The following is a 57,671-nucleotide window of genomic DNA, read 5'->3' as shown; positions in this document are numbered from 1 at the left end:
CTGGCCTGATCGGTACGCAAGCCAAATGCGCGTCGCGGCTTGCAAGCGCAATTTGTGGTCTCTTCAATGTAAGAGCGGAAGTCGAGGAATTCGTGGGAAGCCGACTGGTGATAGAAGCGTCCGAATTGACTACTTTAGGTAGGGGCTACAACAGGCTCGGCGAAGAGACTTTGCTAGGCCGCACCGTATTCAGTGTGCAGGACAAAATCAGAGTGCGGATCTTCACGAGGGACCTTGCGCAGTATATGCGGTTCCTACCGACTGGAGACTTGTGCGAGCCGTTGAACGATCTCGTATTCTTCTACAACGGAGAGCAATTGGATTGGGATGTAGAACTCGCGATCCCGTCGGGCTCCGCCGAGCCGATCCGAATCGGTGAATTCGGGCAACTCGGTTGGACGACCTGGATGGCGCCCAATTGGACATCCAAGCAAGCCTACCGGCGCGATGGGCGGTTTAATCCCGCCGAGCGGATGAGGTCCAAGCGCAAACACCAGGCAACGGCAATGCGCAAGAAAGGTGGGAGCAATGGCGGATATCAGCCTTGAGGCAGTCGCAGGCAAACTCAATCGGATCGGCTACGAAGGATTCTTCAAGGCGCTACGTCAAGCCAAAGGAGCAGGCAACCGCAATGTCGAGCTCGCCCACTGGCTTGGCCACATCCTGCAGAACGAGCGCAGTGACCTTGCGTTGACGGCTGACCACTTCAAGCTCGATCGCGGCAAATTGGCGACCGATATCACCACCATCGTGAGCGGATTTCGCAAGAATGAGACCGAAATGCCGGCGGTCTCTAACACGATCATGGAATTGCTTGACCGGGGCTGGCATTACGCGACCTTGTTTTTTGGCGAGACCCAGATCCGTACCGGCCACATGCTGGTCGCCGCACTGCAATCACGCGAGCTTGCGCGCGCCCTAACCAATGTGTCGCCCGAATTTGCCAAAGTCTCAGTCGATCTCCTCAGCAATGAGTACCGCAAAATATGGCTGAGGTCAGAGGAAGAGAACCTGCGTCCGATGGACGGCTCGGGATTGGTTGCTGCGGGCACGCCAGGCGCGCAAGCGGGCTCCTCACCAAAGGGCACGACCGCGCTCGATCGTTTTTCTCAAGATCTTACGGCCAAGGCCAAATCGGGCGACATGGATCCGATTCTAGGCCGCGACGATGAGATCCGGCAGGTCATTGATGTGTTGATGCGTCGACGACAAAACAATCCAATTCTCACGGGCGAGGCTGGGGTCGGCAAAACCGCGGTTGTGGAGGGATTTGCGCAACGTATTGCGGCGAACGACGTTCCGCCTCCGCTGCGCGGCGTGCGTCTTTGCGTTCTCGACGTTGGCTTGATGCAGGCGGGCGCGTCAATGAAAGGTGAATTCGAGCAGCGGCTGCGTTCAGTGATTGACGAAGTGCAGCAGTCGCCGACTCCAATCATTCTGTTTATCGACGAAGCGCATACGTTGATTGGTGCCGGCGGTTCGGCCGGCACCGGCGATGCAGCCAATCTGCTCAAACCCGCCTTGGCCCGTGGCACGCTGCGCACCATCGCGGCAACGACTTGGTCCGAATATCGCCAATATATCGAAAAGGACCCGGCGCTGACGCGACGCTTTCAACCGATTCAGGTCGGCGAGCCCGACGTTGCAACGTGCTGCGACATGCTGCGCGGAATTCTTGGTCCGATGGAGAAACACCACCGGGTGCGGATCTCCGATGCTGCCATCGTGGCCGCCGTCAACCTCTCGCATCGCTATATCCCGGCACGCCAGTTGCCGGACAAGGCCGTGACGCTGCTCGATACCGCGTCGGCACGGGTCGCCATCAGCCAGAGTGCCGTACCAGCCATGATAGAAGACACGACGGCCGCGATTGCCGCTCGCGAAACGGAGAAGGCGGCGCTCGTGCGCGATAGTGACGTTGGGGCCGAGGACCACGGTCCGATTGCAGCGATTGACGCGGAAATCGCGGCATTGAAGGAAAAACTGGCGAGCCTTGACGCCGAATGGGCGATCGAACAGGGGCTTGTGACCGAGATTCGAACGCTTCGACAGATTCTCAGTCCTTCGGAAGTCGTTGACGACAAGGACACGGCGCCGGCCGGTGCCCGACCGAATGCCAACTTGCCTTCGACCGAACGACCGCCGCCCGCGGATAGCATGGACAAGGAGGAGACGCGCAAGCAGCTCCGCCAGAAGTTCGAAGCGCTCGAGACCCGGGATCCCGAAAAGCGGATGATCTACGCGCATGTGGATGAACAGGTGGTCGCCTCGGTGGTTTCCGATTGGACCGGCATTCCAGTCGGTCGAATGGTCAAAGACGAGATTGAGAACGTGCTGCGCCTGCCGGAAATTCTAAACCGGCGCGTCGTGGGTCAATCGCACGGTCTGTCCATGATCGCCAAACGCATTGAAACCAGCCGTGCCAAGCTTGACAATCCCAACAAACCGATCGGCGTTTTCATGCTATGCGGGCCCTCGGGCGTCGGCAAGACCGAGACGGCGCTTGCCCTCGCTGAGGCGCTCTATGGTGGCGAGCAGAACATGATCGTCATCAACATGTCGGAATTCCAGGAGGCGCACACGGTGTCTTCTCTCAAAGGGGCACCGCCTGGTTACGTGGGCTACGGCGAAGGCGGTCGGCTCACCGAAGCCGTGCGGAGAAAGCCTTACAGCGTTATTCTGCTCGACGAGGTCGAGAAGGCTCACCCCGATGTCCACGAAATCTTTTTTCAGGTCTTTGACAAGGGCTTCATGGACGATGGCAACGGTCGCCGGATCGATTTCAAGAACACGTTGATCATCCTCACCACCAACGTCGGCACCAACCTCATCATGGGACTTTCTGCCGATCCGAAATATCGCACAGATTCCGAGGCGTTGGCGCAGGTGCTGCGGCCCGAACTGTTGAAAGTGTTCCCCGCGGCCCTGCTCGGGCGCATCGTCTCCATTCCCTATTATCCGCTATCCAACAAGATGTTGGAAGGCATCGTTCGCCTGCAGCTCGACCGCATAGGTCAGCGCATCCGCGAAAATCACGATGCCGCCCTTGTCTACGATCAATCAGTTGTCGATCACATCGTGTCGATGTGCAACGACCCGGATTCTGGCGGGCGCATGATCGACAATATAATCACCAATACGTTGTTGCCGGCACTTTCGCGTGAATTCCTCAAACGGTCGGTTGCCAAGGAAGCGTTGAAGGAAGCCAAGATGACAATAGCAAATGGCGATTTCGCTTATGAATGGGCGTAACTTGTGCGCACGGAGGATCAATGGTTAGAAACCGCTTCGAGCAGGTTGACGAACTCCAGCCGGATGCCATTAATCTCACGCTGGTTCAGAAGAGTGACGGTCAGGTCGGTATTATTCATTGCCCCAAGACCGCGTCGCCCACGTTGCCGGCAGACCTGACGAGTGAAGAAATGCCGATCCGCGATGCTGTGAGTGGCGCGATCGAGCTAGCCAACAGCAAGAAGATTGCGATCGTGGTGATCGACGGCGACAACATATGGAAAAAAGAATGGGGCGATCTTTGGCGCTATGACGAAGGGGAGGATTAAAGTGGTCTCCCCGGCAAGTCAGTAAACGGCGGGCGTGATCGTTAGCTTGCTAACAACGCCGCTCGGGCAAGCCCGGCTAAACTGTCGTCCAGCCGCGCCGAGACAGTGGCGATGGGGATGCCGGTATGTTGCGCCATTTCGGTCGCAAGGTCTTGGCGGCTGCGCGTGCCGTCAAGCAGTGTGATGAAGTGACGGCTTTCGGGATCATCGATTTCCACTGCCGAATGATGCAACGAGGAGAGCCTCTTATGGCCACGCGAAGCTTGGGCGCGAGCAAGTCCGCTTGCCAGCGGACGCTCGCTTATCCTCCGCGCGAACGGCAACGGCTCGGTTTGTAGCGACAACATATCAGCGAGAAATAGGCGCAGAATGGCTTCGCCAACCTCCGGGCCGGTACTCGCGTCGGCGAGCGGCAGTGAACCTGGATGATGCTCGCTGATGCAAGCGATCAGGGCCGCAAGCTTTGGGTCGTTCGTAGATAGCTGTCCACCGCCACCCTGTGATTGTCGGGTGCGAAAGACGAACGCTCGGGAGTCGGATTCTTCAGCTTCCGCGCGATCAAACAATCCTTGAGCGTGCAACTGCCGCAGGCGGGTCCAATCGGCGCGGCGATCAATGTTCCCTTCGCTGCGACACAGGATGGTTCGGCGAAATTGGACCAAGCTTACATAGTCATGCAATTGTTCGTAGCGAATCCAATCACCCTTCGCCCGTTCTCGCAGGCTCTTTTGATTCGAGCTCGGAAAAAACGCCTCATGGTTTAACGAAGGGTTGGTGTCACAAAGGTATTGCAAACCATGCACTGCAGCGTGGGCCGCGACATCGGAGACGAACTGCGGTTCGAAGAATTCAGCCATCTCGTCGTGGAATATCACTTCGGGCGGACGTTGCAGCGTTTGAAGCACGTGGTCTCGCAGCGCATTTGGCAACGGACTAAATTCCGACCATACACCCGTGTAGAATTTCAGGCATTCTTCGGCGGCAGTGACCATATCGGCCGGATTGGCCGCTGTCCTGATATGATCCTGCAAAATGTCTCGGACGATTTGCCGCACACGACATGCTGGCATTGTATTGTAGCTGACGAACGCCAGCCCATCGGGGGTCAGCGCGCGGCCAATCAAACCCATAAGCGCTTCGCGTACCGTCGGTGCGACCCAAGCGTAAACTCCGTGAGCAACGATATAGTCGAACTCGCCAAGAGACGGCGGAACCGCCTTGATGTCCATGACCATAAATTCAACATTGGTCAGCCCCGCAGCGATCGCGGTGGCGCGTCCCTCTGCGATGGCGCCTTCGGCGAGATCAATACCAACTAATTGCGAATTCGGGGCCGTCGCGGCCATGCTCAACAAATTCGTACCGTCGCCACAACCCAATTCCAGCACACGACACCGCGAGACAGAAGGGAAACGGCGGCCGTATAGACACGCCAATGCGCTCATACGGGCCGGGTGTGAAGTCGACTGATGAGTGCCTGGATAGGGAACCTGTTCGTAGGAATCGACCATCACGAAAAGCGTCCGTCAAAGCGCGTGCCACTGTGTTGGGTTCTATGCCAGCCGAATTGCGACAGCCCTCATCATGCTGCTAGCAGCGCCATCTGCGCCAGACTATTCAAGTTATCTTTCAATTTTCCCACGATCGTTGTCTCCGGGAGAGCCGTAAATCTCATCATCTCCAAAGCGAGATCGTTACGAGTGCGCGTCCCGTCGAGAAGCGTGACGAAATGGCGGGTCGTCGTATCTGAGATATTCACGGTCGTGTGCCGCAGAGTGGTAATGGCCGTCTCGCCCCGCGCAGCCTGAATTCTTGCAAGGGCGCTGGCCATGGGGTACTCGCTCGGTGTCAGGGTAAACTGAAACGGCTCGGACTGCAGCGAAAGGGCGCCGGTCCTAAACATCCGCAGCACGGTTTCTGCAAGCTTTCGGCCATCGATCTCGTTTGCTAGAGGAATCGACTGCGGTTTGGCCGCTCCAATGTGACCGAGCAGCGTTGCAATGCTTGCTTCTGAAGTGGACGCACGACCGTCTCCCCGGGTACGGAATTCGAACTTTCCCGATTCCGCTTCATCGACCGGAATAAATTCACCGTGCGCGTGCAACCTTCGTACGCGCGTCCAGGCCATAGTGCGGTCAATGATTCCGCTGTCTTTGCACAATAGTGTTTCTCGATAAGGCAACAAGGTGGCGTAGTCGTATTGTTGTTCGAATTGCACCCAATCCTCGCCCGTGCGCTCTCGCAAGACCTGCCTCTCTGCACTTGGAATAAGGGCTTCGCAGCCTCGGGCCGGTTGAGCGTCGCAAATATATTGCAGTCCATAACGTTTGGCGTGAGCGGCAACGTCGGAAACGAACTGTGGTTCGTAAGTGTCGCCCATCTCGTCATGAAACAGGACTTCGGGCGGACGCAACAGCAGATAATTCGCTTCCTCACGCATTGCGTGTTGCAGCGGATCGGACGCCGACCAATTTGCTGCAAGGAATTCCAACCACTCCCTTGCGGCCGCGAGTCTGGATTTGATCTCGACAGTTCCGGCCAGACAGTCCAACAGGATATCACGCACGATCTGACGAACGCGGCAGCCGGGCATGGCATTATAGCTGATTAACGCGAGACCCTGCCGAGAAAGCGCCCGGCCAATCAAGCGCATCAAAGCCTCGCGCACCGGGGCGGGTACCCAGGCATAGACGCCGTGCGCTATGATATAATCGAATTCGCCAAGCGAATCCGGCGCCTTCAAGATGTCCATGACGGAGAACTCGACATTTGCCAGCTTGGCCGCGGCCGCCCTTGCTCGGCCATTTGCAATCGCCGTCTCGGCCAAGTCAAACCCGACCAATTTCGATCGGGGAGACGTCGCCGCAATGCTCATTAGATTGGCGCCCTCGCCACAACCGATCTCGAGAACGCGGCAGTCCGATGCAGGCACGAATGGTAAGTCGTGAAGGCATGCGAAAACGCTGATTGCTGCAGGATGCAACCCTTCCTGTACCAGGCTCGGATATCGTACGTGATCGTAGGCGTTCGCCATTGCCATCGAATCATTCAGGAGGTGTGGAAGACGGCCGGTATGCGCCGATGGTATTGCCCTGAATCGGCAACTTCAACGGCAGTATCACTTCCCGACGACGGATCCTTTGGGGATCAATCCCATCGGGGCATTGAAATGCTCCCGTCGCCAATCGCTCGCTTGAATGTGCGTCTCAGATCCAGAGGCGAAATCGACCGCCTCCCAAGAGCAATCAGCAATAGCGGGAGCAGAATAGGTCTGGAAGGTATCATATAACCGTCGCGGCTGGTTTCATGAGGTCTGCGGAAGACTAGCGTTCGTCACTTGATCCAATCGGGCAGGGCGGGCTCGATGGCCTGCCAAACGCCCTCGACCGTTTGGCAGAAACCCAGAACGTCGCTCGTGTTTTCGTACTCCGACACACAGGGGCGGACCCAGACTTACAAACAAGTGCGATCTGAGGATAGGATTTGACACCCTGGGATTGAATAAAAGAACTTGTCATGGGCAGGCTCCGGCGTACCGTAATCGGGCTATCACGGGCGATGCACCTTCATCGAACCGAGGGTTCAGCCGGCCTTGGCGTCTCGTTGCAGTCTAGTTCTTTCGGATCCTTATCCATTGGAAGGGCGAATTTTTTCCACAACCGCGCGTTGGCGCAGGTTTTTTCTTACAGGGAGGATATCATGAAGGCCGGTTATGTCATTGCGCGAGAGAATTTTAAGGAGGCAGAAAAGCACGTCTCCGCGGATGCAGATCCCGTTATGTTCAATCTTCTGTTTGGACTGCAAAGTCTAACCAATCAGATTGAGGCCGACTTCGCTTTCCTCCGGGCGGGGATCCCGTCTTTACAGGCGTCCCCGGCAAAGCCGAAATCCAAGCGCGGAGGAGCTGGCAAGAGGACTCCAAAAAAAAAGCTCAAGAAGAAAACCCGACGCTCTTAACAGCGAGCACAAAGGACGGACTGCACTGGTTGGCTGAGACCCAGTTGATGGAAACGAATGCTCGCAGTGCGCATCCGAGTGCTGGTCTGCTCGAAGCTGCAAGCGAGAAGTGTTGTGCAGGCGCCGCGAAAGGTCGACATCGATGTTGTGGCGAGGGTCAGAGCCGAGCTGATACCACCTCGAGAAAATTATTGTGCGCCAGGTTGAAAGTAAATTCCGTCAGGGATGAGCCGCGGATCAGGTTAGGTGAAATATCAGTATTTGTTACACGTCGAGCGGGGTCATTCATGACATCGAATAATTCAAGGTGCACACACTCACCGGGGATTCGGTTGGCGGCAATGCCTCCCTTATACTCGATATGCGAGCCGCCACCTCAAGGATCGATGTAGAGAAATTGATCTGCAGCGTGGTTGCAACCGACGATGATTACGGAGTGTCCTCCAGCATTGTAGGCAATCAGCTTGCCGTCGTCGATCTGCATGCCGACCGGATCGTCCAGCACAGCGGCCGGTACAGTTCAGGTCGACTGGCTGGCCTGCTGATGTCACGTCGAGTTGCAAAATCCCAGTCAACCGGTTTGCCGTTGACAGCTGTGTAGCGCGCACATCGCAAGAGCGGCGCATTTGCTAGGGAATGGGTGCCCGTCGGCTGGAGGTTCAAAGCGCAGAGCCGGACAGCTCGCTGCACCATCGATGTTCTGGTTGCGACGGTAGTTCGTCATGCAACTATGCGAATTGCAATTCGAGCGCGAAAGCACCTCTATCCTTGGCAAACAAAGCGAAGAAGGTGCGGTTCGGCAAGTTGTCAACGCATAGAAGCGACTAGCCGTTCAAAAGTTCAAAACTGGGTTGAATTCGCCCACTCATCCCAATACTGGACATTCGGCGTGTTGTCTTGATCCAAGTGACGGTGCGCCTTGCGGTCCACTTCGTTCGCGGTGTCATCCGGATTCATGGTTGGATTTTTGATTTTTTCCAACAAGTAGTCAGCTTTCATCCCGAGAAATTGCGCGGCAGGAGCAATGCTCCTACTTGAGGTACCAAAGTCGAATTTTCCACCCACACTCGTTGCCATACACTGATCCTGCTGCCATCCATATCGCATCTCCCACCTCAATATCCATGGCACGAAAGCGAGCGGCTCTATTTTCATGGAGCGCTCATCGCGCATCACGAAGGCAGTCAGGAAGAGCTTGTAAACTGACACCATCCTGAGGAGATTGACCTTGTGGGTGCGCTTATTTTGGAATGCAAGGTTGAACCTCGAGCTTGGTGCGTCGTACATATTTGCGACGATAGTTGAAATGCCGGCGACTTCGCTGCCACTTCCAGACATTTTGGGAAAAACGAAGTGATCGCGGTTGTTCGTGAATGGCATGACATCCGCTCCGTAAAACTTTGGATCGGCGTCGAGAAGGAAATCATATTGTTTTTCGCGCGGTATGGCAGGTGGTATGTCGAGACGTATTTCCATATACCCATCAGCGGATGAAATTCCTGCATATGCGAAATAACTTTGTAAGTTGACCACCAACTGAATAAAACGGAATTTCCAATTTGACGTGTTCTCGCCCCGGCTCATTCTAGCATCAACGCTTCCTGACATCCTGATCCCGCTGGCAGTCATATCGTCACTCACTCCGCTGACAACTGCGTCGGCATTGACAGTCATGTGTAGAAAAGCGCTTTTGCGGTTCATGTCGATCGTTGTTCCTGGCCTCGCTCCCTCGGCATCTAGCGCAATGACTGCGGTCTCAGGAATAAGGTGCATAGTACTACGTCCCATATGAGGCCGTCGCAGGCCCGATCGGCGCTCATGATTGGTCAGGTAATACGCATGCGCGGTTCACACGGCCCTTGGGAATTTACGCCTGCGCTCAGTGGACGGCACACCGCGTCACAGACGGCGGCTCGCCCGGCGAAGGTGATCGATGCATGACCTCGTGGTCATCGACCTCCCGAATGCCGAGATTGTGGTGGTCGCATCAGGCCAGTGATCGAGCAGACGAAAGCGCTTCCGCCAATGCTGTGAAGAAGCGGCTATCACGGGTTCGCTGGCACGCAATCGGTCCGAAGCAGAAAGCGTGGTGGTCACTCGGGTCACTCGATGCACCGGTCGGGTGCGCCCGGACAGTGCTTGTCAGAAACTCCAGCTCCTGGACGAAAACAGGGACTTTGCGGGGGCGCCTGGAAAACCGGGCCACTCTGAACCTCGCCGGGGTAAAGTGTTACAAATTGATCGCAGGTGTTGTTCCTTGCTCAAGTCACGGCGTGTTCAACGGCACTCTCTGGCAGGGTGCCGGTCGTGCCATGGCCTTCAAGGTAATATGGTACTATTATTTATCTTCCGTAAGAGCTTTTGCAGCGCACCATCGGCGCCAGTTGTTCGGTCGTTCACTAAAAAATTAAGCTTGAAAGAGCAAGGCTGGTTTTGCCGAAGAAGGACCCGACATCATGCCGGCAAGGTCGATCCGTTTCTATTTGATATTGATAAATCTGCTGTATGGCATTCAGTCGGCAAGGGCTGCGGATGATTTTGAGTTATGCAATCACACTTCCCTTGATCCAAGCGCAGGCATTCCCGCTTGCACTCGGCTGATTGAGCGCGAAGGTGCAAGCAGCAACGTACCGGGCTTCTATAATAATCGTGGCATCGGCAAAATCCGGATCGGCGACATTCCAAATGCCATCGACGATTTTAGCAGCGCGCTCAACCGAAATCCAAAATTCGCCGATGCGTACAAGAACAGAGGCATCGCTCGGCAGATGTCGGGCGATTACGACAAGGCGATATCTGACTTCAATCAGGGACTTCGATTCGATCCTAATTCGGCAGCGCTGCTGAACGCACGTGGCTCGGCTCTTTTCAGCAAAGAGGAGTACGATCGCGCGATCATAGATTTCAATAGCGCGATTGCGCAGGACAAGAACTACATCAAGGCCTACATAAATCGCGGTCTGACATATGTCTATCGTCGGAAGCTTGATCTCGCGATCGCGGATTTCGATCAGGTCGTTCAACTCGCTCCGACCGATCCCACGGGTTACTTAAATCGTGCCGCCGCCAAAATTGACGAAAATAATCTGGAATCGGCGATTTCGGATCTTTCGGAAGCAATTCGCCTTAGCCCGAACGCGTCTGCCGGGTACACCAGGAGGGGCGAAGCGTGGCGCCTGACGGGCGATCTCGCAAAGGCAATGCAAGATCACGACAAAGCGATTGAGCTTGAGCGAACGGCCGAGGCCTTCAACAACCGCGCGCTGGTCTGGAAAGATCAGAATCAGCTCGACAAGGCAATTGCAGATTGCAACGAAGCGCTTCTGATTGATCCCAAATTCTTCCTGGCCCTCGTCAATCGCGGAGAGGTATGGCGTATCCAGGGAAAATTGGAACAGGCACTCAACGATCTCAATAAAGCTGTGAGCCTGGATCCCAAATCTCCAGTCGCCCTTAGCTATAGGGGGGCAGTGCTGCGAGACCGGGGCGATCTTAAGCGGTCGGTTGCCGACTACACCGAGGCTCAGAAGAACGTACCCGATTTTGTTCTCGCTTACGTGGGGCGCGGACTGACCTACGAGAAGCTTGGAAATGTCGCGAGCGCTCGAACGGATTACCAGAAAGCCCTTGCTCTTACTCCCGATGCCGATGCTTCACTTGCGAAACCTGCAAGAGAATTGGCAAGAGCTCGACTCGACGCGATTGCCGAAGCCGAATTGGCAAAAGCCCAGGCTGCCGAGGAGGCTGCAACATCCAAGGCTGCCGCGACCGAATCTGAAAAAGCGGAAGCCGGCAAGTCAGCGAGATTCGCTGCGGAGCAGCGCGCGCAATCCGAAGAAAAATCTCGAGAGAAGGCGGCCGCAGAAGCGCGCGCGAAACAGGAGCTGCAGGCTCGTTTGAATGCTGAAGTCGAAGCTCGGGTCAAGGAACAAGTTGATCGGCGAGCGGCCGCTGCCGCCGCGGCCGCTGAAGCCCGGGTTAACGCTGAGGCACAGGCTCGTGCAGCCGAGAACGCTCGCGTGTTGGCCGAAGCGGAGGCAAAGGTTAAGGCCGATATCGAAGCAAAGGCAAATGCCAGGCTCGAAGAGCGACTCAGAGCTGAAATCAAGGCGCGTGAGGAGCAGACAGCGCTACAGGAAGCCGCAAAGACCGCGGCAGATCGGCTGCGCCTCACCAAGGAACGAGGCGTTCGAGTCGCATTGGTTATCGGCAATTCTAACTATCAAGCCGTACCGGTTCTGCCGAATCCCAAGAAGGATGCGGCAGCCGTTGCTGCGAGCTTCACCAAACTTGGCTTCCAAACAGTGATATCGGAAGGCGATCTAACGCGATCCCAGTTTCTCAGCAAGCTTCGTCAGTTCGAGGACATGGCTGCGACCTCGGATTGGGCAGTCATTTACTTTGCGGGACATGGGCTGGAAATGGATGGAGTCAATTATCTCTTGCCAATCGATGTCCAGCTCAAGTCCGATCGTGATGTGGAGGACGAAGCCATTTCCCTGGACCGCGTCCTGCATGCAACCGAACGGGCCCGCAAGCTACGTCTCGTTATTCTGGACTCCTGTCGGGACAATCCGTTCTTGGTCAAGATGAGGAGGACGATGGCGGCTCGCTCTATTGGACGCGGCCTTGCGCGAATTGAACCTGACGGGGGCACCTTGGTCGCTTACGCCGCGCGCGAGGGGCAGATTTCAAGGGATGGAAATGGCGAACATAGTCCTTTCACCACTGCGTTTCTAAAGCACATTGAAGACCCTAATCTCGAAATAAACATGCTGTTCCGGCGCATTCGCGATGACGTTTTGAGCGAGACGCAACGTCTTCAGGAGCCGTTCACGTACGGTTCGCTCCCAGGAGCCGATTTCTATTTCGCGCTAAAATGACGTACCAGATCTTCGACCGCTAGATGCGGTGCGGCAAATCAGGGCTGGACCATCGCGTCAAAAATACTTCGAGACGGCAGGTCAGGGGATGAGATTGGCGCCGGCCGCGGATTTGACAAGCGCTGACCTGCCACTAAGCATTTCCTCCACGAGGAGTTAGAGTGTAAGCGCGAATTTCTCCGCACCTTTTGGTTTTGAGAGCGCTGATGCAGGAGGTGTCCACCAAAATAGGTGGACACCTTGTGATGGCAGACGATGATCAGATGATGAGGGAGGAGGACGGGGCGGACCATCCCATTAATGGTAGGGCCCGCCGCCAAGCGCGCTGCGGTCGCGCATCTGCAGGCTGTCATGAGCCTGTCGGAGCGGCGGGCCTGCTCGATCGCGGACGCGGATCGGAAGATGATCCGTTATCGCTCCAGCCGCCCTCCAGAGGCAGAGCTGCGTGCTGATTCCGCTCGATGCACCATTCCGGAATGATCTCGCCCACCGTTCCGATTTGATCTCGCCCACCATTCCGGGATGATGTCGCCCGGGGTATCGCAAGAGCGAACCCGGGGTGACTAGGCCTCTTCTGGCTCCGATACGGTCCCGCCTTTCGGCTTTGCGAAGGGGGACCAGGATGCCAACGGAGAGGCTTGCGATGCGCCACGTGCGCGATGTGATCAGATTGAAGTCGGCCGGGAGCGGCCTATGCCGCCCACCTCACCGCAACGGACGATCGGCTGCGCAACCCCAACCAGCTCCGCCGCTCGCCCGTTGCTCCACCCGCGCCACTTGGCGTAAAAAAACTCCGAGACTCAAACCGCCGCCGGATGAAAATTCAGGGACATGTCATGGTGCAGCGAGACCAAAACAGCGCCTCTCTTGATCACGTTGAGCGCTGCCAAAGCCTTCGATCATCCGACTTTAACTCACCACTGATAGCGGATGCCCGCGCTGCCTCCTGCTCCGAACAGTCCATCGCCCCCACGGACATTGGCGAGCACGAAGCTCGAGAGTCCCCTTCCGTAGTCAAAATTCACGGCGAACACGCCCTGACCACGCACCTTTCCTTCACCAGCAAGTAGCAGGTTGGTAGCAGTGCCGAACGCAGCATTCTCAATGACGCCGCCGTGCACAATCACGTCGTCATACGCCAAGCCAGTAACTACTGTTGTCACTCGCACGTCGTTCCAATAGGAATCGGCGCCAAAGCGAGCGCCGCCTTGCGCCCGGAGCAAGTATCCATCTGAAAGCCCGAGAAGCGCCGCGGCGGACTCGTAATGCGTGCTGGTGTAATTGTAGCCGACGGTGGGTTCAATCCACAAACGGTCGGAAACCTGGAAGCGGTAGTTCACGTTACCGAAGCTGTTGTAGCTCACAAGATCCGTCGAGCCTCCCGACGAGAAGGTCGCAGAAGTTGGGTTCACTCCAAGGTTGGCTGTGAAAGCCAGCGAGTCTGTGAAACTTTCATTGAGATGGAAGAAATCAGTTTTGAAGGTGTTATCGATCGAGAAGCCACCGTTGTAGTAGGTCGCGAAAGCACCCACGCTTGGGCCATAAAGCTGAGCTCTAAGGCTGCTAGCGCCGTTCGAGAGATTCCCGGGTGAACTTGAAATGGACGTTGTTGATAGGCTTAGATTCGTCTCCGCGTATCCCAAAAGGAATCCGGCGATCAGACCGTCGCCCGGCCCGAACAGATTGTGCCGCGTGAAGTCGAGGCCGCCCACAAATCCATAGGTACGAGAGTCGCTTGTCGCGGAGAGAGTAAGAGGTATCGGTATACCACCGCCGACGACCGCTTGGCAGCAATTGATGCTGCTTGTCCCTGAGCCGGTTCGACGCTCGTAGTCGCCGAACGCTCGTGCCCACGTTGCAAGGTGTACGCCTTCATCAATGTACGGGATAACCGGCGCCTTGTAGACAAGCGTGGGGGGTTCTGCCTTCGGCGGTTGTCCACGGTGTTTCGTTGCGCGGGCAGCTTCTTTCTTCGATGATTGAGCGGGGGGGCGGGAAACGGGTGCCACGGTTGGGCTGACCGGCGGACGTTGACACACGCCATTTACCCGCTCCAGCCCGTCGGGACAACGTTCCGCCTCGACATGACGTCGGTCCGCAATCGCAGCGTTGGTTGTGCGTGCAGTTTCTTGAGTGGTGGATTCCGAAAGATCACTCAACGCCTGACTAGCAAGCGCGGCGTTGGAATAAGCCCCCGTCGTCCCGTTCGTACAGGTACCTCCCTGTAGGATGATACCGGCCTGGCCAGGTATGGTCGACGGGCAGAAGATCTGCGCCGACGCTTCCCCGCCTGACATCAGCACCACGACGCCAACAGCGCAGGTCTGTGCCAGACCAAAAATCAAACGGAATGACAGCTTCATCGGATCCCCCAAAGACGATTCATACTAATGTCTTCCAGCGAGATTTGTGTTACGCTTCTGCAACATTCTGAAATTAATCGATGCGGCGTGATTGCGTCTCGGGCCGTCAGGTGACTGTCGCTCGACGCCCGCAATTCGTGACTGCCGCGAGGCACTTAATTCGCCAACTTAATTCGCTACGCCGTGCGTTATCCGGTTTGTGTTTGGGCTACCGTCCTCCCGTGCTTCGTGGAACGGCAATTCAAGACTGCCCTCGTCTTCAACGACATTGGCTTTGCCGGCCCATGCGACGTGGGTAAAGTTCGTGGTGCGATTCAGGCCGCCGTCAACGTCTCGTAATCGGCGGTCGCGCGACGCTTCATCTCGTCATGGATGGAAGCGCGGCCACGGATTAGGACATTCATCTTGTCCCAGTTGGCCCGGCCCGGACGTGCTCCGCGGCCAAAAAGTCCGAGACATGCTCCACGACGTTTTCAAGCAGAAGAAAGATAAGATACGTGACGAGTCCGTCACACTTGCCTGGCCGCACGACGCGACGACGTGAAATGACGGCATAGGGCGCCAGAGACGACAACCCCGAGGGCCTGCGGGCCCAGTAGGTAACTCGCGAGCGTTTGTTTGAAGACGAGCTGCCAACTTCGGCACGTTGCTTCACATTGCTTAATGTCTGTTTGGAAAATTACCAGACCTATGGTCTAACTGGTCGCCCGAAGGTTTGTCGGTTTATTGCAGGAATTTCGAGCTGTCCTTCACGGGAGGCGCCCTCATGGGTTACAAGTTGTGGGCTTCTACCAATGGTGCACCCATTCTGGTTTGCACGGATGCACCCCCAACAAGCGACATCAAAGACCGCGACGATTCGAAATATAAGGGGAGAGTAGATTTCGACTGGAACTACGCAGTCAGGTTCAAGCTGCTCTCCGAACTCGTTACCTTCATGAGGGGGTTGCCTAACAAGTGCAGCCGCCTGGCTATCATGGCTCACGGTTGGGACGGTCTGATTGATATAGAGAGCGTGAACCCAAGCGCAGCGCTGTCAACTCAAGCGCAGAGCGATCAACTGTTGAAAGACGGCGCTCTTACAGTCCCGAACATAGCCAAATTCAAAGCTAATCTGTCGCTGATCAACGACTTTTTGGAACCCAACTCATACCTCCTCTTCATGGCTTGCAAGATGGCGTCCCACACGGCAGGCGCTGAACTTTTGATGGAAATTTCAAAGATAGTTACGAATGCAAATATCGTCGGATACACGCGAATTGGGACTGCTTATCAAGTAAAGAGCGTTAAGAGTTGCGACTATCCTGGCATGAAGGTCGGCGACTATGCCGGACCGGCAACGGACGACGCTGACCTATTCAAGAGGAAGGAAGCTCTCCTATCAGCGCCTTTCGCGGATGAGAACAATCTCTATGCGAAGGTCGCAAGAGGCGGTAAGTTGATCAAAGATCCCGAGCCTGAATATGCGCCTGGCGTTTCGCTCGCGGGTACCCACTGGGTTGAGAGGCTAATTGGGAGCTGGTCTCTAGAGATCGGAGATTGGAAAGGAGTGGTAGTCTTTGAAGGTAGCGTTGCCGCTGGATCCGGCAAGTCCAATTGGAGGGAAGCGCCTGGAGCCTTTCAGCATAAGGGGAACTGGACGCGCGTTGGACAGACAACAGAGATAACCTTTCAATTTGACACTGACCAACCTGGCTGGAAACGACTTTTTAGGGTGAAAGTAGACGCAGCAAGCAACAATGGTGATATTACAATTGATAAGGTCCCGCACGGTTTCTTCAAATTGGTAGACGACCTTCGAAGCGACTAATTCTCATTTTGTGGGATGGGAGCAGTTCGCGCCTCAGATTGCGTGATGAGGTTTCTGAAATGGGCGAAAGAACACCTGCAACTCGCATTTTTCGTACCATTGCCGATCATGTGCGCGACATTACGAGTGGAAGGTGGGAATTCCGCGGTGTCCGGGCAGGCATCTCTCGAGATCCATCGGCGGCTGGCGGCTCGTTGGAGATAAAGAGGATCGTGCGGCTTGCACTGGCAGCAATACTACCCTGGAGTGACCTGCCACTGAATTTTCATCCAGTTTCAGTCAGAGTCTCGGGGTTTTGTACGCCAAATGGCGCAGGTGGAGCAACGGGCGATCGGCGGAGCTGGTCGGGATTGCGCAGCCGATCGCCCGTTGCGGTGAATGTGGCAGCGTAGGCCGCCGGGGTGAGGTATTTCAGCGACGAGTGAGGACGGTCACTGTTGTAGTCGGCAACCCACATCGCAATCTTTGTCCTGGCGTCGTCGAGGTCGAAGAACAGGGTTTCGTTGAGCAGTTCATCGCGCATGCGCCCGTTGATGAAGCTCTCGATGAAGGCATTCTGCATGGGTTTGCCCGGCGCAATGTAGTGCCATGCGACGCGGCTCTGATCCGCCCATGTCAGGATGGCGTTGCTGGTCAGCTCGCTGCCGTTGTCGCTGACCACCATTTTCGGCTTGCCGCGCTCGATCATCAGCCGGTCCAGTTCCCGCGCCAGGCCGGAGAGCGAGGTATCGGCGACCAGCGCCAGGCATTCGCGGGTGCAGTCATCGACCACGGTGAGGACGCGGAAGCGGCGGCCGCAGGTCAGCTGATCCGACACGAAGTCGAGCGACCAGCGATCGTTCGGCGCCATCGGCACCGTCATCGGCGCCCTAGTCCCGATAGCGCGCTTGCGGCCGCCACGGCGGCGCACTGCAAGCTTCTCTTCCCGGTAAAGCCGGAACAGCTTCTTGTGGTTGACCCTATAGCCCTCCCGCTTGAGCAGGACATGCACGCGCCGATAGCCGAAGCGGCGGCGCTCATGAGCGATCGCCTTCATACGCTGGCGAAGGCCGCCATCGTCCGTCCGGATCGTCTTGTATCTCATAGTCATGCAGTCATGCGGCAGCTGCCGATGGTCTTAAGGTTTTACACGCCCGCCGTTCGCTCATCCCGGGGGCATCCATGAGATGGGCGACAGCCTTCCGCTCAGCCGCGGGCGTCACCATTAATGGGATGGTCCGCCGCCAAGCGCGCTGCGTTCGCGCATCTGCAGGCCGCCATGGGCCTGTCTCTTGGGCGCCTTGTTGCGCAATTGCAGGCCCAATTCACGATAGATGCGCCGTGTCAACGTCGGTCGGATTAATCCTGCAAAAGCGCTGCTGGCGAGCCGCGGCGTGCGAGAGTACTTCGGGTTGTGCTTGGCGTCCGATTTGCACGGTCCAACGCCTGTCGCCAAGAAAAAGAAACGACGGCCCGCTGCGAGGTCGGCGTCTTGATGGTTCGATCGAGCCAGCCATGCGATCGAGAGCGGCCGAGTTCTCCGCGTTCAATTTGTCGATGTCGCGCTAAGCCGCGACAAGACGTTGCCAATCTTTGCAAATGGCCTTCAACATCTCGCCGAGTCGGAGAGGCTTCGCGATTTTCTCTGGGTTGACCGTCGCTATGATTGAATGGCCATGGTACGAGTCGCTTCTCGTTCGAAAGGAGTAGCTGCGTTGAGGAAGGCAAAGAAGAAACGCGCCAAGCAACGCGAGTGGAATGCATCCGACAAGGAGCTGAAATTTCATTCGAAAGCGCGGACTCCGGTCGCGAAGATCGCTAAGCTAACCAAGCGTACTGTTGGTACACTACGACAGAAGGCCTTGCATTTGGGAATTGGCTGCGGTCATCAGCGCTAGAGGGGGAGGGGGACCAGGACGAGCGGACCAGGTTCCGCTAACTCAAGTAGCAGGAGCGGATAAAGAAGCGCTTATGACAAGCCCGGCGAGGTGAGATATCGAGTTGATCTGCAACCCGAAGGCCATTGCAATATTTTTTGCGACGAGCACCTGCCGGTCAAGTCATCGACGATGACCCGAACTCGGGACGGGCCATCCCTCGCGGAGCGCACTCGAAGCTCAATACAATACTCCAGTGGTTGGTTCTGCTTGATGACCGGGACAGAGTCCGGTCTGCCGCGAGTTCGATGATCGCGCCCTCGGAAATGCACGCGGGAATGCTTGATCCTTTTTGATCCATCGATAAAATGTTCGGGACTGGACCCGATTGTAGGTAACGCTTCGAGGGAACGTCAATGGCTGGGAACGGCCCCAAGCACGACGTCGATGCGCCGCCGGCGGCAAGTACCGCCGACAGCGCGACCATGGTTGCGCGGGCAATGGAGCTTGTTCAAGTATTGCGTGAACGGGCGTCCAGGACCGAAGAACTCCGACGATTGCCGCCAGAGACCGAGCGGGATCTTCATGACATGGGGCTGTTTCGAATATTGCAGCCCCGCCGTGTCGGCGGAAGCGAACTCGACTATGTTGCTCTGGTCGACTGCGCCGACGCCCTCGGTCAGGGAGATGCGTCCGTCGCCTGGAATTTTGCCAACCTGGCTAGCCATCACTGGATGCTCGGCATGTTCGAGCTGGAAGCGCAGAACGTCGTCTGGAACAACAATCCGGGCACGCTGATCGCGTCATCGTTCGTCTTCCCGGCCGGTCGGGCCACGAAGGCCGACGGCGGATATGTGCTAAACGGCCATTGGCCGTTCTCGTCGGGAGTGGAGTCGTGTGATTGGAACATGCTTGCCGGTGTGGTTGCATCCGACGACGAGGCCGACGGGATCGAGTACCGGCTTTTTCTTATCAACAAGCGCGACTATGGGATCAGTGACACCTGGAACGCGATTGGATTGCGAGGAACGGGATCGAACGACGTCCGCGTGACGGACGTATTCGTTCCGCAGCACATGACCGTGGCTGTCGGCGATCTGACGGGCGGTCCAACCCCAGGAAGCGTCGTCAACACGAATTCGCTTTATACGCTTCCTGTGTTCTCGCTATTTCCCTATGTGCTATCCGGCGTCGGGTTGGGCAACGCCCAAGCCTGCCTTGACGACTATGTCGAGATCGCGCGGCATCGCGCTTCGACGTACAACAGGGCCAAGCTTGGCGACATGCAAACCACTCAGATCAAGATTGCCGAGGCATCGGCAAAGATAGACGCGGCGCGCCTCATCATGCGGACCAATTGTGTCGAGGTGCTTGCCAAGGTTCGGCGCGGCCATATTCCAAGCATGGCGGCAAAGACAAAGCTCCGACGCGATGGTGCCTTCTCGGTCAATCTCTGCACCGACGCTGTGTCACTTCTGTTCACTGCGAGCGGCGCCCGCAGTTTGTTTCTCTCCGGAACCCTGCAGCGACAGTTCCGCGACGCAAATGCAGTGAATTCGCATCTCGCTTTCAACTTCGATGCGGCGGGGACCAATTTTGGGCGAGTCGCGCTTGGGCTACCGTCCGAGAATCTGACGCTCTGAGGCCGAGTGGATGTCTGACGCACCCAAGCACCCGGTGGATCCAGCCAACGAGCTCGCAGCCGACAATTCGACGATCGATCCTCGTGATTTTCGCAACGCGCTCGGCACGTTTGCGACCGGTGTCACCATTGTCACGGCTATGTCGGATGACGGAAAGCCGTATGGAGTGACCTGCAACTCCTTCGCATCCGTGTCGCTCAATCCGCCGCTTGTGCTGTGGAGCCTCGGCATGTTCTCGCAGGGGCTTGCGATCTTCCAGAATTCCAGCCACTTCACGGTGAACGTCCTCGGTGTATCCCAGGACGTCCTGGCATCGCAGTTTGCAAGGTCATCCGGCGACAAGTTCGCAGGTGTGACCTGGAGGCCAGGCCTCGGAAATGCGCCGGTGCTTGCGGACGCGGTCGCCAGTTTTCAGTGTCGAGCGGCCAATCGCTATTACGGAGGCGACCACGTCATTTTCCTGGGGGCGGTGGAGGCCTATGCCTACAATCAGAAAGAGCCGCTGCTGTTCGCGAGAGGCCAGTTTGGCCGATTTCTTGCTCCCGACGGTGACAAGACGCCATGAACCGCAGGACGCCGATGAAGCGCAAGCAACGGCGATTATCTGCCGATGATCGCCGGACCGAATTTGTGAATAAGGCGACCGAACTGTTCGCGGAAGAGGGCTTCGGCGGCGGTACCAGGGCATTGGCGCGCAAGCTCGGTGTCACCCAGCCGCTGCTCTATCGTTACTTTCCGAGCAAGGATGATCTCATCAAGGAGGTTTACCGAAAAGTATATCTTGGTCCGCTCGAGACCGGTTGGGATATGCTGCTATCCGATCGCACTCGTCCGCTCCGCCAACGGCTTCAGGAATTTTACGAGGCCTATACCGACGCGATCTTCACCCGAAAGTGGCTCCGGATTTATCTTTACTCCGGCCTGAAAGGCCTGGACATCAATCGTTGGTACGTCGGAATGGTGAAGGACAAGATCCTGAGCCGCATCATAAGGGAGTGTCGTCACGAGGCGGGACTTCCGATGCAAGGCAGGCCAAGTGCGGCTGAGTTGGAGCTAGCCTGGGTGTTTCACGGAGGCATCTTCTACTATGGTGTGCGGAAGTACATCTATGAGGCCCCGGTGCTCGAAGACAAGGCGCAGATGATCGGCGACGCGCTGGATATCTTTTTGGCGGGCTTTGAATGCCTGTCCCAGGGCTCGAGCGACCGCGGGCAAACACCGATCAAGGCTGTCAGCTGAGAGGTATTACTTCGCCATCTCGGCCCGATACCAATCGCCAATTTCGCTGGCCGTCATCAGCGCCACGCCTTCGTGGCCGATGACGTAGTCGAGCAACGCTTCCAGATACTTGATTCGATGCGGAACTCCCGTGATGTAGGGGTGCAACGAGATGGCCATGACTCGTGCGTTCTCCGCGCCTTCGAGATAGAGCCGGTCGAACTGATCGGTGCAGCGCTTCAGGAATTGCTCCGAGGGAAGGTGTTGCAGAGCGTGAATAACGATGTCGTTGGTCTCGACTGAATATGGAATCGTCGTGATCGTTCCATGCGCTGTTGCGATGTCTTGCGGTAGGTCGTCGATCACCCAGTCGGCCACGTATTCGATTCCGTTGAGGCGCAGCAGGTCGAGGGTCTCTTCGGTCTGCGTCAGGCCGGGGCTTTCCCACGATCGCGGCGGCCTTCCGGAAAAGTTTGCGACGGTCGCGACCGATCGCTTGATCGCGTCGGCCTGGTCTTCGAGCCGGTGCATCGGGCCTTGAACAAATCCGTGTCCCATGAACTCGAAGCCCGCTTCGAGCGCAGCAGATGCCACGCGAGGGTAGGTATTGCAGACATTGGCATTCAGCGCCAAGGTCACCGGAATCTTTCGGTCGGTCAGTGCCTTGAACTGCCGCCAGAAGCCTGCACGCATGCCGTATTCGTGCCACGACCAGTTCGGTACGTCGGGCAGCAACGGCTGCCCCATCGGTGGGCTGAGGACGGTGCGCGGCATTGCATTCTCGATGTGCCACTCCTCGACATTGAGAATGACCCAAACCGCTAGTTTCTTGCCTCCGGGTAATGTGAGTTTAGGTCGATCGACCTGGGCCTGATAGGGGATGCGGTCCGTGAATGCCACGTCATGAACTCCGTGATCATGTTCAAGATCGAGCGGCGCCCGCGTTGACGCGCGGCATGACCTTCTCGGCCATCAGAATCATTGATTGTCGGCCAAGCTCGCGATCTTTCCAATCCTTGCCGGCATAAAGCAAGGTTCCAAAAGTCCCGACCTCCTCCTGGAATGCCAGCAGTTGATCGGCAACGCTTCCCGCAGTGCCGTAAATGATGAGCTTGTTGCAGATCGCCTCCAGCGTAACCTCCGAGTCGGGCTGGTCGCGTCGAGTCTTGAACAACTCCAGCCGGCCACTCCGCTTCAGCTTCGTGAATAGCTGGTGATAGTAATAGACGTACGGCCCGTCGGGGGCCATGGCGTAGGCTTTCGCCGTTGCCTCGTCCTTGGCGACAAAGACGCTCTTGGCGACGCGCCAATTTTCGGCGTTGGCGGCGCGGTTTGCTCGCTCGCAGCCCTCGACGTATTTGGGCCAATGGCTCTTTACCCAGGCTGGCATCAGGAAGTTTGCCGAGATCGGCTCCCAGCCGCGTGCGGCGGCTTCGGTCACTCCCTTCGAAAACGGGGCAACTGCGGTCACGACGATCGGCGGATGTGGAGATTGAAAGGGACGGCCGATGAATCCCTGCCCAATGCCTTCGATCAATGTCTTGTTGACCGAGATATTCCAGTATTTGCCCGACAAGTCATAGGGTGGCTTGCCAGCCCAGATATCCAGAACCTGATTGATTGCTTCAAGGAACATCGCGTTCCGATCCGCGTCGAGATTACCGAAGACCTCCGCGTCAGAGAGTAATCCGCCCGGGCTGATGCCAAGGATGAAACGGCCGTCGAGCATGTGGTCGAGCATTGCGACGGATGCGGCGACCGCGGCTGGATGTGTGTTGGGCATGTTGATCGTGCCGGTTCCAAGTTTGATTTGCTTGGTGGCCGCCGCGATCCAGGCGATGAATGCGATGCTCGACGTGATGTTCTCGGCCTTGTCGGTGACGTGCTCACCGACATAGGCCTCGCTGAAGCCGAGTTCATCGGCGAGCAGGAAGGCGTCACGATCCTCGCGGAGTGACTGCCGCCAATCCTTCTCTATGGGATGGATCGGCATCGTAAAGAACCCGAGCTTCATGATCTGCTGCTCCAGAGGGCAGTGTGTTCGGTTGGCGAGGAACCTGCGTCCTCTGCATCGCGAAGACAAGTCCCTTACCGGCAAATAATCGATCGATAAACAAGCTTGACGTTTGGAGAAGTGCGCCCTCTAATCCGGAAAAGTGAAAATTGGGCCGGGGAGGCCACGCCGAGATGAAAGCCGCGGCTTTCGCTTACGCCCGCGCGACCAGCGTCGTGAATGCGCTGGACTTGCTGGCGGCTCATGGCGAAAAGGCGAAAGTGCTCGCCGGTGGCCAAAGTCTCATGCCCGCGATGAATCTGCGGCTCGTATCTCCGGACATTCTGGTCGATATCTGCGGCCTCGCCGAGTTGCGCGGCGTCGCCGTGAGGGGCGACTGGCTCGTGATTGGCGCGCTCACCCGTCACGCCGAATTGCAGAAATCGGGGGACGTTGCGAGGCACGCGCGATTGCTGCGGGAAGCCGTTGCTCACGTCGCCCATCCCGCAATTCGCAATCGGGGAACGATTGGCGGAAGCCTGGCCCAAGCCGACCCAGCCTCAGAGCTGCCGGCTTGCATGGTCGCGCTCGGGGCGACGATTGTGATCCGGGGACCGGGTGGTGAGCGCCGGATTGCCGCAATCGAGTTTTTCAAGGGCATATACGAGACGGCGTTGTTACCGCAGGAACTGCTTGTCGCGGTAGAGGTGCCAATCGCTATTGCCGGTTCGACCCATTTCTTTCAGGAACTGGCCCGCCGCCATGGCGACTACGCCATAATAGGTCTTGCCGCTCACGCCGTCGTCGAGGACGGCAGGTTTGCAGATCTTCGGCTGTGCTTCTTTGCGGCCGGTGACCGCCCTGTGCTCGTCCGATCCGCCCGCAAGCTTGTTGATCGGATCGTGACCTCTGCTGCGGTTACCGAGACCGTAGCTGCTTTGCTGGAAGAGCTCGACCCTCTGGAGGATCAGCAGGCCTCTCCAGCCCTGCGGCGACATCTGGCAAACGTTCTGTTGCGGCGCTGCGTGGCTACGCTGCTCTCCCGTCCTGAACTGGACACGGGAGCAGACCGGTGATCGCGCCGATTGCAATCTCGCTGCGGGTAAACGGTGAGCCCGTCGATGCCTTGGTATTGCCGCGGCTCAATCTGGCCGATTTTCTCCGTGAACACCTCAAGCTCACCGGAACCCATGTGGGCTGCGAGCATGGGGTCTGCGGAGCCTGCACGGTCCGTGTCGACGGCGAGATTGTTCGCGCGTGTCTGATGCTGGCCGTCCAGGCAGGCGCGACATCCGTCGAGACCATCGAGGGGCTCTCCGACAGCGGAGAAATCGCCGATCTGCAGGAAGCGTTTCGCCAACGCAATGCGTTGCAGTGCGGCTATTGCACACCGGGAATGTTGATGACCGCGCAGGATCTCCTGAGGCAGTCATCGGCGCCTGATCGCGAAGCGATCCGTGAGCATCTGTCCGGAAATTACTGTCGCTGCACTGGCTATCAGGCGATCGTCGACGCTGTGGAGGCGACGGCCAAGGCCCGCATGGAGCGGCCGGCATGAGCCTGATCGAACCAATGCAAGATGCGCTCTCAGCGCTTGATCGCCCGAATTCCTACATCGGCAAGACCGTGCCGCGGCCGAACCTTGACAGACTGCTGCAAGGCCGCGGTCAATATGTCAGTGATCTTGAACTGCCGCGCATGGCACATGTTGCCTTTCTGCGGTCGCCGTATGCGCACGCCGCGATCGTGGCGATCAACGTGGACGCGGCAAAGCGGATGCCGGGTGTGATCAATGTAGTTACCGGTCGCGAACTGGGGGCGGTCATCACCCCGTGGATCGGCGTGCTCTCGCATTTGAAGGGGCTGAAGTCCGCACCGCAGAGTGCGATCGCGATCGATCGAGTCTGCTGGCAGGGCGAGGCCGTTGCGGCGGTCGTGACGACCACCCGTGCCGCCGCGGAAGACGCTCTGGAGCAGATAGTTGTCGACTACAAGGAGCTCGATGCGGTTACTGACATGAGCGCCGCGCTCAATGCATCGACGCCAGTCATTCACGCCTCGCTTGGCGACAATCTTGCCTTTGAGCGAAGCCATCATGCAGGCGATGTCGATCGGGCATTCTCCGAATCCGATGCAGTGGTCGAAGCCGACTTCGTGTTTGGACGCCATACGGGTGTGACGCTCGAACCGCGCGCCGTTGTTGCCGACTGGAATGCGGCGGAGGCCCGCCTCACGATCTATCAGGGCACGCAGGCACCTCACATGGTGCAGAACATCGCAGCCTTGCACCTGGGTCTGAAGGACGCGCAGGTTCGCGTTGTCTGCAAGGACGTCGGTGGTTCCTTCGGCATCAAGGTCCACATCTATGCCGACGAGATGGCGACCTACGCGCTATCCATGCTCTTGCGTCGACCGATCAAGTTTGTGGCCGACCGTGTCGAGAGCTTCAACACCGATATTCATGCCCGCGACCATCGATGCAAGGGCCGGATCGGTGTCAAGCGTGATGGGACGATCGCTGCCTTTGAAATCGATGACCTGACGGGGATCGGTCCCTATTCGATGTATCCGCGCACCAGCGCCATCGAGGCCAACCAGGTCGTGAATCTGGTTGGTGGCGCCTACGTCACGCCGAACTACCGCGCACGAACGCGCGTCGTATTCCAGAACAAGAACGTGATGTGCCAATACCGTGCGGTGGGACACCCGATCGCTTGCTCTGTGACCGAGGGCTTGGTCGATCTGGCCGCCGCAAGGATCGGCATGGACCCGGTCGAGATTCGCCGGCGCAACCTCATTGCGGATGATGCTTATCCTTGCGTATCGCCTTCGGGCATGCGGTTCGAGCAACTCTCGCACCATGCATCTCTGGAGAAGCTGCTTCAGATGATGAACTACGACGCGCTGCGGGCAGAGCAGGCGGATCTGCGAGCGAGCGACGTTCACCGCGGAATTGGCATTGCCAGTTTCATCGAGGTGACGAACCCGAGTGCGGCATTTTACGGCGTCGGTGGTGCGCGGATTTCCTCACAGGACGGTGTTGCGGTTCGGCTGGACGCGCAAGGATCGGTGATCTGTCAGACCAGCATCACCGAACAGGGGCAAGGGTCGGAATCGTTGACAGCCCAGGTTGTCGGTAGCGTTCTCGGTGTCTCAATGGAGCGTGTGCGGGTCATTCTCGGGGACACCGACAATACGCCCTATGGCGGCGGCACCTGGGCCTCGCGTGGAGCAGGCATTGGCGGTGAAGCCGCCTTGCAGGCCGCAAAGGTGCTACGGAGAAATATCCTTGATGTTGCCGCGGCCATCCTGCAATCCGCACCATCTGAGCTCGATATCGTCAGCGACCGTATCGTCAACGTCAGCGATGGTGCGCCACGGATTGAATTGAACGAATTGGCGCGGATCGTCTATTTCCGACCCGATACGCTGCCGCCGGGCATCCAGCCGGAATTGATGGCGACGCGGCATTTTGTGCCGCGCCAATATCCGTTCGCCTTCACGAACGGCGTTCAGGCCTCATGGCTCGAGGTGGATACCGACACCGGGTTTGTCAGGCTGCTCAAGCATTGGGTGGTGGAGGATTGCGGTACGATCATCAATCCTCAACTGGTCGACGAGCAGATCCGGGGCGGTGTGGTACAAGGACTTGGCGCCGCGCTATTCGAGAAGTGCATTTACGACGAGCGCGGTCAGCTGACCAACGCCAATATGGCAGACTATCTGGTCCCGATGTCGGGCGAGATGCCCGATATCGACGTCGGGCATGTGGTGTCCCCGATGCTGGAATCTGAACTGGGAGCCAAGGGAGCGGGCGAAGCCGGCACGGCCGGTGCCGCGGCTGCAGTTGCCAACGCCGTGAATGACGCCTTGCGCCCCTTCAAGGCAACAATTACCGAGATTCCGCTGACGCCTCAGGTTATCCTTACGGCATTGGGACGGATCTGAAGCGGGGACGGCGCGAGCAGAAGCAAATACGATCGCGTCAAACAGAACAATTCTTGGGGAGGAGCAGTCATGACGAGTAAAGTCACCAGAACCGGCTCGATGTCACGGCGCCGCCTCCTGACCACCGCGGGCGCCGGGGCCGTCCTGGCCGTTTCGCCCTTTCGGATCAAACTGGTTCAGGCTCAGGAAGCAACGATCAAGATCGGTTTCCCGGTTCCTTTGACCGGCCCCTATGGCGCCGAAGCGCAGGACCAGGTCCGCGCCGGACAGTTGGCGGTAGCCCAATTCAACGATGCCGGCGGTCTCAATGGCCGCAAGGCCGAGCTCGTCGTGCGCGACGACAAGCTGAATCCCGGCGAGGCAGCGACGCGGACACTGGAGCTGGTCGAGAAGGAGAAAGTGAATTTCGTCGTGGGCAGCCTGTCCGCGGCCGTTCAGCTCGCGATCAACAACGTGACCAAAGAGCGCGGCATCATCTTCAATTCGATCAGCCAGTCCGATGCCATCAACGAGGCATCGGACTTCAGCAAATACACGTTCCACGAAGCTCTGAACCCGCATATGACGTCAGGCGCGGTTGGACGCTACGCCTTCGCCAAATTTGGCAAGAAGGTCGCGTTTCTCACCGCGGACTATGCCTATGGCCACGAGATGGTTCGGGGCTTCCTCGAGGTCGGCAAGCAATTCAACATCGAGAACCTCGGCGACATCCGCCATCCGTTGGGGACGAGCGATTTCTCGACCGTGCTGCCGCGGCTGCAGGCGTTGAAGCCCGACATTCTGTGCATCAGCAATTTCGGTCGAGACCAGCAGATCGCGCTCAAGCAGGCGACCGACTTCGGCATCAAGAAGTCGACCCAGATCATCGCGCCGGTGCTTTCGCATGCAAGTCGCGTCGCAGCGGGGGCACAGGCATTCGAAGGCGTTATCGGAGGCTCCTCTTTCTACTGGGGGATCGAAGACAAGTTTGCCTCGACCAAGGCATTCAACGACGCGTTCCGCAAGATGTATGACGGCAAAGTACCGACGGACTATGGCGCGCTTGCCTACGGCGGCGTGCGCGCCATGCTTGAGGCGGTGAAGGGCGCGGGTACGGTCGACACCGACAAGGTGATCGCTGCGCTGGAGGCTCTGAAATACGACTATTACAAGGGACCGCAATACTATCGCAAATGCGACCATCAGTCCGTGCAGTCGGTGCTCATCGTCAAGTCGAAATCCAGGGATATGAAGAACGACGCCGACGTCTTCGAGGTTCTTTCGACGGAAGAGCCGAATGAGAAGAACCTGCGAACCTGTGACGACCTCGGCCACAAGAGCTGAGTACGCGTGATGGCCTGCTCCGCATGTGGAGCGTGCCACTATGGGGTGAGGGATGGCGGGCCTGAGCTTTGATCTGATCGCGCTGCAACTGTTCGCCGGGCTGGCTCTCGGCGCGATCTACGTGCTGTTTGCGATTGGCCTCTCGCTGATCTTCGGAATGCTGACCGTGGTCAACTTCGCGCATGGCGCGTTCTACATGGTCGGCGCCTATGTCGGGCTTTATCTCATCTCGCTCGGCGGCAACTTCTGGCTCTGCCTGATCGCGGTGCCGCTCCTGATCGGGCTGTTTGGTCTTGCCGTCGAACGCGTCCTGATCAGGCCGCTTTACGGTCGCGGCATCGACTATCCGCTGCTGCTGACCTTCGGGCTGAGCTATGTGATGGTCGAATGCGTTCGCATCGCCTTTGGCAAAACCGGCTATCCCTTCGACACGCCCGAGATATTGCAGGGTGCCGTCAATATCGGCGTTGGATATTTCCCGCTGTATCGCCTGTTCGTGATTGGCGCAACGGCCGTCGTGCTGCTCGCGCTTTGGCTGTTTCTGGAAAAGACCAGTTTCGGTCTCATCATCCGTGCCGGTGCGCGTGATCCGCAAATCGTGCGCGTTCTCGGGGTCGACGTCTCGCGGGTCTGGCTGATCGTGTTCGGAATTGGAACGGCAATTGCCGGCTTCGCGGGTTTGTTGGCGGCGCCATTGCAGGGCGTTATTCCGGAGATGGGCGGCACCATCCTGGCGGAAGCCTTTGTGGTAACCGTCGTCGGCGGGATGGGGTCGATCGGTGGTGCGGTGCTTGCGGGCCTGCTTGTCGGCGTCGTCGTCAGCATGACCTCGCTGTTTGCTCCCGAAATGGCCAAGGTGTCGATCTTCGCCCTGATGGCGGTCGTTCTCGTCGTCCGGCCCCAGGGCTTCTTCGGTCGCGCCGGATTGCTGAGTTGAGCCGGGCATGACCGAACGCGCGATCAAGCAGCCTGATACCACGACGGTCGGCTGGTACGAGTTCGCGACACGGCACCGCGCTAGCATCGCTGCTCTGGTGGTGCTGATCTTTCCCCTGGCGATGCCATTCACGGCCTTGGCCGTGAATATCCTGATCTACGGTCTCTATGCGCTCGGCTTCAACCTGGTGTTTGGCTATCTGGGGCTACTGTCGTTTGGTCATGCCGCCCTGTTCGGAGCCGGGGCCTACCTTTGCGGTATCGCGGTCGTGCATTTTGGCTGGCCATGGTACGCGGCGATCGCTGCTGGCGTCACGGGCGGCTTCCTGATTGCGCTGTTGATCGGCGTGCTCGCGATCCGCACCCGAGGCATCTACTTCGCGATGGTGACGATGGCGCTGTCGCAGTGCGTCTACTACCTCTTCTATCAGGCTGTCGACTGGACCGGGGGCGAGAACGGCCTGCGCGGCATCAATGTCCGCTCCATCGATCTGTTTGGCTTGCGCCTTGATTTCATCAATCCGCTGACTCGATACTACGTTGTTGCAACGTTCGTCATCGCAGCTTTCTTCGTGCTTTCGCGCATTCTTGCGTCTCCGTTCGGGGCGGTTATAGAAGCGGTACGGGAGAACGAGATGCGAGCGCGGGCATCGGGCTACGACGTGACCCTGACACGATTGCTGACCTTTGTCTTGTCTGGTGGGTTCTGCGGCCTTGCCGGTGCGCTCCAGGCGCTTCATCTTTCAATCGTGCCGATCGAGATCATGCATTACGAGACGTCGGGTCTGGTGGTGATGGTTGCGCTGCTCGGTGGGATGGGTACGTTCTTCGGCCCGATGGTTGGGGCCGCAGTGTTCCTTGTGCTGGAGAACCTGGTTTCGTTGTGGACGGTGCACTGGCAATTGATTGTCGGGGCCATTTTCATCGCCTGCGTGCTGTTCTTTCCGACCGGCATTTGGGGCACGTTGATCGCACGGGGCAGGCGATGACCGCTATGGCCAGGCAATCGAGCGAGGTTATTCTGCGCACCAAGGGTGTTGGCAAGGTGTTCGGGAAGTTTGTTGCTCTGAACAATATCTCAGCCGAATTTTCCAAGGGTGCCATCACGTCGATTATCGGGCCAAACGGTGCCGGGAAGAGCACCTATTTCAACGTGCTCTGCGGCGCGTTTCCGCCCTCGAGCGGCAACGTCGAGTTCGAGGGCAGGGACGTCACCGGTCTGCCGCAGCATCGCTTTGCACACATGGGGATTGCGAAATCGTTTCAGATCACCAGCGTGTTTCCTCAGCTGACGACGCGCGAGAACATCCGGGTGGGTTTGCAGGCACTGGTCTCGCGATATGATATGTGGCGTCCACGAGCTCGCCTCCGCGGCCTGGCCGAGCGTGCCGACGAACTGTTGGCGCTGGTCGGATTGTGGGAGTCCCGCGAGCGCGCGGCGAAGACACTGGCGCACGGCGAGCAACGGGCGCTCGAGATCGGCATGGCGCTGGCCAGCCGGCCCCGCCTTCTGCTGCTGGACGAGCCGACAGCTGGGATGAGTCCGGAAGAGACCCGGACCATGATGGATCTGATCGTGAAGCTCGCTCGCGAGCGCACGGTCATCCTTGTCGAGCACAAAATGAAGCTGGTGCTGGGGATCAGCGATCGCATTCTCGTGCTGCACCACGGAGAATTGCTCGCCGAGGGGACACCGCAGGAGGTCCGGCAAAACGAGGCGGTTAAGCGTGTCTATCTCGGCCAGCGGGAGCACTGACGGGATGTTGCGGATCAGCAAGCTCAATGCCTGGTATGGGGCGAGCCACGCGCTTCAGGATATCAGCATGGAGGTCTCGAAGGGCGAGATCGTGTGCCTGATCGGGCGCAACGGCGCCGGCAAGACGACCACCTTGAAGTCGATCATGGGTCTGATGGATCGGACCCGGGGCTCGGCGATCTTCAAGGGCAAGGAGCTACTGGACCAGCCGGCGCATGCGCGCTTCGCGCTGGGGCTCGCCTACGTACCCGAAGAGCGGCGAATCGTGCAGGGATTGTCGGTGCGGGAGAACCTGCGGCTCGGCCTCGTCGCGTCACCGGAAAAAAAGCGGGAGTCCGAGCTGATCGACGAGATCGCGCAGATATTCCCGCGACTGGCGGAACGTCTGGATCAGGAAGCCGTCACAATGTCCGGCGGTGAGCAGCAGATGCTGGCGATCGCACGTGCGATGATCGCAAAGCCCGACCTGATCATGCTCGACGAGCCATCCGAAGGCATCATGCCGGTGCTGGTCGATGAAATGTTCGCGCTGTTCCGCAACATGAAGACGCATGGCACGACTGTCGTGCTGGTCGAGCAGAATGTCGAACTAGCACTCGACATCGCCGATCGCGCCTATGTGCTGGACCAGGGAGCGGTGGTGCACCACGCGTCCGCGCAGGAATTGCTCGCCGATAGCGAGATCAAGGAACGGTACTGTTCTGTCTGAACAGTCGCCTTCGGATCAGCGCCGCGACGCAATATCTATTCGGCGGCGCGCTTGATCGCGTCGGCCGTTCGGTTACTGACGACGACCTTGATGGCGTCATCCACACGATCGCGCGCAAATCGAAGGGCGGTCGGCAGATCGGCCAATGGAAACGTATGCGTGTGGATTTTCGTCGCGTCGAACCGCTTCTCGGCCATCAACGCCATGGCGCGGTGGGTCGCGCTCCGGCCTTCGCCACGAATGCCGTAAGCGTAGATGTTGTTCCGCACCAGGTGTGCGATATCCAGTGTCGCGGCCTCGTGGGGAAACGCCGCGAGGCAAATCTTGCCGCCACGGTTGGTCATGTGGATCGCTTGGTTGAGCGTCGCTTCCGATCCGGCGCACTCGACGACATAGTCCGCGCCAACGCCGCCGGTCAGTTGCTTCACGACGCTTACGGCATCTTCGTCGTTGATGTTGATGACGCGGTCGGCTCCCAGCTCTCGGCCGATCGCCAGGCGTCCGTTGCGCGTTCCAGTCAGGACGACCGGGTTTGCCCCGAGCGCCTTCGCCACGGCAACCGCGAGCAGCCCGATCGGCCCAGGGCCGATAACGACGACGCTCTCGCCGGCGACCAATCCCCCCAGTTCCGTCAAGCCATACATCGAGGTCCCGGCGGTCACCACAAGTGTGGCCTCCGCGTCGCTCATGCTGTCGGGCACGCTCACGAGCGTGTTGATGCGATTGACGGCGTATTCGGCGAAGCCGCCGTCGGTCGTGAAACCGTTGGCCCGGTGGCCTTTCTCCGGCTTCCCATAGTTCAGGCACGACGTGTACATGCCCTGACGGCAGCGCTTGCACTGGCCGCAACCGGCATGGATCTCAACGCTGACGCGTTGACCAATACTGAACTCGTCGATGTCGGGGCCGAGCGCCGCGACCGTGCCCATGTACTCGTGGCCGGGCGTGAAATTCTTGTTGAAGGGCAAGCCGCCCTGAATGCTCGCCGGCGAACCGGCGTGGATGATCTCGAGATCGGTCGCGCAGATCGCGACTGCGTCGATTCGCACCAGCACCTCGGCGCGTGCCGGGACCGGAGTCGGCTTCTCGCGCAGGAAAAGGTGGTTCGGATCGCCGAGCACCCAGGCTCGCATCTGATCCGGAATGGGATGATCGGGTGACGTTTTGACGCCGGGGGGATTGTACATGGGCGCTTCCTCTTGTTTGCGTCCAGAATAGTGCAAGATCGGTCACTGCCGCGAGCGGCAGATCGCCGGCGCCGGATCCGCGCCGCTTGCTGCAAGGCAGCAAACGCGTCGCAAAACCTTCATACGTGGCCTATACTTGATCGCCCGGTTGATGTTGAAATCGTCATCGCATCCCCGCTCGACCGGAGCCTCCCATGAAGACCGTGCGCCTTGTCCTTGCCCTGCTGGCGCTGACGCTGATTGCGCCGTGGCAATCTGCCAAGGCAGCCGATGTCATCTGCTACAATTGCCCGCCTGAATGGGCGGACTGGGCTTCGATGCTGAAGGCAATCAAGGCCGACCTCAACTACGACATCCCCCACGACAACAAGAATTCTGGCCAGGCGCTCGCACAGATTCTGGCGGAGAAGAGCAATCCGGTCGGCGATATCGGCTATTTCGGCGTCACGTTCGGCATGAAGGCCAAGGCGCAGGATGCGCTCGAACCCTACAAGCCCGCTCACTGGGACCAGGTCCCGGCCGGCCTCAAGGACCCCGACGGCTACTGGACGACAATCCATTCCGGCACACTGGGCCTGTTCGTGAACAAGGACGCGCTCGGCGGCAAGCCCGTGCCGGCCTGCTGGAAGGACCTGCTGAAGCCCGACTACAAGGGCATGGTCGGCTATCTCGATCCCTCTTCAGCTGCCGTTGGCTATGTCGGAGCGGTTGCCGTGAACATGGCGCTCGGTGGATCATCGACCAATTTCGACCCTGCCATCAACTTCTTCAAGGAACTGCGCAAGAACGATCCGATCGTGCCCAAGCAGACCTCCTACGCCCGCGTCGTCTCGGGTGAGATGCCGATCCTGTTCGACTACGATTTCAACGCCTATCGCGCCAAATATTCTGAGAAGGGCAGTTTTGAGTTTGTCATTCCCTGCGAGGGCTCGGTCGTGTTTCCCTATGTCGTCGGCCTGGTGAAAAACGCGCCGGACAAGGAAAAGGCCAAGAAGGTGCTGGACTATCTCCTGTCCGACAAGGGCCAGGCGATCTGGACCAACGCTTACCTGCGTCCAGCCCGTCCGATCGAACTGCCTGCGGCTGTAAAGAGCAAATTCCTTCCCGACAGCGACTATGCCCGTGCCAAGAGCGTGGACTGGGGCGAGATGGAAAACGTGCAAAAAGCCTTCGTGGACCGCTATCTCGCCGAGGTCCGTTGAGGCAATATGGCGTCCCTCGCTGGGGCACCATTCTCACGATGTCGCAAAAGTCGTTTGTCTGGCTCTGTCTGCTGCCGCTTGCGGCCGTGACGGCGGCATTCTTTCTGCTGCCGATGGCCCGACTGGTCGTCGCCGGTGCGGAAGGAGAGCATGGGCTGGCCGGGTATCTCGCCATCCTCGCCGAACCGCGCTATCGCGGCACCCTGATCAACACGGTGGTCCTGGCGGCGGCGACCACGATCGTCACGCTTGTCGTCGCGACGATTGCGGGAATGTTCCTGCAGCGGCACCGGTTTCCCGGCCGAGCCGTACTGATCGCGATGTTGACCTTTCCGCTGGCCTTCCCCGGCGTCGTCGTCGGCTTCATGATCATCCTGTTGGCCGGGCGGCAAGGGCTGATCGGCGAACTGTCGAACCGGATGTTCGGCGAGAAGATCGTCTTCGCCTATTCGATCTACGGGCTCTTCCTCGGCTATCTCTACTTCTCGATACCGCGCGTGATTCTCACCATCATGGCCGCAGTCCAGAAGCTGGATGTCGGGCTGGAAGAAGCTGCGCGCTCGCTCGGTGCCAGTCCGTGGGCGGTTCAGCGCGACGTCGTGCTGCCGGCCCTGGCGCCTGCCTTTGTGGCCTCCGGTGCGATCGCATTCGCAACGGCGATGGGGGCATTCGGGACCGCCTTCACGCTGGCGACCAACATCGATGTGCTACCGATGCTGATCTACACCGAGTTCACGCTGGCCGCGAATTTCGCCACATCGGCGGCGCTATCGGTCGGGCTTGGTCTGATCACCTGGCTGATCCTTGCGCTCGCCCGTTCGTTCAGCGGTAGTACAGTTGCCGCGGCCGGGTGAAGCATGCGCGACCGCCTGATCTTCTCCGGCCAACTCGTCTTTACCTTGCTCGTCGCGGCATTCCTCGTGGTGCCCGCGGTTCTCTCGATCTCCGCCGGCGTTACCGTCAACTATTTCCGGGGTATCCAGTCCGGCGTGACCCTGCAATGGGTGGCCCACGTCTGGGAGCTCTATGCCGGCACGATCCTGCTCTCCTTCGTGATCGCGTTTGCGACACTTGCGGTAACGCTGTTTGTCGGTGTTCCCGCTGCCTATGCTCTGCATGTGCGAGAAGGCCGACTGGCACGAGTCGTCGAGGAGATCATAACACTGCCGCTCGCGATCCCGGGCCTTGCAATTGCGCTGGCGCTGCTGTTGGCCTATGGCGGGTTCGGAAGCTTCCGCCGCTCCTGGCTGTTCATCCTGGTCGGACACGTCATCTTCACCATGCCGTTCATGGTCCGGTCGGTGATGGCGGTGTTTGCGACGGTGGATATCAAGACGCTTGATGAAGGCGCGGCCTCGCTAGGGGCCTCGGCATGGCGTCGGTTCTGCGATGTGATCGTCCCGAATGCAGTGCCGGGAATCCTGGCCGGGGCGCTGATGGTCGTAACGCTGTCGCTAGGCGAATTCAACCTGACATGGATGCTGCACACACCGCTGACGAAGACGCTGCCGATCGGGCTGGCCGACAGTTACGCCTCGATGCGGCTCGAGGTGGCATCTGCCTACACGTTGATCTTTTTCGTGATGATCATTCCGCTCCTCGTTGCAATGCAACTGCTGGCTGACAGGGACCACAAGTAATGAACGCGGGAGGACACGGCGCGGCGGTGCGGATCGAGGCCTGCGGCAAGACATTCGCTGACGGCACGCATGCCCTTGAGCCGGCGACGCTCGACATTGCGCGCAGTGAGACATTGGTGCTTCTCGGACCGTCCGGCTGTGGCAAGACGACGCTGCTGCGCATCATCGCCGGCCTCGAGGTACCGGATGCTGGCGGCAAGGTCCTGTTCGACGGAAAGGACGTGACCGGTGTTCCGATCGAGCACCGCAATGTCGGGATGGTGTTTCAGTCCTATGCACTGTTTCCCAACATGACCGTTGCGGATAATATCGGCTATGGACTGAAGATCCGCGGCATGGCCAAGGACGAACGCGCCGCGCGGATCGCCGAACTGGTCGCGCTGACCAATATTGCGGGGCTGGAGAACCGCCGCATCGATCAGCTTTCCGGCGGCCAGCGTCAGCGTGTCGCTCTGGCCCGGGCAGTTGCCATCCGGCCCGGCATATTGCTGCTGGATGAGCCGCTCACCGCCCTGGACGCGGCCCTGCGCGATCGGCTGCGGAGCGAACTCAACCGCCTGTTGCGCGAGCTCGGGATCACGACAATTTACGTGACGCACGATCAGGCCGAAGCCATGGAATTAGGCGATCGTATTGTGGTCATGCGCAAAGGCGCCATCGCCCAGATCGGAACGCCGCGCGAGGTCTACTTTACGCCGACGAATCGCTTCGTGGCGGAGTTCGTCGGAGCTGCGAATATTGTCGAGGCACCGATGGAGCAGGGTGAGCTGATTCTGCCGGGCGGGCGTTTGCCGGCCGGCGGTGAGGCGACGGCCGCGAAGGCGATCGTCATGATCCGTCCCGAGACCATTCGCGTGACGGAAGTCGGCACCGGGCCGGTATCCGCCGTTGTTGACGCCGTCAATTTCATTGGCGACCGGCTGCGGCTGGTCGTGAGCGGCGCGGCGGGCAGGCCGCTCAACGTAGATGCTCCCAACACGGTTCAAGCCAAGGTGGGAGACCGGGTCGGGCTGTCGATTGCGCCTGAAGCCATTCGTGTGTTGCCGTCCGAAAGTTGAGAAAATCAATGTCGCCGAAACCGGTGCTGATCGCCCATATATCCGACCTCCATATCAAGCCTCCGGGTGCGCTGGCCTATGGCCGTGTCGATACCGCAAGGGCGCTTGAACGATGCGTCGCCGCGTTGAACGCATTCCGGCCCGCGGCCGATTTTGTCGTCATCTCGGGCGATCTCGTCGATACGCCAACCGCTGAAGAATACGACCATCTGAAGAACCTGCTTGCCCCGCTCGAGACCCCATTTGCGGGTATTCCCGGGAATCACGATTCGCGACCGTTGATGCGCGCCGCCTTCCCGGATGCACCCTATGTCCAGGCGACTGGGCCGCTCGACCAGCACATCGAGGTCAACGGCCTCGATCTTCTGTTGCTTGATTCAAGCGTGCCTGGAAAGCCGCATGGCAACCTCGAAGCGTCGACGCTGGGGTGGCTTGACGCGACGCTGGCGACCACGCCCGATCGGCCTGCGCTGCTCTTCATGCATCATCCGCCGTTCAAAGGCGGTATCTGGCACATGGATCAACAGGATCTGTTCAATGCCGATCAACTCGCCGAGATCGTCAGGCGTCGCCCGCGCGCTCAACGGATTGCGTGCGGGCACGTTCATCGCTCGATGCTGACGGCATTTGCGGGACTCCCGACGACGATCTGCCCGGCGCCAAACCATGCCGTCGATCTCGACCTCGCGCAGCTGCTGCCGCCATCCTTCAAGGTCGAGCCGCCTGCGTTCCACATCCACGCATGGTTTCCAGGCGAGGGTCTTGGGCACGTGGTGACGCATCAGGTCCCGATCGGCGAGTTCGACGGACCGCATCCGTTCTTTGGGCCCGACGGCAACCTGCTTTGAGGCGCGATCAACCCGCGGCGGAGAACCCGGGGTTATCGAGCGGCGGCGCGCGTTCGAGGTCCGTCAGATCGCTCCGCGACATCATCTGATGCAAGCTGCGGAGTTCGTGGACCGCCTGATCCAGGGTCCGATCCGTGTCTCGAATCGTGGAGACGAATCTGGCCGTCAGCTCGAGGTCGAGCTTGGCCCGCGTCATTCCATCGCGGCTCTTCTTTCGGTCCAGCGCGCGCTTAATGGTCGTGGTGCGTGCAGCCTCCACGTCGCAGCCGAGCATGTCGGCGATCTCCTGATAGGTCATCCAAATCTGAGGCAATTTTCGCGCTCCCTTTTTGCAGGAGACTGGCGGAATGTGATGAACAGTGGGTTGCCCGGCACCTTACAATCAGGCGCATCAGGCCTAAGGCTTTGTTTTTGGTTAAGCGAACTGCCGAAAACGGCAAGGTGCGTGGAACTCTCGGGAAGGATCGCCTCCAAGCGCATGCGCTAGGCACGAGCAGCCTCTTTGTTGAGCATTCTGTGGCTCACCGTCTCTTTTTCATCGGCGTGATCGGTTCGCCGAGCACGCCGATTATCGGGCTTCCCGCGAATGAATCGGGATTTTAGCGGGCGGCCAAGGCCGCTGCCCCCGGAAGTTCGTCAGGCGAAATTTTCTACAGCACTCGACCGACTCCAGCGCAGCCGACAGGTTTGTCTTTGCAATTGCAAGTTTCGTATTCGATCTTTATTTATTGAAAATTGTATTTCCGCAGCTTTCCCGGCCAAACCGTTGGCGCCTGACCCTTGGTTGCTGTGGCACCCCGGCGGGGCTATAATCACAGCCGCTTTTCAGTGATCGCTAGCTTTATCGGCGTCCGCCCTGCTCGCGGGCCGACTGTATGCAACCCAATAGTTTTGGATGACGATGACCGGTGCGACCATAGAACGAACTGCTGGCGCGCCGCCGTTTTCCAGCAAGCTGTCCGTGCTGCGCAAGCATCCCTATTTCGCCGACCTCGAGGCGGATGCTTTCGACCAGCTCTGCCGGTACGCCAAGCACATTACGCTGAAGCGGGGAACAACGATCTTCTCCAAGGGGGACCCGGGCACGAGCCTGATCGCAGTGATCTCCGGTACGGTGAAGATCAGCATCTCGTCGCCCGACGGCCGCAACGCGATCCTGAACCTGATCGAGGCCGGTGAGATATTCGGCGAGATCGCGCTGCTCGACGGATTGTCACGGACGGCCGATGCCACCGCCAACAGCAATTGCGAGCTGTTCGTCATTGACCGGCGCGAGTTCATCCCGTTCGTGCGCAGCCAGCCGACACTTGCGATGAAGTTCATTGAGCTGCTCTGCGCAAGGTTGCGCTGGACCAGTGATCAGGTCGAGCAGGTCATCCTGCAGGATTTGCCCGGCCGTCTCGCCAGCGCATTGCTGCGCTTGAGCGACAAGCACAAGCGCGAACCACAGGCGCGCACCATCTCGATCACCCAGCAGGAGATCAGCGAGATGGTTGGCATGACGCGCGAGAGCATCAACAAGCAGCTGCGCGCGTGGGCCGCACGCGGCTGGGTGCGCCTCGAACATGGTGCGATCGTCGTGCTGAAGCCGCATGCGCTTCAGGAACTGGTCGACGCGGGATCCGACGACGGCGAATAGTCGTTTGGCGGCACGGCCTGCCGCATGCCTCACAAGTCGGTGAACTCCATAAGCTTGTGAAACCATTCACATTGATAGCGCGTGCGCTGCGGTAACTGAGGTTCGGGGGAGCACATCCGCAATGTGGAGGAATCCATGCACGGCTCTTTCGACAAGCCACCACCGGACAAGAAGAGCAGCTATCAGAGCTTCAGCATCAAGCTCGTTGCCCTGCCTGTGCTCGTCATCCTTGCGCTGATCGGCATTGTGGTCAGCCACCCGGCGGCGGTCCAATGGATTTCGGACGCGGCGCAAGCGGAATTCGTCGGATATAACTTTGGGAGCACCGATCTTGAGCCCGACGTTGCCCGGCCGGCGCAAATGGCTCGGCCGCGCAACCAAATCCGGACGGTGAACCTCTACTGATCTACAGGGCAATGCCGAGCATATGGCTGCGCGATCATGCAGCATGCGCGCGATGCTCAGTGCAGAACCTGGAGCTGCCGAGGCAGCCACAGCGAGATCTCCGGCAGATAGGTCACGCACATCAGGACAAGGAACATCACGGCGTAGAACGGCCAGATCCTGCGCATCACCTGCTCGATCGTCACCTTGCCGACCGCGCAGCCGACAAAGAGGATCGCGCCGACCGGTGGGTGGCACAGGCCGATACCGAGATTGAGCAGCATGATCATGCCGAAATGGACGGGATCGACGCCGAAATTCTTCATCACCGGAAGCAGGATGGGTGTCGCGATCAGGATCGACGGCGCCATGTCGACGAGGGTGCCGAGCACGAGCAGAAGGACGTTGATCAGGAGCAGGATGACGTACTTGTTGTCCGAGATCGACAGGAAGAACGCCGTCATCTTGGCCGGCATCTGCGTCAGCGCCATGATGTAGCCAACGCTGGACGCGCAGGCGATCAACGTCATGACCATGGCGACCGTGCGCAGCGTGCGATGCAGGAGCACGGGCAGGTCTCGCCAGCGATAGTCGCGATAGATGAACATGGTCACGAAGAAGGCCCAGATGCAGGCGACGGCGCCGGCCTCGATTGCGGTGAAGATGCCGCCCAGAATGCCGCCGAGGATGATGACCAGCGTGATCAAACCCCAGGCCGCATCGATCGTGATCCGGATCGCGTCCTTTGCCGGTACGGTCTGGCCCTGCGGATGCTTCTCGCGATAGGCGACGGCGAGGCACAGCAGGATCAGCGAGAAGCCGAGCAGCAGGCCGGGAAACACGCCCGCCATGAACAGGGCGCTGATCGAAATGGTGCCGCCGGTGGCGAGCGAATACAGCACCGCGTTGTGGCTCGGCGGAACGAGCAGGGCCTGAACCGACGAGGTGATGGTCAGGTTGGTGGCGAAGACGCGGGGGTAGCCGTTCTTCTCCATCTGCGGGATCATGACCGAGCCGATCGCGGACGTATCGGCGACGGCCGAGCCGGAGATCCCGCTCAGGAATGTCGTTGCCAGCACGTTGACGATCGAGAGACCGCCGCGCAGGCGGGTGAGGCCGACCAGCACGTCTGCGAACGCGACCAGGCGACGCGCCATGCCGCCTTCCGCCATGATCGCCCCTGCGAGCACGAAGAACGGAATTGTCAGCATCGCTACCTTGCTGACACCGTCGGAGATCTTCAGCATCACGGCTTCAAGCGGAATGCCGATCCACAGGGCGCCGACGATGGCGGCCATGGCCAGGGAGTAGGCGATCGGTATGCCGATCAGGAAGCAGATCAGCATTGTCGCGAGCAGGACGAAGATATCCATTGATGTTCCCTGCGATCAGTCGGTGGACGCGTCGCCGTGCTGTCCGATCGGGTCGGGCGGGGCACCGAGAAAGATCCGCTCGATGATGAACAGCAGCAGGCAGACGCCGCCGACGGGGATCGGCAGATAGGTGACGCCGACCGAAAGAGACGGAAAGTCGGCGATCGTATTGTGCCAGGTCACGTCGACCAGCCGCCAACCCCAGACGACCATGAACAGCGCGATCAGCCCCATCAGCAACTGCACGATCAGATCGGCGAGGGTCCGCAGGGGTGCGGGCAGCTTGCCGACGAAATAGCCGACATTCATGTGCAGGTTGAGCCGATACCCTGCGGCCGCACCGATGAACGTCACGACGATGGTCAAGAGAACGGCGAGAGGTTCGGGCCACGAGGCGGCGCTGTTCAGGACGTAGCGCGTAAACACCGCCCACGGAATCACGGCCGAAATGGTCACCAGCGCAGTGCAGCCCGTGGCAATGCATGCGAGATACAGCGCATCCATCGCGCGGCGATAGGTTCGGGCCATGTCGATGCTCCCTGCGACGCGCACGCTTTACGCCGACTGGATGCGCTTGATCATGTCCTGGTATTTCGGACCGTATTTGTCCCATACCGGCTTGACCGCATTCTGGAACGGCGTCTTGTCCGCGATCTCGACGATGTCGCACCCGGCCGCCTTGGCCTTCTCCAGCGCCTCCTGCTCATACTTGTTCCAGAGGACGCGCTCCTCCGCTTGCGCTTCGCGCGCAAGCTTCTTGATCAGGGTCTGATCTTCGGCCGACAGCGCGGTCCAGGCCTTCTTCGAGAACACCAGCACTTCGGGAACGATCAGGTGTTCCGTGACCGAATAGTGCTTCGCGGCCGTATAGTGGTTGCTGAAGACGTAGCTCGGCAGATTGTTTTCAGCGCCGTCGATCACTCCGGTCTGCAGCGCGCTGAAGACCTGGTCGTAGCCCATCGCGACGCCATTGCCGCCGAGCGCATTCATCATGTCGATGAAGATCGGATTGCCGATCACGCGGAACTTCAGGCCCTTGATGTCTTCCAGCGTCCTGATCGACCGCTTGGTGTTGTAGAGGCTGCGCGCACCGGCATTCATCCAGCACAGCGCGACCAGGCCGGCATTGCCGTTGGCGGTGATCCTGTCGAGCAGGTCCTGCCCGATCGGGCCGTCCATCATCCGCTCGGCATGCGCCATGTTCTTGAACAGGAAGGGCATGTTGACGACGTTGATGTCATCGACGATCGGGCCAACCGCGCCAGCGCTGACGCGCAGCATCTGGATCGCGCCGATCTGGGTCTGCTCGATGGTTTCCTTCTCGCCGCCGAGCTGCATCGACGGGAACATTTGCACCGAAAGGCGGTCGTTGGTGGCGGCGGCGAGCTTCTTGCCGAGGTTTTCGGTGGCGACGACGGTCGGATAGCCCGGAGGCTGCACGTCGGATGCCTTGAACACCGCCTTCGATTGGGCAAGTGCCGGTGCGGTCGACGTCGCGATCGCGGCGGCAAGACCTGCGCCCAGTTTGATCAAGTCGCGACGACCGAACTCCGCAGTGCGGTGCTGCGCCGGATGTGCAATGTCCATGTCATGTCCTCCCCTGAATGCGCCTCTGTTTCGGGCCGCAAGCTTGTTGGCTAGTTTCGCTGGTCGAAGAACTCCGGATTGTCGTGTCGCGTGGCCGAGATGTCGGCAAGCAGCCGCTCGAGATGCCTGACCATCGCAGATCCCGCAGCGGCAGGATCGCGCAGCTCGATCGCCGTCAGGATGGATGTGTGTTCCGCGATGACCTCGGCCATTCGGCCCTGCTTCGGCAAGGTCAGGCGACGGAAGCGATCGACATGAACCTTGACCTGGAGGATCAGCCTCCAGATGCCAGGGTACCCGGCGATATCAGCGATGGCGGCGTGAAAGGCCTCGTCGGCCTGGTGGAATGCTTCACGGTCCCCGGCGCTGTCGGCCTCGCGCTGACGCTCGAGAATGGAGTGCAGGTTGAGGATCTGGCTGGCACTGGCCCGCTCCGTCGCCATGCGTGTCGTGGTTTCCTCCAGCGACCTGCGGATGATGATCGCCTCGGGAAGCGCGGCCAGCGGAATGCGCGACACCAGGATGCCTGACTGCGGGAAGATCTCGACCAGGCCTTCATCCGACAATCTCAGGATTGCTTCGCGCACTGGCGTCCGGCTGACGCCGTAGGACAGCGCGATTTCGGATTCGAGGATCGGGTCGCCCGGCCGGCGCAACAGCGAGACCAGTTCGGCGCGAAGACCGGCATAGATGCGCGCCGCCGCCGTTGCCGTGCGCGGCCGGCCGGCGCGCCGGTGGCCGGCGGAGGCGCGGAGCTCTGATTTCTTTGGCGCGGTTGCCGGCACTTCTGCTCTCATAATTAATATATTAGTATATAAATCCATTGCCGATGGCAATCGGGAGTGGCGGCGACCCCGGCGTCTCGCAGGTGAAAAGGAACGTCACGAGCATTCAGGACGCGTCAACATCAACAGATATCAATGACTTAGCCGGCAACTGCACGTGACTGCCGGCGTCAGTTCCGTTCACCTTGGGTCATGTTGACGCGCATCCGGTGCTTCCCAAAAAGGATGGACTGCTTCCCATGCTCAAGGTTTCCGACGATCGAATCCGCTTCACCGACACCTTCGTGCGCAAGCTGACCGTGCCGGCCGGCAAGACCGACCACATCCCAGGTCGAACTCGGCATCGATCCGGACGAGGGGGAGGCCAAGCGGCAGGCCGACCGGGAGGCCGATGGCCGCACCTTCGAAAAGCTCGCGGAACTCTATCTGGCAGCGCAGGAGGCGCGACTGAAGCAGGGCACCCTCCGGCGGAGCACGTACATCGCCGAGGCGCGCTATTTTCGCCGGCATTGCGCCCTGCTGCAGAAGAAGCCCGTTACCAAGATAATTTTCGAGGACAATTCCTCGGTTGGTTAGATCGGCTGTCGAGCCCCGCGCTGTTTTCGATGGACCGGCGCTCGCTGACCGCGGAAGCGATTGCAATGGTCGAGCCAATTTGTGAGCAAGGCCGTCAGATATTAAGCGAAGCTAGAAAGCTCGGATACAATCCCTGCGTAAGTTTTCCCGACTGCTCACGATCGTGAGCAAAAAGGTTCGACGTGTTTGCCGCCCTCAATCTGAGCCTCCGAAGGGCATATGATGAAGCGTGCCGGCCGCGGGCTGCCGGCATGGAGCGCGCATGAATCCTCACCTAGAGGCCTTCATCTTGGAAATCGAGCAACTGTCGGCTTTCATTGAGGCCGCCAGATCTTCTCCAATTTGGAATGAGCATCTGTCGGGAATTGAGCGATGTTTCGAAGGTGTCTCGAAGCTAGATCATCCGATTGCTGTTGATCTCACAGACGCAGCGGTCCGAATCGTCACCTCGCGTCGAGATGCTCAACCAGTAACTGTCTGAAGTGGACAGCCATTTCGCGATAATGCTGTTTGGAAATAGGATCGGCTGCGCTTTCGGCGCGGCGCTCGAACATTTCGGCCTTTTCGCGGAGGGTTGACGCTTGGCTCATGATCCATCTCACGTTCGCCGCGAGTCACTTAAGGATAGGTGAACCTGTCCGGTAGGGGTGTACTTGTTACAGAACCGTAAGCCAGGAAACTTATGAAGCAGGAAATCCGAGATTTTGCCGCGGCAATCCTCGTCGACCAGTCGCGCCGGCTCCTGTTTCAGCTTCGAGATAATATCCCGGGAATTGTGCATCCCGGCAAAATCGCGTTGTTCGGAGGACGCCGAGAGCCCCCCGAAACCCCGCTTGAATGCATCGTGAGAGAAGTGTTCGAGGAGATCGGCTACAAAGTATCGCAAAGTGACTTTGAGTTTCTCGTCAGTTTATACGGGGCTGACCCGGAGAACATTGCCAAGCTTGTGAATGGGGAAGTCTTTGTTGCCCGCAACGTTCCGAGCTCTGATCTTCTGGTGACTGAGGGCAAGTTGGTAGCGATGCATCCAGCAGACCTGTCAGGAATTCGTTCGGAGATGACACCCATGACAGTGATTGCTGTAGAGATATTCCTCGCAAGCGGAGGCGCCGCCAGCATGAACGAACTTTAGATTTCGAAAGGAACGCCCGTTGTTGAATAGGATTCTCTTTCTGTGCACCGGCAACTACTATCGAAGTCGCTACGCCGAGGAACTCTTCAATCACCTCGCCAAGCTCGAGGGTCTGACGTGGCGCGCGTTCTCCAGGGGAGCGGCCGAGCGGGGCTCGCCTGACAACGTTGGGCCGATGTCGGTTTTTGCGCGTGATGGTCTCCACGAAAAGGGCATAGTTCCAGAGGGGGCAACCCGCGATCCGCTGCCGTGCTCGCTGGCTGATTTCGAAGCTGCCGCATTGGTGATCGCGGTCAAAGAGGCGGAACATCGCCCCTTGATTGAGCGTCGGTTTCCTACGGCCGCGGCCAGAGTGACGTATTGGCATGTCGACGACGTCGAGTTTGCCCACCCATCGATAGCGTTGGCCATGATCGACGAGCACGTGCGCGAGTTGGTTACTAATCTCCAAGCGGAGCAGGGACCCAGCTAGCCGTAAAACCCGATCAAAAATCTGACCATCAAGAATGCCGTCGGAGCCTGATCTCAAATTCGCTCAACTGTGAAAAAAGGACGTCATCCTCTAACGCCTTCGCCGCGACCGCCATAGCTGGTAAGCATCGTTACGCTGGCTACGCCACCCGGGCACCCCGACATGCCACAATGATCGAGATTACCGATATCCCATTCCGCCGATCGGTCCCTTGGTGTGCCAATTGAAGTCCGGCCTGACGTCGGCGCCGCGCGTCCCGCAGGCGGTACAGACAAGGCGCGGCTCGATGTCGGAGAGCCGCAGATCATCACCCCAGCGGTCGGCCATCAGCGTGATCGAGTGGCTGCATTGGTAGTCTGAGCAGTACACCAGCACATCGCGGACGGCCGGTTGTGCGCATCTCTCTGAACGTGATCTTTTGCTGCTGCATGCCCCATCGGAGCGCCGATGAGTTGCTGGCGCAAATCGTCAATCCCTCGGGGCTCGGAACGGCGGCGAGCTACTGCTTGTTGTGGCTAATGGAAAAGCTCGCAAGAAACTATCTCGGATGTGGGCGCAGCTTGGAGCTGGAATTCACAGGCAGATCAAACAATCCGCTTTCCGTGAGCGAGGATTGCTTGTCCATCCGAGGAACGAGGCGAATGAGGCGCCAAGCTTGTTTGTTTCAGGCACGGCGTACTTGATCCACGCGCCGGTCAGAAAGAAAAAACGATCTTGGATCGTTCGAGCGCCAATCGTTGATGAGGTCTTGTCTTGAGGCGACGCTCAATCGTAAGAGCCGCCCAACCGCCCTCGTCACTAAGCGCCTTCATCCAGTCGATGTCCTTGGTGTTTGCTGCAAATTTTTTTCGGAGCGAAACGATATGACGTTCGGGAAAAATAGGCTGAAGGCAGTACGCAATGGTGAAGCTTAGATTGTTATCCACCAGCAGCTTCAAGCGGCGAACTTTCGAAGATCGCACCGGAAGACGCTCTGCGAATCGCTATCTAACCGGTTGGCGAGAATCTAGATTTTGTTGGAAACCGCCGGTGGACTCGCAATTGCGAATCGTACCGGTGGCGCAACCGGTAGCGACCAGCGGCGCGCACCCGTTAACGAACGGACGAAACCGTTTTACAGGATCAGCGACATCTGCCCGAAACAAAGCCGGCTCAATCTTAATTCGCTCCCTGCCGTCTACTCCCGACCGTGGGAGCAAACGAAGTCAGGCCCCGACGCGCCGCGCCGCCCAGCGTCTGGGTCCTGTCTTTTTAGGGTGGCACAAACTGCACAACGCCTCACCCAGATCAACAAGCGGAACGAAAGCAGTTCCACCCTCCGGGTATGACACGAGAGCTCACCATTATGATCGCATTGTACGCCTCGACCGCGTCATCAATCTCAATATCAAGGGCACGGTCTGGTTCTTCCTGGCCTTCGGCCGCGTCATGGTCGAGCAGCACAGCGGCAGCCTGATCGCTTGTTCTTCGGTTCGATCAGTTACCATCGAACCGGGGCTTGCAATCTATGGTTCAACCAAGGCGGCGATCGGGCTGCTGGTGAAGGGTTTCGCCTCGGAGGTCGGGCGTTCCGGCGTCCGTGTCAACGCGATCGCGCCCAGCATCGCGGAAACCGCGCTGACCGGGCCGTTCAAGCAACGCCCGGACATCTACAATCTCTACGCCGGTCACACCGTGTTCAATCGCTGGAGCAGTGCCGACGAGGTGGCGACCGCGGTTGCGTATCTGGCATCGGACGCGGCAAGCTATGCCAGTGGCAGCACGCTGTTCGTCGACGGCGGCTGGATCGCGGTCGACGGGCCGCCCACGGGGCTGACCCAGTTGCGCTAGGTGGCGCCTGGCGCATGGCTTCTGCCTGGTTTTCGCACAGCCGGCGCAGATAAAGCCTCTCGGCTGACTCGCCGTTTGATGTTACCAAATCGACCATGAACCAGCACGCGAAGATCGATATCCGCCATTCAACGTGTCCGCACGACTGCCCCTCGGCATGTGCGCTGGACATCGAGGTCATCGAGGGGCGCTCGATCGGGCGGGTGAGAGGTTCCAAACAGCAGACCTATACGGCCGGCGTGGTCTGCGCCAAGGTCGCCCGCTACGCGGAGCGGATCCACCATCCCGAACGGCTGATGCATCCGATACGTCGCACCGGGCCGAAAGGCTCCGGCCAGTTCGCGCGGATATCGTGGGATGAGGCGCTGGATGAGATTGCGGCGCGCTTCAATTCGGCCGAACGGGAGTTCGGAGCGCAGTCGGTCTGGCCCTATTATTACGCCGGGACCATGGGGCTGGTGATGCGCGACGGCATCAATCGCCTGTCGCATGTCAAGAAATATTCCCGCTTCTATTCGACGATCTGCGCGAACGTCGGCCGCGTCGGGTTTTCCATCGGTACCGGCAAGATCGCCGGCGTCGATCCGCGCGAAATGGGCGTTTCCGATCTCGTCGTGATCTGGGGCACCAATCCGGTGAACACCCAGGTCAATGTGATGACGCATGCCATGCGCGCGCGCAAGGAGCGCGGCGCGAAGATCGCCGCGGTCGACATCTACAACAACGACACGATGAAGCAGGCCGACGTCAAGATCATCCTGCGCCCCGGCACCGATGGCGCCTTCGCGTGCGGCGTCATGCATGTGCTGTTCCGCGAGGGTTATGCGGATCGGACGTACATGGAGAAGTACACCGATTGTCCGGATGAGCTTGAAGCTCATCTGAAGACACGGACTCCGGAATGGGCATCGGCGATCTCCGGCGTGCCGGTAGAGGAGATCGAGGCATTTGCGCGTCTGGTCGGCCAGACCAGGCGCTCGTTCTTCCGGTTGGGATATGGCTTCACCCGCAGCCGCAATGGAGCGGCGCAGATGCACGCGGCGCTGTGCATTCCGGCGGTGACCGGCGCCTGGCAATATGAAGGCGGCGGCGCGTTCTTCAACAATGCCGCGCTCTGGCGCTTCAATGAATCCGTGATCGAGGGGCACGATGCGATCGACAACTCGACGCGCTGGCTCGATCAATCGAGGATCGGACGTATCCTGACCGGTGACGCAGAATCCCTGAAGGGTGGTCCGCCGGTCAAGGCCATGCTGATCCAGAACACCAATCCGATGACGGTCGCGCCGGAGCAGGCGCTGGTTCGCGAGGGGTTTGTGCGCGAAGACCTCTTTGTCGCCGTTCATGAGCAATTCATGACCGAGACCGCCGCGATGGCCGACATCGTTCTGCCCGCGACCATGTTCATGGAGCATGATGATCTCTACTACGGCGGTGGCCATCAGCACATTTCGGTCGGACCGAAGCTGATCGATCCTCCCGGCGAATGCCGTTCCAACCATGAGGTCATTCAGGCGCTCGGCCGGCGTCTCGACGCGGTGCATCCCGGATTCGAGATGTCGGGGCGTGAATTGATCGACGTGACGCTGAAGAACAGCGGCCACGGCGCCATCGAGAACCTCGAGGCGGACATCTGGCGCGACTTGCAGCCTGATTTCCGGACCTCGCACTATCTCGACGGCTTCGCGCATGCCGACAGGAAATTCCATTTCAAGGCCGATTGGGCTAATCCGCCGACCGGCAATCCCGGTCTCGGACCCTGGCAGCAGATGCCGTCACTGCCCGATCACTGGACCATCATCGAGGAAGCCGACGCGGAGCATCCGTTCCGGCTCGCTACCTCGCCCTCGCGCAGCTTTCTCAACACCACTTTCAACGAAACACCCGGATCGCAGGCCCGCGAGGGTGTGCCGACCGTGATGATCCATCCTGAAGATGCGGCGGCGCTTTCGATCGCCGACGGCGAGGCGGTGACGCTCGGCAACACGCGCGGCGAGACCACGCTGACCGCAAGGCTGTTCGACGGTGTGCGCCGCGGCGTCCTGATCGCCGAGTCGGTCCATCCGAACAAGTCCCATATCGGCGGCCGCGGCATCAACGTGCTGACCGGGGCGGAGGTGATCGCGCCGATCGGCGGTGCCGCGTTCCACGACAACAAGGTCTGGGTCCGGAAGGCGGCTCCGACCGCCTAAATCCGCTTGCAGTCTGCGTCGAACCTGCCGCAAATGTAGGCTGAAACAGCACACAGGCGGGACCCATGATCGACAACAGCGTCATTCTGGAAAAGCGCGGGCAGGCGTTCTGGATCACGATCAACCGGCCGGAGAAACGCAACGCGCTCAATGCCAGCGTGATCGCGGGCATCGCCAAAGGGTACCGTGACGCGCATGACGACAAGGACGTGCGCGTCATCGTGCTGACGGGTACGGGTGACAAGGCGTTCTGCGCCGGCGCCGACTTGCAGAACAGCGGCGCGGCGTTCTCGATGGACTATTCCCGTCCCAATGTCGACTACGCGGACCTACTGCGGCTGTCGCAGAACTCCACCAAGCCTGCCATCGCGCGGGTCGGGGGCGTCTGCATGGCCGGCGGCATGGGACTGTTGTGCATGACCGACATGGCGGTCGCCTCCGATCATGTGGTCTTCGGCTTGCCCGAGGTGAAGGTTGGCGTCTTCCCGATGCAGGTGATGAGCCTGCTCCAATCGATCGCGCCGCCGCGCCTGGTCAACGAGTGGGCTCTGACCGGCGAGCCTTTCGACGCCAAAGCCGCACAGGCCGCCGGTCTCCTCAACTATGTCGTGCCGGTTGCTGAGCTCGACGCCAAGGTCGACTGGCTGATCGGCCGCATCGTCGACAAGTCGCCGACCGCGATCCGCCGCGGCAAATACGCCATGCGCGCGATCGCCGCGATGTCATTCGACGAGAGCATCGCCTACACCGAAAGCCAGATCGCGCTGCTTGCAATGACCGAAGACGCCAAGGAAGGCCTCAAAGCCTTCGGCGAGAAGCGCAAGCCGTCATGGCCTGGACGGTAGAGCGCCGACCCCGATTTACTTGATCATGCCATTCTGGCACTTGTTGATCTTTGAAGAGCCAGACTTATTTGGTTGGGCACTGGGGAGTGAGTTGATCCGCGGGGGAGAGCGCCGTTCTGTTTCGCTCTCCGCGGCGCTTCTTAGTGGCCACAATCAGCTGCCTGGACGTGCGCTTGGCATATGGCGGTAACTGCTGATTCGAGCGATGGCGACCGGCAGTTCGTAACTCTGCGTCCGTGAGGTCGCTATCGGCTCCTTCGGTGAAGCCACCGTGACGAAACGAAGTAAAGGAAAGCTCGTGTCGAAGCCCGGCTGTCACAACTATCCTTTTGACCACACTTCGAAGATACCGCAGGTCCCTACGCTCTGTGATCCATGGAAGCGGAATGCTCGACCTGCGATGTGCATGGTCTCGCCGAAACGCCAGTCCTGAGGTGACGGATGCTTTGATGGCGTCGAGCTCTACCATCAACTCAGGGAAAAGCGGCTCGCCGATCTCGTCAAAGAGAGGCCACCAGGCTTCCTCATTGTTCTTCGGGTGCAATATCCTGACTCTATCTGGTCGCGGTTCGGGCCGGTAGTGAGCAACTTCGAAAACGCCGAACACGTGTTCCTCGCGCTGCAGCCATTCCCAGCTTAGAAGCGCAGCTGTACCAATAGAGTGGTATCCAAGTTTCGTGGCGCAGCGTCTAAATGCGACGAGCTCATCCCAGGTCGCCGTAGGCGTCTCACGCACCGGCTGGCCTGGCGAGCGGGATTTCAAGCCCATCCGCGAGAACGGGTTTACCTCCGGTACCTTCGTCTCTTGGGCGCGCTGACCGACGTACCAGGCTCGCCTGCAAGCGGTCATGGCCGCATTTGCGAAGCGTCGGCGCTCGCGTCTGGTGATGTTGCCATTTTCGTCTTCGTCATCTACGACGAGCAACTTTGCATAAATCGAATCGACAAATGCTTTGGTGAAATCAGAGATCTGCTTTGAGCCAGCTCGGCTGCCATCTCTCAGCATGTGGTTGGCGAACAGCGCCAAGCCTTGGCCGTAAAGGCGCTGTGTTTTTCTATCGATTTCATTCCACTTATGGTGCGCCTTGAAGACACCGACAAGCCAGTCGAAGGTACCGGGCGCTGGTGAAACTGGAACCATGTCAGTCAATCCTCCGGAACGCCAGCTGTCGAAGGCCGGCAATAGGATATTTTCGGCTCGGCTCGCGGCGGCCGCAAAATTCTGCCCCAGCGCTTCTGCGTTGATGTGGCAGCCCTGCTCGCGGGCCCAAGTCGGGGGTTCAAAAAAGTACGCCCATCGACCGCATTTCAACCGTTTTGACCGACAGTAACGCGGCAACTTCAATGCAGAGTTCTGAGTTTTCATACGAGAGAGGCCAAATCCTCGCCTTGCGATCTATCCGGATTTGTCGCCTTGGCAGGCGCGGTGAAGTGGTCGATCACGGCCTTAGACCAAACTGGCTGTCGAGCGCGGCCAACTCCGTGATAGCCGGTTGGCGGTGGGGCTTGCCCGCGGGCGACGGCGCGCGCGAGTTCACAAGTATCGTTACAATCGAGATAGGCTGCGACCATGTCGGCTCGCATGAGCGCGGGCCATGTGCCTACGGGCGGATAACGGGCGGGGAGTGCGGAGCGGGATGTCATGAACGCTAGCTTGCTCGGCAACGCGTCAACGGTCTAAATGGCTGGCCCGAGGGGACGAGACATCGTCGAGAGCATCCTCCTTCGTGCGATGCATCGGAGCGCACCATTTCAGATACACGGGTTGAGCTCGATGCCCTTTTGTGTCTTTTGCCCGCATGTTCCCAATCTTTCTTGTCAAGCGTACACGGGAATCGAAACACACGAAGGCAGCAAAGAAAAGAGTCGCTAATAGCCGGTGCGGCTATCGGCTGGGTTAGAGCGCAAATGAGTAGTGGGAGCCGATTGGAGAGGGGCGTGCGGCGCAATTGCCTGGAGCCGTGGCGGCAGCGATCGACACACGGGTCGAACTCCACTGACTGCTCCAGCTGCTCACAAGTGTCAGAGGCATACGGTAGCTTAGTGCCGCTCAACGAGCATGGCGCTGTGCGCAGCCCACATGCGTCCGCTCGGCGAGAGACAACTGATTCTTGCGAGTCGTCAGTCATCTTTCCGACAGGCGTGCCGCTCGCCTGACATCGAGGGCCACAACAGGTCCTCCCTTTGTCGGAATTGAAAGCGTCAACCTGAACTTGAGCTGCACAAATCGATTCGATCCGTCCTGGGTGATCGATTAGATCGAGACGAACAGGCCTTGAGCAACCGAGTGCTGTGATGCGCTGTTTGTGGGAGAACGATTGCGCCCTAAATGCGGGACCACGAGGTAACTGTCAGACCAATCTTGGCGACGTGATTGCACGGGCCCGAGTTGGACGTCGCCCTGGCGGGCCGGGCTTTCGGCTGCGCTGAAACTCCGGCTTTGCCGGATTTTCACCCTGCGGACTTCCATCCCTGACGCAGTGCGTGTGGTGGGGACGGAGATCCGCGCGCAAATGGACGCACAAGGCTTAGAGAGTAACAGGGTGGTCGTGGGAAGCCGTGAGGGGTTGAAGCTGCGAGAGAGGCCGGCTTCTCTGGCCAGAGCTGGCTCACATATCGTCAGGCGCTCGTGCTCGGCGGTCATATTCCGCAAGGGTGAATCCGGCACGACAGTCGTCTATGCTGATCGTTTCGTACCACTCAACGAAAAGCGTCGAGCATACGGGACCGGCAAGGAGGCGCAGGCCATTACATTTTTGAAGCGCTTTACGATCTACTATGCCGATGGTTGCTGCCCTATCAGCCAGCCACCTCGCCGCCTTACTGCTCCCGCTGTCGCTGCGTAGACTTTACATCGCTTCCGATGCGGATGCTGCGGGAATGGCTTCGGCAGGGATCCTGACGACCCGTGCAGAAGCCGCCGGTATTGAAGTGCTCATTCTGTCGCCTTGGCTCGACGACTTCAACTCAGACCTGCGCACATTGGGAATCCAAGAGTTTGAGGCTGCCTCGAGGGCGCAGTTCCTGGCGCAGGACTTTGCTCGCTTTGCGTCTGTGGCGACGACCGATACAAGATAGTGACGGCGAGTTTGGACGCGATATCATCAACGTTCTCGCCGTGAGGTCGCCTGTCGGACGAAGTCGCCGTCTCGCCTTATAGAAGTGTGATGGGACCGCAGGTGGCTTCGCCCGGCAATGGCTCTATCCGGCTGGAAGCTACTCGAGCGGCTGATTATGAGCGTTCGCGGAAGAATACGTCGCTACTCAGCCATCGGCGAGCCCAATGTCTACTCGTCGGTCATAAGGTCTGTGCGGTGGATGGCGGTAGTCTGGATCGAGCTTATCAGGCTTCGGGAAATCCCCTAGGAAGCGCTTTCGCTACGTTCTCCAAGGCGGGTTCGAAAGTTTCCGCAAGGTCCTTGAAGATCGCGCGTACGACAGAGGTCCCTACGCCGGAAAGCTCGGCGGTCTGTATGAAGTGCCGAGGCTGGATCGCGTTCACGGCGTGGTGACGGCTTTTGCCGGCGGACATCGCAAGCTTGAACGCTTTTGGTTGGATCTGCTTTGCGTCGAGACCGGGTCTGCGTGCGGCGACAATCCCATGCGAGACAGTCTGCGAAGATCTGGAGCCTCTCCTGTACGTAGCGCGCCCCCCAATCGTGGGTCGGGTTTTACTCTCCTCGCTTTCGCGGCTGTCACCGACAGCATCTCGGCTGCGCCTAACGATCCCTCGCGCAAGCCGTCAGGAGTTCCTCGCCGGGGCACTCGGAAAAGGGTCCCGTCGTCATGAAAGCGTGCTGGCGTCGTTATCATTGCCGCTGCCCGAGGTGCCGTTTTAACCGGCCTCGATCAGTTACGATTCTTTCAGACCTTGAGTGGCCGGGTGTCCGAGGAGGATATCGCCGCTCGGCACCCCGTAATGTCGGCCATCGTGACGCAACGACTTCGGCTGTCGTACGTGTCGCCAAAGATGCACGACGACTATGCCGCAGACCGCATGACCTTCGATTCTTGCGAGGTCGCCGAGGAGGATTCTGAACTTGGTATGTTTAGGGCAGCAATTGGTTCCGAAACCCATTCGATCGTCAGTACCCACCGGTCGCAGGATGCCGCCCATCGGCATTTCGCAATATCGAGGGGAAGGTGGTAGAGACCCAATCGCGGCGTCGCGGAATAGCCAATGCCCACCATGGTGGCAGGCTCCGCTTCCACCCACGTTGTTACTATCGCCCGAACGAGCATTTGGCGACCGAGACCTGGCCCGCGATGATAGCCTCCGTTACGAATCTCGAAGACGGATCACCGGCCTGCAACGCACCGGCTCGATCCAGACGGCTTTGATCGGCAAAGCTCCGATCGACACGCCACGACGGGCCATGGGCGACCTGCTCGGCAACACCATTCGCTTCGGCGTGGCGGACGACGTGCTCGCTGCCGGTGAGGGGATCGAGACTGTTCTGTCACTGAGTTTCGTTCTGCGGCTCTTGCCCATGACCGCTGCGCTATCGGCCAATCACCTCGCAGCGATGTTGCTGCCGTCGGGCTTGCGTCGGCTCTATGTCGCCCGCGATGACGATGCCGCGGGAGATGCCGTACAGGAAGCGCTCACCCGGCGCGCGGAAGAGGTCGGCGTTGAAGCGATCCCGCTGTCGCCTCGGCTGGGCGACTTCAACGAAGATCTGCACACCTTCGGCCACAAGGCCCTCCGGGCAGCGTTGCGGCTTCAACTGGTACGAGAGGACGTGGTCCGCTTCCTGCACTCGTCGTCGGTAGCTGCGGAATAGTCCGGTACTTCGAATGGCGTCAACAGGTCGGTCCCGGAGAGGCCCAATCCTGGAAGAGTACGCGACCTCGGCCTTCTAGAGGGCGATCGGACGGCAAGCGGCTCGGGCCGGCAATGGCTGCGACCGGCTATTTTCCGCCGCGCGCGGGCGATGGAAAGGTACATTGGCCATCTGGCGGGCGCGCTTTGCATCGCGAGGCAAAATAGCCGGCCTTCGCCATCCTCCGCTGCCGCTTCGGCCCTCCGCTTTCGCCTCCGCCCTCCGGGCTTCGGCGAACATGCCGCTCCGGGTTCTGGCCCGCTCCGCCCGCCGTCTGAGTGATCGCCACGAAGGCCGCGATGGGCGCGGCCGATCCGGAAGGACCTCTCTCATGACCGACCATGACGACATCGAACCATCGCACGCTGCATCTCCGACCGAACACGCTCTCTCCGAATTGCAACTCTTCGGTTACCGCCCCTTCGACGACCAGCCCGATCCACGGCCGCTTCCCGAGGGCAAGATCATCGCCGGCGCCGTCGCTGACATCTTTGATGCCCTGGTCGCGACGTTGAGTGATACGCGGCTCGAGCCGGACCTTGACGATCTGCTCTGGTCGACCGTCAACCTGTTCCACCGTGCAGTCGACCGCATCGAACGCCAGCTCGACGATAACGAACAGGCGCAGCAGAACAGCCAGCGTGAGCAGGACGGCTCTGAAGTTCGATCAGTTGAGCTCGAGCGCGCGACGGTGGAAGGCATCACACTGATTGAGCGCCGCAACTGCCTGGAGCTCTTTCGCGACCAGGCCGTCGAGCGCTTTGAGACACACACCGGCTCATTCTGGCGCCCCCGATCGGGATCGCTGGTGAACCACCGTACCTTGACCGCCGCGATGATCGATTCCCGCGACTTCATTGCAGCCAGGCGTCGCGCCAAGAATGAGGTCATGCTGCCCTCAGGACCGAAGATCGCACTCACCGGAGGGCTCGACTTCAACGATCACCACCTCATCTGGGATCGTCTCGACAAGGTTCACGCCAAGCATCCCGACATGGTCCTGCTCCATGGCGGCTCCCCAAAGGGTGCCGAACTGATCGCCTCCAAATGGGCGACCAGCCGCAAAGTGCCCCAGATCGCTTTCAAGCCCGAATGGACGAAACATGCCAAGGCCGCACCCTTCAAGCGCAACGATACTTTGCTCGAACTTCTGCCGATCGGCGTCATGCACTTTCCCGGCACGGGAATCCAGGACAACCTTGCCGACAAGGCGAAGCGCCTCGGCATCCCCGTCTGGAGGTTTGGCGGCGCGTGAGCGCCGTCTTCCAGCCTGTAAACGACGAAGCGGAGTTGCATGCGTCGCAACCCCGCCTCCTTTTGGCGTCATATCCAGAGTCGCGCCGTGGTGGCGGAAGGCGCGATTGGTAGATCTATGCAAGTTGAGCCACCCATGCTCGCCCTTGGGCTCATTCTCAACGCACTCGGAATCGGTTTGTTTTGCTGGGCAATCTTCGCGCTCGCAGTGTTGCTCTGCCGTTTTCGTCGCACTGAGTGCCGGGGTGACGGCGCTTCAGAGCGGCGCCAGCGTTGCCGGCGCGCTACTTATCGGAACGGCCGGTGGAACACTCACGCTGGTCCTTGGTCAGGTCGCCGTTAGTCGGTCGTTGGCTTTGCGCTTCGTGATCGCGACGGCATTCGCTGTTCCCGCCGCCGCCGCCGGCTATCATGTGGTGTTCGCCCTGTCCCAGATCGGGGTGCCTTCGCCGACTTGGCGTGAGGTCTTCGCTTGCCTGGGCGCGGTTTGCGTTGGCGGCGCGGCGTGGATGCGCCGGACCGTTTTTGCGGAGACCCACCCGCTCGAACCGGGTGGGATGGTGCAGAATCCGTCCCGGCCAATTCTTACGCGCGCTACGCGCGAGGGGTGACCGCTCACCGTCTTCGTCGTCGAAAAGTTCGCGTAGACGGGGGCGTTGAGGGGGGTCTGATCGGGACCTGAGTGGGGACGGGCAGTTCCTCTCGGAGTGCCTCGGACAAGCCGCGGCCGTTTCAGTCCGACCCACATTGCTGCGGTAGTGCGGCGTGCCGCTCCTTTCATTCCCTCGGAGACGATACCGCCCTTTGCAGCGGATTGTTTCTCTTTCTGCGCCAGATCATTTCGACATCTTGTTCGGCACAACCGAGATACGCCACGTCTTCTCCCGAG

At 59.3% G+C, this 57,671-nt stretch carries 50 protein-coding genes and 4 pseudogenes (1 of these 54 running past the window's edge); 36 read left to right on the top strand and 18 right to left on the bottom strand.

Translation table 11 applies throughout. From position 1 onward, the window contains the following. The 3 genes in view from tssG to JQ586_RS24910 are tightly spaced (at most 20 nt apart) and all read left to right on the top strand, a layout consistent with a single transcriptional unit that may run on beyond the window. On the top strand, positions 1-548 hold the 3' portion of the coding sequence (tssG, locus tag JQ586_RS24920) for a type VI secretion system baseplate subunit TssG (RefSeq protein ID WP_212397256.1). The gene continues 514 nt to the left of window position 1, outside the view; the window shows 548 of its 1,062 coding nt (coding positions 515-1,062); its start codon lies beyond the left edge, outside the window; the stop codon is at positions 546-548. Further along, positions 529-3,252, top strand: coding sequence for a type VI secretion system ATPase TssH (gene tssH / locus JQ586_RS24915; RefSeq protein ID WP_212397255.1), 2,724 nt, complete (start codon positions 529-531; stop codon positions 3,250-3,252). Before tssG ends, tssH begins: the two co-directional genes overlap by 20 nt. A 20-nt stretch (positions 3,253-3,272) precedes the next feature. Further along, complete coding sequence (locus JQ586_RS24910; protein WP_212397254.1) at positions 3,273-3,560, top strand: hypothetical protein; 288 nt, start codon at positions 3,273-3,275, stop codon at positions 3,558-3,560. A gap of 41 nt (positions 3,561-3,601) precedes the next feature. Here JQ586_RS24910 and JQ586_RS24905 read toward each other — a convergent pair whose 3' ends face one another. Further along, positions 3,602-5,071, bottom strand: coding sequence for a methyltransferase domain-containing protein (locus JQ586_RS24905; protein ID WP_212397253.1), 1,470 nt, complete (start codon positions 5,069-5,071; stop codon positions 3,602-3,604). A 71-nt stretch (positions 5,072-5,142) separates the two neighbouring features. Beyond that, positions 5,143-6,594 carry a class I SAM-dependent methyltransferase gene (locus JQ586_RS24900; protein ID WP_212397252.1) on the bottom strand — a complete coding sequence of 484 codons (1,452 nt, stop codon included), beginning with the start codon at positions 6,592-6,594 and terminating at the stop codon, positions 5,143-5,145. A 665-nt stretch (positions 6,595-7,259) separates the two neighbouring features. On the opposite strand from JQ586_RS24900, the gene JQ586_RS24895 reads away from it, so the two are divergent. Continuing rightward, positions 7,260-7,517, top strand: coding sequence for a hypothetical protein (locus tag JQ586_RS24895; protein ID WP_212397251.1), 258 nt, complete (start codon positions 7,260-7,262; stop codon positions 7,515-7,517). 840 nt (positions 7,518-8,357) lie between these two features. Here the strand turns inward: JQ586_RS24895 and JQ586_RS24890 are convergent. Next, positions 8,358-9,290 (bottom strand): hypothetical protein, encoded by a 933-nt coding sequence (locus JQ586_RS24890; protein ID WP_212397250.1) that lies wholly within the window; start codon positions 9,288-9,290, stop codon positions 8,358-8,360. Positions 9,291-9,973: 683 nt separating this feature from the next. Here JQ586_RS24890 and JQ586_RS24885 point away from each other — a divergent pair. Further along, entirely contained in the window at positions 9,974-12,400 is a 2,427-nt protein-coding gene (locus JQ586_RS24885; RefSeq protein WP_212397249.1) for a tetratricopeptide repeat protein, read from the top strand. A 300-nt stretch (positions 12,401-12,700) separates the two neighbouring features. Beyond that, a pseudogene (locus JQ586_RS24880) lies at positions 12,701-12,847 on the top strand (IS3 family transposase); the annotation flags it as partial. 467 nt (positions 12,848-13,314) lie between these two features. Here JQ586_RS24880 and JQ586_RS24875 read toward each other — a convergent pair. After that, positions 13,315-14,763, bottom strand: a complete 1,449-nt coding sequence (locus JQ586_RS24875; RefSeq protein ID WP_212397248.1) for an autotransporter outer membrane beta-barrel domain-containing protein — start codon at positions 14,761-14,763, stop codon at positions 13,315-13,317. Positions 14,764-15,529: 766 nt separating this feature from the next. Here JQ586_RS24875 and JQ586_RS24870 point away from each other — a divergent pair. Next, entirely contained in the window at positions 15,530-16,573 is a 1,044-nt protein-coding gene (locus tag JQ586_RS24870) for a hypothetical protein (protein WP_212397247.1), read from the top strand. Positions 16,574-16,838: 265 nt separating this feature from the next. Here the strand turns inward: JQ586_RS24870 and JQ586_RS24865 are convergent. After that, positions 16,839-17,778, bottom strand: a pseudogene (locus JQ586_RS24865) (IS3 family transposase); the annotation flags it as partial. 23 nt (positions 17,779-17,801) lie between these two features. Next, positions 17,802-17,915: pseudogene (locus JQ586_RS41600) on the bottom strand (IS3 family transposase); the annotation flags it as partial. 307 nt (positions 17,916-18,222) lie between these two features. Here JQ586_RS41600 and JQ586_RS41595 point away from each other — a divergent pair. The 4 genes from JQ586_RS41595 (at position 18,223) to JQ586_RS24850 (ending at position 21,311) form a co-directional block, all read left to right on the top strand. Further along, positions 18,223-18,450, top strand: a complete 228-nt coding sequence (locus JQ586_RS41595) for a hypothetical protein (RefSeq protein ID WP_409334544.1) — start codon at positions 18,223-18,225, stop codon at positions 18,448-18,450. Between the two features lie 464 nt (positions 18,451-18,914). After that, complete coding sequence (locus tag JQ586_RS24860; protein ID WP_249148086.1) at positions 18,915-20,072, top strand: acyl-CoA dehydrogenase family protein; 1,158 nt, start codon at positions 18,915-18,917, stop codon at positions 20,070-20,072. Positions 20,073-20,082: 10 nt separating this feature from the next. Beyond that, on the top strand, positions 20,083-20,637 hold the full coding sequence (locus JQ586_RS24855; protein ID WP_212397245.1) for a flavin reductase family protein: 555 nt from the start codon (positions 20,083-20,085) through the stop codon (positions 20,635-20,637). A 14-nt stretch (positions 20,638-20,651) separates the two neighbouring features. Further along, entirely contained in the window at positions 20,652-21,311 is a 660-nt protein-coding gene (locus JQ586_RS24850; protein WP_249148074.1) for a TetR/AcrR family transcriptional regulator, read from the top strand. Positions 21,312-21,317: 6 nt separating this feature from the next. On the opposite strand, the gene JQ586_RS24845 is transcribed toward JQ586_RS24850, so the two are convergent. Beyond that, positions 21,318-22,190 (bottom strand): polysaccharide deacetylase family protein, encoded by an 873-nt coding sequence (locus JQ586_RS24845; protein WP_212397243.1) that lies wholly within the window; start codon positions 22,188-22,190, stop codon positions 21,318-21,320. Positions 22,191-22,212: 22 nt separating this feature from the next. Further along, a complete protein-coding gene (locus tag JQ586_RS24840; protein ID WP_212397242.1) occupies positions 22,213-23,304 on the bottom strand; it encodes an LLM class flavin-dependent oxidoreductase in 1,092 nt (363 codons plus the stop codon). A 173-nt stretch (positions 23,305-23,477) separates the two neighbouring features. Here JQ586_RS24840 and JQ586_RS24835 point away from each other — a divergent pair, with 173 nt between their 5' ends. The 8 genes from JQ586_RS24835 to JQ586_RS24800 all read left to right on the top strand — a co-directional run bounded on the left by JQ586_RS24835 (position 23,478) and on the right by JQ586_RS24800 (position 31,955). After that, entirely contained in the window at positions 23,478-24,359 is an 882-nt protein-coding gene (locus JQ586_RS24835; RefSeq protein ID WP_212397241.1) for a xanthine dehydrogenase family protein subunit M, read from the top strand. Then, positions 24,356-24,841 carry a 2Fe-2S iron-sulfur cluster-binding protein gene (locus JQ586_RS24830; RefSeq protein ID WP_312017015.1) on the top strand — a complete coding sequence of 162 codons (486 nt, stop codon included), beginning with the start codon at positions 24,356-24,358 and terminating at the stop codon, positions 24,839-24,841. Before JQ586_RS24835 ends, JQ586_RS24830 begins: the two co-directional genes overlap by 4 nt. Before the next feature lie 14 nt (positions 24,842-24,855). After that, positions 24,856-27,231: a xanthine dehydrogenase family protein molybdopterin-binding subunit gene (locus JQ586_RS24825; protein WP_212397287.1), complete on the top strand. Its 2,376-nt coding sequence runs from the start codon at positions 24,856-24,858 to the stop codon at positions 27,229-27,231. A gap of 69 nt (positions 27,232-27,300) precedes the next feature. Beyond that, complete coding sequence (locus JQ586_RS24820; RefSeq protein WP_212397240.1) at positions 27,301-28,554, top strand: ABC transporter substrate-binding protein; 1,254 nt, start codon at positions 27,301-27,303, stop codon at positions 28,552-28,554. Positions 28,555-28,606: 52 nt separating this feature from the next. After that, positions 28,607-29,491 (top strand): branched-chain amino acid ABC transporter permease, encoded by an 885-nt coding sequence (locus JQ586_RS24815; protein WP_212397239.1) that lies wholly within the window; start codon positions 28,607-28,609, stop codon positions 29,489-29,491. Positions 29,492-29,498: 7 nt separating this feature from the next. After that, positions 29,499-30,479, top strand: coding sequence for a branched-chain amino acid ABC transporter permease (locus JQ586_RS24810; protein WP_212397238.1), 981 nt, complete (start codon positions 29,499-29,501; stop codon positions 30,477-30,479). Then, entirely contained in the window at positions 30,476-31,246 is a 771-nt protein-coding gene (locus JQ586_RS24805) for an ABC transporter ATP-binding protein (protein ID WP_212397237.1), read from the top strand. The genes JQ586_RS24810 and JQ586_RS24805 overlap by 4 nt, the downstream gene beginning before the upstream one ends. 4 nt (positions 31,247-31,250) lie before the next feature. Beyond that, positions 31,251-31,955, top strand: coding sequence for an ABC transporter ATP-binding protein (locus tag JQ586_RS24800; RefSeq protein ID WP_212397236.1), 705 nt, complete (start codon positions 31,251-31,253; stop codon positions 31,953-31,955). Positions 31,956-31,990: 35 nt separating this feature from the next. Here JQ586_RS24800 and JQ586_RS24795 read toward each other — a convergent pair whose 3' ends face one another. Further along, the gene (locus tag JQ586_RS24795) at positions 31,991-33,142 is read right to left on the bottom strand and encodes a zinc-binding dehydrogenase (RefSeq protein ID WP_212397235.1); all 1,152 of its coding nucleotides are present in this window, start codon (positions 33,140-33,142) and stop codon (positions 31,991-31,993) included. A 194-nt stretch (positions 33,143-33,336) separates the two neighbouring features. Between JQ586_RS24795 and JQ586_RS24790 the strand changes: the two genes are divergently transcribed. Genes JQ586_RS24790 through JQ586_RS24770 form a run of 5 tightly spaced genes read left to right on the top strand, consistent with a single transcriptional unit; the run spans position 33,337 to position 37,890 of the window. Further along, the gene (locus tag JQ586_RS24790; protein ID WP_212397234.1) at positions 33,337-34,344 is read left to right on the top strand and encodes an ABC transporter substrate-binding protein; all 1,008 of its coding nucleotides are present in this window, start codon (positions 33,337-33,339) and stop codon (positions 34,342-34,344) included. A gap of 38 nt (positions 34,345-34,382) precedes the next feature. After that, positions 34,383-35,198 carry an ABC transporter permease gene (locus JQ586_RS24785; RefSeq protein WP_212397233.1) on the top strand — a complete coding sequence of 272 codons (816 nt, stop codon included), beginning with the start codon at positions 34,383-34,385 and terminating at the stop codon, positions 35,196-35,198. 3 nt (positions 35,199-35,201) lie between these two features. Continuing rightward, positions 35,202-35,984 carry an ABC transporter permease gene (locus tag JQ586_RS24780; protein ID WP_212397232.1) on the top strand — a complete coding sequence of 261 codons (783 nt, stop codon included), beginning with the start codon at positions 35,202-35,204 and terminating at the stop codon, positions 35,982-35,984. Then, positions 35,984-37,042: an ABC transporter ATP-binding protein gene (locus JQ586_RS24775; RefSeq protein WP_212397231.1), complete on the top strand. Its 1,059-nt coding sequence runs from the start codon at positions 35,984-35,986 to the stop codon at positions 37,040-37,042. Before JQ586_RS24780 ends, JQ586_RS24775 begins: the two co-directional genes overlap by 1 nt. Positions 37,043-37,050: 8 nt before the next feature. Continuing rightward, positions 37,051-37,890, top strand: a complete 840-nt coding sequence (locus tag JQ586_RS24770) for a phosphodiesterase (protein ID WP_212397230.1) — start codon at positions 37,051-37,053, stop codon at positions 37,888-37,890. 7 nt (positions 37,891-37,897) lie between these two features. Here JQ586_RS24770 and JQ586_RS24765 read toward each other — a convergent pair whose 3' ends face one another. After that, positions 37,898-38,188, bottom strand: a complete 291-nt coding sequence (locus JQ586_RS24765) for a hypothetical protein (RefSeq protein ID WP_249148073.1) — start codon at positions 38,186-38,188, stop codon at positions 37,898-37,900. Positions 38,189-38,791: 603 nt separating this feature from the next. Between JQ586_RS24765 and JQ586_RS24760 the strand changes: the two genes are divergently transcribed. Both JQ586_RS24760 and JQ586_RS24755 read left to right on the top strand, forming a co-directional pair. Next, entirely contained in the window at positions 38,792-39,529 is a 738-nt protein-coding gene (locus JQ586_RS24760; RefSeq protein WP_212397229.1) for a Crp/Fnr family transcriptional regulator, read from the top strand. 135 nt (positions 39,530-39,664) lie between these two features. After that, entirely contained in the window at positions 39,665-39,934 is a 270-nt protein-coding gene (locus JQ586_RS24755) for a hypothetical protein (protein ID WP_212397228.1), read from the top strand. A 56-nt stretch (positions 39,935-39,990) separates the two neighbouring features. Here JQ586_RS24755 and JQ586_RS24750 read toward each other — a convergent pair whose 3' ends face one another. From JQ586_RS24750 to JQ586_RS24730, 5 genes are all read right to left on the bottom strand, one after another. After that, a complete protein-coding gene (locus tag JQ586_RS24750) occupies positions 39,991-41,286 on the bottom strand; it encodes a TRAP transporter large permease (RefSeq protein ID WP_212397227.1) in 1,296 nt (431 codons plus the stop codon). Positions 41,287-41,301: 15 nt separating this feature from the next. Continuing rightward, positions 41,302-41,814 carry a TRAP transporter small permease gene (locus tag JQ586_RS24745; protein WP_212397226.1) on the bottom strand — a complete coding sequence of 171 codons (513 nt, stop codon included), beginning with the start codon at positions 41,812-41,814 and terminating at the stop codon, positions 41,302-41,304. 27 nt (positions 41,815-41,841) lie between these two features. Then, complete coding sequence (locus JQ586_RS24740; protein ID WP_212397225.1) at positions 41,842-42,873, bottom strand: TRAP transporter substrate-binding protein; 1,032 nt, start codon at positions 42,871-42,873, stop codon at positions 41,842-41,844. Between the two features lie 50 nt (positions 42,874-42,923). Next, a complete protein-coding gene (locus JQ586_RS24735; RefSeq protein ID WP_312017014.1) occupies positions 42,924-43,658 on the bottom strand; it encodes a GntR family transcriptional regulator in 735 nt (244 codons plus the stop codon). 1,019 nt (positions 43,659-44,677) lie between these two features. Further along, a complete protein-coding gene (locus JQ586_RS24730; RefSeq protein ID WP_212397224.1) occupies positions 44,678-44,824 on the bottom strand; it encodes a hypothetical protein in 147 nt (48 codons plus the stop codon). Positions 44,825-44,916: 92 nt separating this feature from the next. Here JQ586_RS24730 and JQ586_RS24725 point away from each other — a divergent pair, with 92 nt between their 5' ends. Together JQ586_RS24725 and JQ586_RS24720 are read left to right on the top strand one after the other, a co-directional pair. Then, on the top strand, positions 44,917-45,366 hold the full coding sequence (locus JQ586_RS24725; protein WP_212397223.1) for an NUDIX domain-containing protein: 450 nt from the start codon (positions 44,917-44,919) through the stop codon (positions 45,364-45,366). Positions 45,367-45,388: 22 nt separating this feature from the next. After that, positions 45,389-45,838, top strand: a complete 450-nt coding sequence (locus JQ586_RS24720; RefSeq protein WP_249148072.1) for a low molecular weight phosphatase family protein — start codon at positions 45,389-45,391, stop codon at positions 45,836-45,838. 180 nt (positions 45,839-46,018) lie between these two features. On the opposite strand, the gene JQ586_RS24715 is transcribed toward JQ586_RS24720, so the two are convergent. Beyond that, positions 46,019-46,207: a hypothetical protein gene (locus tag JQ586_RS24715; protein ID WP_312017013.1), complete on the bottom strand. Its 189-nt coding sequence runs from the start codon at positions 46,205-46,207 to the stop codon at positions 46,019-46,021. Between the two features lie 326 nt (positions 46,208-46,533). After that, positions 46,534-46,776 (bottom strand): hypothetical protein, encoded by a 243-nt coding sequence (locus tag JQ586_RS24710; protein ID WP_212397221.1) that lies wholly within the window; start codon positions 46,774-46,776, stop codon positions 46,534-46,536. A 91-nt stretch (positions 46,777-46,867) separates the two neighbouring features. Between JQ586_RS24710 and JQ586_RS40630 the strand changes: the two genes are divergently transcribed. The 3 genes from JQ586_RS40630 (at position 46,868) to JQ586_RS24695 (ending at position 50,705) form a co-directional block, all read left to right on the top strand. Next, entirely contained in the window at positions 46,868-47,668 is an 801-nt protein-coding gene (locus tag JQ586_RS40630) for an SDR family oxidoreductase (RefSeq protein WP_312017012.1), read from the top strand. Positions 47,669-47,763: 95 nt separating this feature from the next. Then, the gene (locus tag JQ586_RS24700) at positions 47,764-49,860 is read left to right on the top strand and encodes a molybdopterin oxidoreductase family protein (protein ID WP_212397220.1); all 2,097 of its coding nucleotides are present in this window, start codon (positions 47,764-47,766) and stop codon (positions 49,858-49,860) included. Between the two features lie 65 nt (positions 49,861-49,925). Beyond that, entirely contained in the window at positions 49,926-50,705 is a 780-nt protein-coding gene (locus tag JQ586_RS24695) for an enoyl-CoA hydratase/isomerase family protein (RefSeq protein WP_212397219.1), read from the top strand. A 64-nt stretch (positions 50,706-50,769) separates the two neighbouring features. Here the strand turns inward: JQ586_RS24695 and JQ586_RS24690 are convergent, their stop codons facing one another. After that, complete coding sequence (locus JQ586_RS24690) at positions 50,770-52,071, bottom strand: hypothetical protein (protein WP_212397218.1); 1,302 nt, start codon at positions 52,069-52,071, stop codon at positions 50,770-50,772. A 1,206-nt stretch (positions 52,072-53,277) separates the two neighbouring features. On the opposite strand from JQ586_RS24690, the pseudogene JQ586_RS40625 reads away from it, so the two are divergent. From JQ586_RS40625 to JQ586_RS24670, 5 genes and pseudogenes are all read left to right on the top strand, one after another. Beyond that, positions 53,278-53,497 (top strand): annotated as a pseudogene (locus JQ586_RS40625) (ArdC-like ssDNA-binding domain-containing protein); the annotation flags it as partial. Continuing rightward, positions 53,484-53,783, top strand: coding sequence for a toprim domain-containing protein (locus JQ586_RS24685; protein WP_212397217.1), 300 nt, complete (start codon positions 53,484-53,486; stop codon positions 53,781-53,783). The pseudogene JQ586_RS40625 and the gene JQ586_RS24685, both read left to right, overlap by 14 nt. A 1,298-nt stretch (positions 53,784-55,081) precedes the next feature. Then, positions 55,082-55,489 carry a toprim domain-containing protein gene (locus JQ586_RS41340; RefSeq protein ID WP_312017011.1) on the top strand — a complete coding sequence of 136 codons (408 nt, stop codon included), beginning with the start codon at positions 55,082-55,084 and terminating at the stop codon, positions 55,487-55,489. Between the two features lie 370 nt (positions 55,490-55,859). Beyond that, positions 55,860-56,783, top strand: a complete 924-nt coding sequence (locus tag JQ586_RS24675; protein WP_212397285.1) for a DUF2493 domain-containing protein — start codon at positions 55,860-55,862, stop codon at positions 56,781-56,783. Positions 56,784-57,027: 244 nt separating this feature from the next. Continuing rightward, on the top strand, positions 57,028-57,393 hold the full coding sequence (locus tag JQ586_RS24670) for a hypothetical protein (RefSeq protein WP_312017010.1): 366 nt from the start codon (positions 57,028-57,030) through the stop codon (positions 57,391-57,393). Positions 57,394-57,671 lie beyond the last annotated feature (278 nt).

The organism is Bradyrhizobium jicamae, assembly GCF_018130215.1.
GTDB classification, from domain to species: Bacteria; Pseudomonadota; Alphaproteobacteria; order Rhizobiales; family Xanthobacteraceae; genus Bradyrhizobium; species Bradyrhizobium jicamae_A.
The sequence above is the reverse complement of the archived record's forward strand: the minus strand, read 5'-3'. Positions and strand labels throughout refer to the sequence as shown.

Coding starts and splice junctions, on each gene's coding strand:
- JQ586_RS24690 (WP_212397218.1), bottom strand. CDS start 52,071: ATGAAAACTCAGAACTCTGCATTGAAGTTGCCGCGTTACTGTCGGTCA.
- JQ586_RS24755 (WP_212397228.1), top strand. CDS start 39,665: ATGCACGGCTCTTTCGACAAGCCACCACCGGACAAGAAGAGCAGCTAT.
- JQ586_RS24805 (WP_212397237.1), top strand. CDS start 30,476: ATGACCGCTATGGCCAGGCAATCGAGCGAGGTTATTCTGCGCACCAAG.
- JQ586_RS41595 (WP_409334544.1), top strand. CDS start 18,223: ATGGCCATGGTACGAGTCGCTTCTCGTTCGAAAGGAGTAGCTGCGTTG.
- JQ586_RS24910 (WP_212397254.1), top strand. CDS start 3,273: ATGGTTAGAAACCGCTTCGAGCAGGTTGACGAACTCCAGCCGGATGCC.
- JQ586_RS24790 (WP_212397234.1), top strand. CDS start 33,337: ATGAAGACCGTGCGCCTTGTCCTTGCCCTGCTGGCGCTGACGCTGATT.
- JQ586_RS24700 (WP_212397220.1), top strand. CDS start 47,764: ATGAACCAGCACGCGAAGATCGATATCCGCCATTCAACGTGTCCGCAC.
- JQ586_RS24850 (WP_249148074.1), top strand. CDS start 20,652: ATGAAGCGCAAGCAACGGCGATTATCTGCCGATGATCGCCGGACCGAA.
- JQ586_RS24820 (WP_212397240.1), top strand. CDS start 27,301: ATGACGAGTAAAGTCACCAGAACCGGCTCGATGTCACGGCGCCGCCTC.
- JQ586_RS24740 (WP_212397225.1), bottom strand. CDS start 42,873: ATGGACATTGCACATCCGGCGCAGCACCGCACTGCGGAGTTCGGTCGT.
- JQ586_RS24875 (WP_212397248.1), bottom strand. CDS start 14,763: ATGAAGCTGTCATTCCGTTTGATTTTTGGTCTGGCACAGACCTGCGCT.
- JQ586_RS24900 (WP_212397252.1), bottom strand. CDS start 6,594: ATGGCGAACGCCTACGATCACGTACGATATCCGAGCCTGGTACAGGAA.
- JQ586_RS24795 (WP_212397235.1), bottom strand. CDS start 33,142: ATGTACAATCCCCCCGGCGTCAAAACGTCACCCGATCATCCCATTCCG.
- JQ586_RS24775 (WP_212397231.1), top strand. CDS start 35,984: ATGAACGCGGGAGGACACGGCGCGGCGGTGCGGATCGAGGCCTGCGGC.
- JQ586_RS24815 (WP_212397239.1), top strand. CDS start 28,607: ATGGCGGGCCTGAGCTTTGATCTGATCGCGCTGCAACTGTTCGCCGGG.
- JQ586_RS24725 (WP_212397223.1), top strand. CDS start 44,917: ATGAAGCAGGAAATCCGAGATTTTGCCGCGGCAATCCTCGTCGACCAG.
- JQ586_RS24785 (WP_212397233.1), top strand. CDS start 34,383: ATGTCGCAAAAGTCGTTTGTCTGGCTCTGTCTGCTGCCGCTTGCGGCC.
- JQ586_RS24860 (WP_249148086.1), top strand. CDS start 18,915: ATGGTTGCGCGGGCAATGGAGCTTGTTCAAGTATTGCGTGAACGGGCG.
- JQ586_RS24870 (WP_212397247.1), top strand. CDS start 15,530: ATGGGTTACAAGTTGTGGGCTTCTACCAATGGTGCACCCATTCTGGTT.
- JQ586_RS24835 (WP_212397241.1), top strand. CDS start 23,478: ATGAAAGCCGCGGCTTTCGCTTACGCCCGCGCGACCAGCGTCGTGAAT.
- JQ586_RS24760 (WP_212397229.1), top strand. CDS start 38,792: ATGACCGGTGCGACCATAGAACGAACTGCTGGCGCGCCGCCGTTTTCC.
- JQ586_RS24885 (WP_212397249.1), top strand. CDS start 9,974: ATGCCGGCAAGGTCGATCCGTTTCTATTTGATATTGATAAATCTGCTG.
- JQ586_RS24825 (WP_212397287.1), top strand. CDS start 24,856: ATGCAAGATGCGCTCTCAGCGCTTGATCGCCCGAATTCCTACATCGGC.
- JQ586_RS24855 (WP_212397245.1), top strand. CDS start 20,083: ATGTCTGACGCACCCAAGCACCCGGTGGATCCAGCCAACGAGCTCGCA.
- JQ586_RS24810 (WP_212397238.1), top strand. CDS start 29,499: ATGACCGAACGCGCGATCAAGCAGCCTGATACCACGACGGTCGGCTGG.
- JQ586_RS24780 (WP_212397232.1), top strand. CDS start 35,202: ATGCGCGACCGCCTGATCTTCTCCGGCCAACTCGTCTTTACCTTGCTC.
- JQ586_RS24890 (WP_212397250.1), bottom strand. CDS start 9,290: ATGCACCTTATTCCTGAGACCGCAGTCATTGCGCTAGATGCCGAGGGA.
- JQ586_RS24750 (WP_212397227.1), bottom strand. CDS start 41,286: ATGGATATCTTCGTCCTGCTCGCGACAATGCTGATCTGCTTCCTGATC.
- JQ586_RS24765 (WP_249148073.1), bottom strand. CDS start 38,188: ATGACCTATCAGGAGATCGCCGACATGCTCGGCTGCGACGTGGAGGCT.
- JQ586_RS24770 (WP_212397230.1), top strand. CDS start 37,051: ATGTCGCCGAAACCGGTGCTGATCGCCCATATATCCGACCTCCATATC.
- JQ586_RS24675 (WP_212397285.1), top strand. CDS start 55,860: ATGACCGACCATGACGACATCGAACCATCGCACGCTGCATCTCCGACC.
- tssH (WP_212397255.1), top strand. CDS start 529: ATGGCGGATATCAGCCTTGAGGCAGTCGCAGGCAAACTCAATCGGATC.
- JQ586_RS24695 (WP_212397219.1), top strand. CDS start 49,926: ATGATCGACAACAGCGTCATTCTGGAAAAGCGCGGGCAGGCGTTCTGG.
- JQ586_RS24745 (WP_212397226.1), bottom strand. CDS start 41,814: ATGGCCCGAACCTATCGCCGCGCGATGGATGCGCTGTATCTCGCATGC.
- JQ586_RS24840 (WP_212397242.1), bottom strand. CDS start 23,304: ATGAAGCTCGGGTTCTTTACGATGCCGATCCATCCCATAGAGAAGGAT.
- JQ586_RS24895 (WP_212397251.1), top strand. CDS start 7,260: ATGAAGGCCGGTTATGTCATTGCGCGAGAGAATTTTAAGGAGGCAGAA.
- JQ586_RS24730 (WP_212397224.1), bottom strand. CDS start 44,824: ATGAGCCAAGCGTCAACCCTCCGCGAAAAGGCCGAAATGTTCGAGCGC.
- JQ586_RS41340 (WP_312017011.1), top strand. CDS start 55,082: ATGGGCGACCTGCTCGGCAACACCATTCGCTTCGGCGTGGCGGACGAC.
- JQ586_RS24905 (WP_212397253.1), bottom strand. CDS start 5,071: ATGGTCGATTCCTACGAACAGGTTCCCTATCCAGGCACTCATCAGTCG.
- JQ586_RS24685 (WP_212397217.1), top strand. CDS start 53,484: ATGCCGATGGTTGCTGCCCTATCAGCCAGCCACCTCGCCGCCTTACTG.
- JQ586_RS24800 (WP_212397236.1), top strand. CDS start 31,251: ATGTTGCGGATCAGCAAGCTCAATGCCTGGTATGGGGCGAGCCACGCG.